We start from the raw sequence: 56,559 nt of genomic DNA, 5'->3' as shown, positions 1-56,559 counted from the left end.
TGTAGCTCACGGGCAACGGTCTCATGGCTTGAAGATCGCCCCACTTGGCTTACCCACCCGTTAATGTGACATCGCCCATCGTGATCGTATCGTTCTGACCGGTGTTGAACATCCCCGTCGCGCCGCTCTCTATCACGACAATTTGGGTCGTGTTATCGAAGAGCTGGCCGTTAGATAGCGTATAGGAATGCCCCGATGTGTTTTCAGCAATGAATCTGTCGGCCGACGGCGCAAATACCGGAACTTCCTCCATATCGGCTCTCGCAAAGTCGGAGTGCACATAGGTCAAATTATAGGTCGGCGCAGGCGTCGACAGAGCTGACATCTCGCGTGGAGCGGCGCGGGCTCGGTTGATCAGATGCGATCATTCGATTGATTTGCGCTACAGCCCACTTGGCGGCGGCTTGTCATCAAACGGAGATATTTATCGCATGTAAATGCGTCGATCTAGCCGGAAGGCGGCGCGGGAGTGGCCGAATTACGCCTCGCCGCCGTCGCAAAAAGTCGTATTGGGTCGACAGAAAGCTCGCTCGCTAGTGGGCTTCGGGATTACGGCGTTGGTGGATGTCTTGCTCTTTCGTCGCGTTGGACTGGGGTAGCTGGCATGTCGGATCAGGGTTCGCCGACTCCCGAGCGCGGGCAGGGGTCGGCTTGGCTCGCGGTCGCCCAGCCACTCGAGGTGAGATGGCTGGTCGGCGTGACGTTGATGGTGCCGGCGCTTCTCGCCGTGGGCGTCTACTTGTTACGCCAGACGCGGTCGTCGACCTACTCGAGGACGCAGGATTCGGTAATCGACGTCCGCTTGCTTCCGCCGCGCGAGCACGTCGACCGCCTGCAGGAGTCGGCGCCGCCGAGGAACGGGACGGCGTCCGCTATGCTCTCCGAGCGGTCCGTCGAGCAATCCGAGCTGACTGTTGTCGCCCCAGACACGAGGCCGACGCAACGGGAACGGACCGTCGATAAGACGTCTGTCGCAGAGGTTCCCGCTGCGTCCTCGACCCGAATGCTCGCTTCGGACAATCGAGCGGCGATCGCCTTCCAAAAGGCGCTGCTGGCCCATATCGCCCGGTTTCGGCGGTATCCGGAACAGGCTCGACGGGAAGGGCAGCAGGGAACGGTGCAAGTGCTCTTCGCCATGCGGCGGGATGGTGCAGTCACCGATGTGCAAATTCGGACCAGTTCCGGCCAGAGCGCACTCGATGCGGAGGCCGCCGAAACGATCCGGCGGGCGCAGCCGCTGCCGAGAATCCCACGCGAACTGCCCGACCGGCTGACGATTCTCGCGCCGATCGCTTTTGATATGCTCTGACACTCGGACCATTCGTCGCGGGAATGGCGAGCGCAGATCGGAATGCGACACGGCGGCGTCGTTGGGGATCGTAGGAGTTGAGAGTCATGCGCATCAAATTGTCGGCCAAACGGGTTTCCGCGACTGCGCGTGGGGCTTCCATGGGCGAGGCCGATCGCGTCCGCGCCGCGAGGGTGTCGTTCCTGCCGTCGGTTTTCGTAATGGCGGGGGTCGTCGCTTTCGCCTATGCGGCGTTGGCCCAGGACGAAGGCGCTCGGCAGGAGCCGACCCGCTACTACGACATTCCCACGCAGTCGCTCGCGAGCGCGCTGGAGGCCTATGGCCAGGCGGCCGGCGTGCAAGTGCTCTTCGAGAGCCGCTCTGCGGCCGGACGCCGATCCGCGCCTCTGCATGGCAGCTTCACGGCGGACGCCGCGCTAGAGCGCCTTCTTGCGGGAACCGACGTCAGAGCTCGCTATGTCGGACCCAATGCGATCACGCTCCAGCCGCTTACGGCCCTCTCAGATTTGCCGCCTGTTCATCGTCTCGCGTCTGCTGATATGTCTCTAGATCCGCTGCAAGTTCAGGCGTCGAGGGATGGTGATCAAGAACAGGCGCTCTTGCGAGATTATAGTGACACCGTCCGCACCGACATCGAGAGGGCCCTACGTAGAAATGCGCGGACGCGCTCGGGAAACTATCGTATCGGTGTCAAGCTCTGGGTGGACGATGCGCGCAGGGTCGAACGCGCTCAACTGTTCCGGTCGACCGGCGACAGCGAGCGGGACGCTGCGGTGAGCGCCTCTCTGCAAGGGCTTCTCATCAGCCGGGATCCGCCGACGCATTTGCCGCTGCCCGTTCGCGTCCTGGTCGTCGTCAAATCGCTCAAATAGACGCAGCTGTTCGTCATAACCGTCGTGATCGCGTCGCCGCAGCGGCGGAACCGAGTCCGCATAAAGGATATTCGACGACGCCTCGAGCGAGGCCGTCATAAATTCGTCGTTCAACACCGTTAGTGACTGCACGCTCTCGAGGTCTCGAGGGCCGGCGTCGTTGGGGCCCGAGTTCCGTGATACAGACCAATCGTGCGCGTTTGTGCAGTCAGCTCGTCGAAAGCTACGACGAATTGCTGAGACGACTCACGAGGCGGTTGGGCTCGTCGGATTTTGCATACGAAACGCTTCACGAGACATTCATTCGATTGGACCGGGTGGGCGAGGCGACGGACGTTCGAAGCCCGATGGATTATATTTTCCGCACGGCCGTCAATATCGCCAAGGATCACAAGAAAGCCGGGCGCAATCGCGTGAGCGCCGCTGCGGTGGACGCGGTTCTGGACATTTGCGACGAAGCGCCGGGACCAGCCCAGATCGCCGAAGCGCGCTCCGAGATCGAAGCTTTCACGCGCGCGATGGCCGAGCTGTCGCCGCGCCGCCGCGAGGTGCTGAGGAAAATCGCCGTCGAGGGTCGGACGGCGCAAGAGGTCGCGCTCAGTCTGGATGTCACCACGCGAACCGTCGAGGCTGATCTCAGATATGCTTTGACGCATTGCGCGGATCGCTTGAGTCGCAAACGCGTGCTTCGGCTGGGGGGGCCACGGCCGAAGTCATGACGACGCGGCTGCGCCGTGGCGACGCGCCCCGAGAGAAGGGCGCGTTGCGCGCCGTCCAAAAAGCTCTCCAGCAAAATCGTCTCGCTTTTCTCTGTCGCGTTTCGGGATAGGCGCGCGCCAGTCGTCTTATGTTCAGAAGGGCTGGACTCTTTCGTGAGCGTCGGTGCAGATCCTCGACGACGAGAGCGGACGTCGTCTCGTTCGCGACGGCTTCGGTCGAGTCGACGACCCGATCGGACGGTTCCGCGGAGGACCCGAAAAATGCGATGCGAGAAGATTGCTCCAAACCCAAAGAATCGCATAAAGCTACGCGATGCTCTCGCCTTCTGAGGGAGGATTCTGGCGTGGCCGGCGCCGACGACGAGCCTCGAACCGTGATTGAGCCGGCCGATACGTGCCAGCCTCGGCCCCTGCTGGACGAAGCCCTAGGCTGGATTGCGCGACTGAAAGCCGGCGAGCCCTCTGCCGCGGATCTCGAAGAACTGCAGCATTGGCGTGCGCAGAGCGGTCTTCACGAAGAAGCGTTTCGGGACGCCGTTCGCGTCTGGCGTCTCGTCGGCGTAGCCGGCCGGGAGCTGGCCGCCGAAGCGAGCGAGAAGACTGCCTCGCCGCCGCAAATAGTGTCGCCGCGCCGGGCGCTGTCGCGTCGCGCGTTTGTCGGGGGCGCGATCGCCGCCTCGGTCGCCGGGGTCGCGCTCCTGCACCCGCCGTTCGATCTGTGGCCATCGCTCAAAGAACTTTCCGCCGACTACCGCACAGGCAAAGGCGAGCGGCGAGTGGTGGCCCTCGCTCCGGACGTTTCCCTGGAGATGAACACCCAGACTAGCATCGCCGTGAAACCGACAGAGGCGGCGTTACAGATCGAGCTGATTTCTGGGCAGACCGCGGTCTCCGTCGACCTGCCGCAGTCGCGGCGGCTCGTCGTCCTCGCAGCCGGCAGCAAGATCACGGCGAACCAAGCGCGTTTCGACGCGCGCTGCATCGATGGCGTCGTCTCGGTGAGCTGCCTCGAAGGCTCGGTGAGCGTCGAGCAGGGCGAGTTCGCGTTGCGCGTCGGCAAGGACGAGCAGGTGTCTTACGGCGCCGACGGTGTCATGCGATCCTCGCGCGTCGATCCGCGTCGAGTGACCGCCTGGCAGGATGGATTGCTGCTCTTTCACGACACGCCGCTCGCCGAGGTCATAGAAGAGGTCAATCGCTACCGTCCGGGCAAGATCATCATCGGCAACGCCGATTTGAGCCGACGCGTCGTCGACGGCGTTTTTCGCGTCGATCGGCTCGAGATTCTCGTGGAGCAGGTTCAGCGTTTGTTCGGTGCCCGCGCGCTGACGCTTCCTGGTGGAGTCATCCTTCTCGGCTGACCGGCGGCCGCCGCGCCGCGCCGCGCAAACAGTCCTCTCGAAACTCACGCGGATACGATCTCGCGAGATCTGGGCTCCGTATTTTTTCGTAATTTGATTTTCGGGTCCGAGCGAGCCGCATCGTCTTTCGAATTAGGGGGCGCGTTTGATCGCCGCTCCGGGTGGCGAACAAACGCCGGGAGCGCACCTCCTGCGTTGGTGAGGAACCGAATGGTCTTGTCCAGTAGTGCGCCGACCGGCCGCTTATATATGCGGTGTCGAAGCTATGTCAGTCGTGACCTTGTCGCGGTGCTAGTGATGTGCGGTGGCCTGTCGGCGTCGACCGCGGCTTGGTGCATGGGAAAAGCGCAGAGCGCTGTGGCCGGAGCCGCCGCCGAGGCGACGGCCCCGGGAAAGGCGGCCGCGGAGACAACAGCGCCCAAGCCGCCTGCCTCCGCGAAGGCGACGTCGGAGAGTCCCGCGTCGTCGCCGCGTTTCGATATAGATGATTTCGTCGTCGACGGAGCCGATCGACTGACGCAGCTCGAAGTCGAAGAAGCGATCTATCCGTTCGTCGGCCCGGGGCGTACCGCCGCCGACGTCGAAAAAGCGCGCGCGGCGCTCGAAAAAGCCTATCACGACAAAGGCTTTCAGACGGTCGCCGTATCCGTTCCGCAACAAAATGCGCAAGGCGGCGTCATTGTCCTCAAGGTCGCCGAGCTCAAAATCGGCCGCTTGCGCGTGAAGAGCGCGCGCTTCTTCGATGTCGACCAGATCAAGGCCAAGGCGACCTCACTGAAGGAAGGAACCGTGCCGAATTTCGGCGAGGTGACGAAAGACATCGTCGCGCTCAACCAATGGCCCGATCGGCGCGTGACACCCGCGTTACGCGCCGGCGTCGCGCCAGGCACGGTCGATGTCGATCTCGAGGTCGAAGACAAATTTCCGCTCCATGCGAACATGGAGTTCAACAATCGTCGCTCACCCAACACGACGCCCCAGCGCATCATTGGAACGGTGCGCTACGACAATCTTTGGCAGCTCGGTCATTCGCTGAGCTTCACCTATCAGGCGGCGCCGCAGAAGCGCTCCGACGCCGAGGTCTTCTCCGCCTCCTATCTCGCGCGTGTGCCGGACGTCGATTGGCTGGCGGTGCTCGCGTACGGACTCACATCGACGAGCGATGTCGCCACCGTCGGCGGTGTGAATGTCGTCGGACCCGGCCAGACCATCGGATTGCGCGCGGTATTGTCGCTGCCGGCGATCGAGAATCTGTATCATTCCGTCTCGGTGGGGCTCGACTATAAACATTACGGAGAGGTCGTAAGGGTCGGAACCGAAACCTCGTCCTCGTCGCCGATCACCTACTATCCTTTGGTCGCGGCTTACAACGCCACCTATCAGACCGAAAGTTTCACCACGCAGCTCAATGCGTCATTCACTCTGAACATGCGGCCGGCGGGCAGCAACGAGACAGCGTTCGACAACAAACGCGCCTATGCGTCGGGAAACTTCACGCATTTCAACCTAGACGTTTCTCATCTGCAGGAGCTGCCGGCCGGCTTCCAGGGCTATGGCCGGATCGTCGGCCAGATCGCCGACGGTCCATTGGCGTCGAGCGAGCAGATCAGCGTCGGTGGTCTCGACACCGTAAGGGGCTATCTCGAATCCGAGGTCCTCGGCGACACTGGCGCCGTCGGCACAGTGGAGCTGCGCAGCCCCAACGTCGGTGAAATTCTGCAGGATGCGGTAAAGCGCGAAGCCGGCGCTGATCGCCTGCCGGTGAGCCTGTTCAACGAGTGGCGGCTGTTCGGTTTCGTCGACAGGGGGGTCGTCGAAGTCATTCATCCGCTGGCCGAGCAGCAGGCGCATTTCAATTTGTGGAGCTACGGTTTCGGAGCGCGCATCAAGCTGCTCGACCATGTGAGCGGCATGTTCGTCTATTCGATGCCGATGATCAGCCAACTGTATACGCAGGCGAAGGAGCCGCGCCTGAACTTCCGTGTCTGGGGTGAATTCTGATGACGACGATGACATTCGACATGCACATTTGGTCGGAGCTGAGAGGCCGTCAATTGGCGCACGAGTTCGCACGCCGCCGCTTCCGCATCGCCTCGATGCTCTTCTGCGTCGCTACGATGATGACATTGTGGCCGTCCTCGGCATTCGCCTGGTGGAACGACGAGTGGCAGCTGCGCAAGAAAATCACCATCGACGCCAGCGCCTCTGGAGCCAATATCACGGATCCTATCGGCGCGACGCCGGTGCTGGTGCGACTGCACATAGGCAATTTCCGCTTTTCCGCGGCCAAAGAGGATGGTGGCGATCTGCGCTTCGTAGCCGGCGATGACAAGACGCCGCTCAAGCATCACATCGAGAAATTCGATCCGCTTCTAGGGGAGGCGTTGATATGGGTGGTCGCGCCGAATGTGCAGCCCGGCGCCAAGACGGACATATGGTTGTACTATGGCGACAAAAAAGCCGTCTCGACCGCTGATCCCAAAGGAACCTATGATGCGGACGCCGCGCTCGTCTATCATTTCGCGGAACGCGGAACGCCAGCGCTCGACTCGTCGGTGTGGGGAAACAATGCGTCGAGCGTCGGTCAGCCGGCCGATGGCGCGATCATTGGCGGCGGCTTGCGGCTCGACGGCCATACGCCTCTTATTATTCCCGCGTCTCCGTCCTTGGCGCTCGCCGCTGGCGACGCTTTCACCTTTTCGGCTTGGGTCAAGCCGGCGACGCTCGCGTCCGATGCGACGCTCTACAGCCGCCGCGACGGCGCCAACGCATTGACGATCGGCCTCGACAATGGCGCGCCTTATGCCGAGCTGACGACAGCGGGCACTGCCACGCGCAGCGCCGTGGGCGCGCCGTGGGCTGCGAATGCCTGGCGACATCTCGCCGTCGTCGCCGGCGCGGGACGCCTCGCGCTCTACGTCGACGGCCGTGTCTATGCGACGCTCGACGCCAGCGTTCCAGAACTTCGCGCGAGCGCCGCGATCGGCGGAGAAGCGGGCGCTCCTGGATTCGTCGGCGATATCGACGAATTGCAGATCGCCAAGAGCGCGCGTCCGGCTGGTTTCATCAAATTCGCTGCGATCGGACAGGGGCCGGATCCATCCAAGCTCATCTCCTTAAGCGTCGACGAAGAGACCGCGAGCTGGCTGTCCGGCTATATGGTGATCATCTTGAAATCGGTGACGCTCGATGGATGGATCGTCATCGGCTTATTGATGATCATGGCGGCGATCAGCTGGCTCGTCATGATCGACCGCGCGACCTATTTGAATAGGCAAGCGAAGGCCAATGCGCAATTCATGAAGAGCTTTCGCGAGCTCGCGACCGATTTGACCGCGCTGGATCACAGTGACGAAGACGATGTGGCGACATTGGGCGGCCGCATCAGCGCGCGCGACGCCGACAGCATGCGGTCATCCTCGCTCTACCGAATCTATCACATCGGCGCTTCGGAGATTCGTCATCGCTTCATCGCCTCCGGAGTGCGCAGAGGAGCGATTTCTGGACCGTCGATCGCGGCGATCCGGGCGGCGCTCGACAGTGGGGTCGTCAAGGAGACGCAACAGCTCAATCGGTTGATGGTCGTGCTGACCATAGCGATCTCGGGCGGGCCGTTCCTCGGGCTGCTCGGCACAGTCGTCGGCGTCATGATTACCTTCGCGGCGATCGCGGCGAGCGGAGATGTGAATGTCAATGCGATCGCGCCTGGTATCGCCGCCGCGCTGGTGGCGACCGTCGCCGGCCTCGGCGTCGCCATCCCTGCGCTGTTCGGATACAATTATCTCATCTCCCGCATCAAAGATCTGACGAGCGACATTCACGTCTTCGTCGACGAATTCGTGACGCGTATGGCCGAGTCCTATTCCGCAGATCGGCTCGAGGTCGTCGAGCGGCGAATTGCGGGGGAGTGATGCCGATGAAGATACAAGACGACGCCAAGCCCTATGATGATATCAACATTACGCCGATGCTCGATCTCGCCTATGTTCTACTGGTGATCTTCATCATCATGACGACAGCGACGGTGCAAGGGCAAAAGGTCAATCTGCCGAAGGCCTCCGCAGCTCCGAGCCTCGCCACGCAAACGACAAAAGCGATCACCATCGCCAATGACGGCAAGATTTTCCTCGACACGATTCCCGTCACCCTGTCGGAGCTGGAGCTGCGGCTCATACAGCAGAAGGCGCTCACGCCGGAATTTCCGATCGTGCTGCGCGGCGACGCGCAGGCGCAATATCAAAGCGTGATGGATGTTCTCGATCTCTTGTCGCGTATCGGCCTCACGCAAGTAGGGCTCGCCACCAAGCCGCTGGTGAAGTGAGCGACCGCGCGCGACATTCGGAGAAGGCGCCATGAATTCGTCGACTGGACATAGTTATCGTCGGCCGGAGCGTGAAGCTTTCCAGCATCGTAATGACGCGTCTGTGAGAGGCTGGCTGCGCCGCCATCGGGCGACGATCGCGATCGGCGGCGCGGCTCTGTCGATCATCGTTATCGTCGTCCTCTCCGGGCATGACGATCTTCCGCCGCCTCGCCGAATTCACGAGCTTTCGATCGTCAATATTCTTCAGCCCCCCCCTCCGCCTCCACCCCCTCCGCCGCCCGATCAGAAGATGATCGAGCAGACGAAGGTCGACCAACCGGAGTTCCAAGAGCCGAAACCGGTCGACGAGCCACAGAAAGCGCCGGTCAAGGATGCGAAGAACGATCAGCCTCCTGGACCACTTTCGCTCGACGCCAAAGCGCAGGGACCCGGCGATTTGTTCAATCTCGGCGGCACGCCGGGTGGGAATCCTTATGGCGGTTCCAGCGGCGGAAGCGGGTGGGGTTGGTATGCGTCAATGGTGCAATCGCAACTCCGTTCCGCTCTCGAAGCGCACAAACGGACGCGCAAAGCGACGATGCGCGGCAATATCCGCCTTTGGGCGGATCAGTCCGGTCGCGTGACCAGAGTGCAGCTCAACGGAACGACCGGCGACGCCGAGCTCGACGCGGTTCTCCGCAATGAGGTGTTCGGTAATCTCACTCTGCGCGAGCCGCCGCCCAAAGGCATGCCAATGCCGATGATTATTCGGATCACCGAGCAGCGTCCGAGTTGATCGGCGCAGACGGTTTCAATCAAAGCCACGCATCGGGGCTGAAGAGTGCTGGGGAGTTTCATGTTCGAGAGAAAGTCGGGAGCGCGTCGCAGTTCGCTGGTCTTCGTCGCGTCTCTTTGCGCATGCGCCGGTTCGGCTCCGGCTGTCGCGCAGGATGCGGCGGACGAGGGAAAGACCGCGGAGCCGAAGCCAGCCAGAGTGTCGCGAGCCAAGCCGCTATCGCCCAATGCGACGATCAATCTGGTCAATCTTCTCGTCAAGCAGGGTGTGCTGACGGAGGAACAAGCGAAGTCGCTCGTCGAGCAGGCGGCCAATGAAGCCTATGTGCAGCGCCAAGCGACGAAGGACGCCACTGTGAAAGCGGGTGATGCGGCTAAAGTCGCGGCCGCCGCAGCGACGGCGGCGTCGCCGCCGGGCGTCAAACATGTGACCTATGTGCCAGAGGTGGTGAAGCGGCAATTACGCGAGGACATCAAGAAAGAGGTCATGGCGCAGGCCGAGAGGGAGAATTGGGCCTCGCCCGGCAAATATCCCGAATGGGCGTCGCGCATCCGGTTCTACGGCGACATGCGCTTGCGATATCGCGGCATCTACTATCCGAGCGGAAACGATCAATACGACGCCGTCAATTTCAACGCGATCAACACCGGCTCGCCCTATGATGTGAGCAAGACCAATCCCTATTACTATCCGACCTACGACGTCACACAGAATCGCGATCAATTCCGCTTTCGTGGCCGTCTCGGAATGGTCGCCGATCTTCACGATGGCTTTTCGGCCGGCTTGCGCTTTGCGGGAGGCGAGAATAATTCGCCCGTGTCGCAGAACCAGACCTTCGGCGCGAACGGCGGCAATTTCTCGAAATACTCCTTATGGATCGATCGCGCTTTCTTCAAATATCAGCCGCTCGAGGAATTTTCTCTCACCGCGGGACGAATGGATAATCCATTTTGGTCGCCGACTGATCTCGTCTGGTATCGAGACATCGGATTCGACGGATTCGCGGCGCAGGGCAAATACGAGATAGTAGAAGGAATTACCTCTTTTGTCGCCGGCGGGGCCTTTCCCGTTTTCAACACGGATTTGAACGCGGGAATCAACTTGCCGGCCTATAACGGCGGCCCGCCGATGAAGCTGCCAAGCCACGATAAATGGCTCTTCGCGGGGCAGCTGGGCGTCTCCGCGAAGCTCAATGATGATTATGCTTTCAAGATCGCCGCCGCCTATTATGATTTCAGCAAGGTGCAGGGGGAATTGTCGAGCCCTTGCCGCGTCTATAGCGCATCGGACGGGTGTGATACGGATCTGAGCCGGCCGTCTTTCGCGCAACGCGGCAACACCTACATGCCGCTGCGCTCGATCATCAGCGACACTTCGAACAGTGGCGGGACGACCAATCAATATCAATATTTCGGGCTCGCCCAGCAGTTTCGGCCGTTCGTGGCCTCTGGCGAGATCGACTTCGGACATTTCGATCCGGTTCATGTCGTTCTGAATGGCGAGTATCTGGTGAACACGGCTTTCGACGGAAAGATCAGGCCGGATATTCTCGCGAACAATCTGATCGGGGCATTCCAGATAAACGCCAATGAGTGGTACCCCGGCAATTACGTTGGCGGGAAATACGGCTATCTCGCGAGCGCAACTGTCGGACATAGGGAAATTCGTCGTCTCTGGGATTGGAGTGTCTTTGCCGGCTACAAATATCTCGGGTCGGATGCGATGGTGGACGCGTTCGTCGACGCCGACTTCGGACTCGGCGGCACGAATCTGAAGGGCTATTTCGTCGGCGGAAATCTCGGAGTCGGCAAGAATGTGTGGCTGTCGCTGCGCTGGATGAGTGCGAATAGCATCTCTGGCGTCCCTTACGCCGTCGACGTTCTGCATGTCGATCTCAACGGGAAGTTCTGATGATGCGAGTTCCGACGTTTTTTGTCGCCGTGTCGCTCGCGGCGTCGATGATCACGGGCGCACGGGCGGATTCGGAAGCGGACCGGCTTCGCGAGGCTCTGCGCGGCGCGATCTCGCAACAGCGCACGCTGGAAGATCAGCGCGCCGCGCTGCAGGCCAAGCTCGCCGAAGCGGAGAGCGAACGCGCGCGACTCAAGGACCAAGTCGGCGCGGCCAAGGCGGAAGTCAAGCAAGTCGCGAAGCAGAATCGCGAAGCCATAGAGGAGTTCAATCGACGCATCGCAGAGCGAGACGAGACCTTGGAGAAGTGGAAGGCGGCCTATGAGGAGGCCGCCGATGTTGCGCGAGCCAAAGACGCAGAGCGCGCCAAATTCGAAGCGCAGGCCGCAGCATACAAGGCGAACGTCAAGAGCTGTAACGCCAAGAATGTGGAGCTGGCGAAGATCGGCCGCGAATTGCTGGAGCGCTATGAGTCGACGAATTTCGTGGATCTCGCTGCGGCGAGCGAGCCGCTCACGGGCGTTCGGCGGGTCGAAATCCAAAATCTTCTGCAGGATTACAACGACAAGATCCTCGATCACAAGGTGAAGCCATGAGTCATGTGTTGTTCCGCGTTACGAGCCTTCTACGGGTGGCGTGCGCCGTCGGCCTCGCGGCGACGATCGGCTCGCCCGTGGGCGCGCTGGCGGAGGCTCCCACGGGCGGCGCTTTCGCTCCCAAGCTCAGACCTGCGCCGCAGGTGGCGAGCAAGCCGAAAGCGTCTCTGGAGGCCGCGAACGTCGATGGCAGATCGCATGAAGAGGTCGTCGCGCATGTCGGCGACAGCGACATCACCTCTGCGCAATTGCGCACCTATGTCGCGACGCTCGGCGCGCGCGAGCAGGCGGCGATCGCCAAAGAGCCGGCGCTGCTCAATCAGATGGTGCGTCTCATGCTCAATGAGCGCGTCGTGCTGCAGGAGGCGCTCGGGAAGAAGTGGGACCAACAGCCGCATGTCGCGGCCCAGCTCGAGCAAGTGCGGGAGCGTGCGCTCGTCGAGCTTTATCTGCAGTCGGTCTCGATACCTCCGGCGAATTACCCGAACGAGGAGGAGCTGCAGAAGACCTATGACGCCAATCGCAGCCTGTTCGTCGTTCCGCGGCAGTTTCAGCTTGGCCATATTTTCGTCTCGGCGCCGAAGGACGCCGACCGCGCGACCGAGGATAAGGCGAAGAAGACGCTCGAGGAGATCGAGCGCAAGTTGAAAGCGGCGGGGGCCGATTTCGTGGCGGTGGCGCGCGCCGGAAATGACGCCAGCGATGGGGGTGATCTCGGCTGGTTGTCGGAAGGTCAGATTCGACCGGAGATCCGCACGCGCGTGATGGGCCTCGTCAAAGGGGCGGTTTCGGAGGCGATCCGCTTGGACGATGGTTGGCACATTGTCAAGCTGATCGACACGAAGGCGTCCTACACGCGCTCGCTCGCCGAAGCGCACGAGCAGCTCGCGCAACAAATGCGGACTGAGCGGGCGAACGCGCTGCGCCGCGCCTATGTCGCCGAGCTGCTGAAGAAGCGTCCGGCTGTCGTCAATGAGATCGCCTTGTCGAATCTGCTCGACAGCGTTCGCAAGTAACTGAAAGGTCGTTCATGTCCGAAAGCCTCGTCACATCCTTGACGCTCGACGATCTGCGAGATCTTCTCCAGCAGGCGGGCTACCGCGTAGAAACCGTGACCGATCCGGTCGCGAATGTCGCTTATCTGCGCTCGGCGACCAGCGGTCTCGCCTTCGATATTCGACCGGGCAATCGCTTGGTCGGCGATGAGAGCGTGCGTTTCGCCGATATGGCGTTCGTGTCCATTCTTCAAGTGAATGGCGAATTGCCGCGAGACCTCGTCAACGACTGGAACGTCGCGCGGCGGTTTTCGCGTCTCCAGTTGAGCGGGCCGTTCCTCGCGCTCTGCATGGATATTTCCATGGTCGGCGGCGTGACGAAAAGCCATTTGCGGGCCCATATCGAAATCTGGGACCAGCTCGCGCAGGAGCTCATCGTCTATTTGCGTGACCGGTTGCGCGGACCGCAGGCGAATGGGGCCGATCGCGGCGTGGAGACGGACGCGGCGGCTCCGGCGAGCGACGATCCGGCGACAGGATTCGGCACGCCCACGTCACATTGACATTCTCTCGCAAGACACGTGGCATCGACATGACAGATCGCGCTTACGCTCCGATATCCCGAGGACATCGCTGCGGCTCGGCCGCCGGCCGAGAGTCGAAAGCATCGGCGCTAGGGCTCGTAAGGCCGCCGGCTCGGTCCTCGCGGCGCGTTCTGCTGTCGGGAGCGAGCGCGATCGCTTTGTCGCTCATCGTCCTGCAGGGGCTCGACGGCGCGGCGGCGCGGCCGCTCGGGCGCGCCTCGGGAGTGACGGCGGCGCCGACCGTCGCGGTCGACGCCGCGACGACAGAGGCGCAGCAGGCGGCGACGATCGCCAAGCAGAGCCAGGGAACGCTGCTGCGCGCGACGCAGGCGATCCAGGCCATGCAGGCCGCGCAGGCGGCCGCACGCGCCGCGGCGGCCGGGACGACGAGCTCTTCCATCGCCGACGGGCTCTCCGCCGGCGGCAATGGCAAGCTGCCGGGCCTCGTCGTCGATCCGCGCGTCGGAACGATTTCCGGGCTCTGGATCAACGCCGATCTTCCGACGCAATCGGAGAGCGACGGCAAGACGACCGTCACCATCAAGCAGACGGCCGCGCGGGCGGTGATGACCTGGGCCTATTACAATGTCTCGCCCAACACGACGGTCGTCTACGACCAGCAGGGCAATGCGAGCTGGGTGGCGCTCAACCGCATCGACGCGACGGGAACGCCCAGCCGGATCCTCGGCCAGATCAAGGCCGATGGAACAGTGCTCATCATCAATCCGAACGGCATTATTTTCGGCGCCGGCGCGCAGATCAACGTCCATTCGCTGATCGCCTCCTCGCTCGACATAGACGGAACGCCTGCGTCGAGCGTCTTCAACGGGACGGCCGCCTACAACAAGATGACGCTGCATGTCGACGGTCTCGGCGATATCGCCGCCTATGCGCCGCCGAACGAGGTCGCGGCGAACAATAATTTCGTCGTCAGCGATGCGGGGCAGGGGCTGTTCACGATCGCGCCGCCCAGCGGGGCGACAACCGGCAATTCGGCCGGCTTCGCCATGGGAACGATCGACGGCCACCTCCCCGGGGCGACGGGAAGCGGCGCGATCGTCGTTCAGAAGGGCGCGTCGATCGAGACATCGGTCATCAATTCGACCGGCGACGGCGGCTATGTCGCGCTGCTCGGCTCCAATGTGACGAATTCCGGCTCGATCACAACGAAGAACGGCCAGATCATCCTCGCCGCGCAGGGATCGGTGTCGCTCGCGGAGCCGCTGTCGTCGACCACCGGCGTGAACACGGCGATCGCCGTCTCCAAGCCGACTACCTCGGGCCAAACGATCGCCGTATCCTACTTGGGCGCGGCGACCAACGACGGTCTCTTGCTGGCGCCGAGCGGAAATGTGTCGATCACCGGCGGCACGATCGACCAGCTCGGCGTGCTGGAGGCGACAACCAGCGTGACGCGTCCCGGCTCGATCAATCTCGCGGCCGGCGGCGGCGTCGTCTTCGGGCCGGACAGCGTCACCGCCATTCTACCCGACGAGACGAGCGGCGCGGTTCCGGCGGGCACAGCGACGGCCGGTTATTTCACCAGCAGCCTGCAGCCGAATATCTTGATCACTGGCGCCAACGTCGACTTCCAGCCCGGCTCGCTGCTGCGGGCGCCGAGCGCCGCGGTGAATCTGAATGGATCCGACGTGCTGCTCGAGAGCGGCGCGACGATCGACGTCTCGGGTCTCGCCGATGTTCGGGTCCCGATCTCGAATTTCCTCGTGACCCTCATCGTCACGCCCAATGAGATCGCCGATTCGCCGCTCGCCGCCGCGCTCGTCGGCAAGACGGTCACGATCGACACGCGGCTCTCGGGCACGCGCGCCGATGGCGTCGCCTGGATCGGCTCGCCGATCGTGGAGGCCTCCGGCTACGCCAAGCTGATCCCGAAATCGATCGACGAAGTGTTGACTGTCGGCGGCGCGGTCAATGTCTCGGGCGCGAATTTCATCCAGCAGCCCGGCTCGATCGTCAATCTCTCAGGCGGCTATGTGACTTATACGGGCGCGGCGGTGAGCACGACGCGCCTCGTCGGCGCGGACGGGCGCCTCTACGACATCGGTAGCGCCGATCCGACGATCCGCTATGTGGGCGTCGCGGCGGGGAACGGCTTCACGGTCGATCATTCGCGCTGGGGCGTGACCGAGACCTATGTCAATCCGCTGCTGAGCAGGGCCGCTTACGAGCCGAGCTACATCGCCGGGGCGAGCGCCGGATCATTGTCGATCGCGGCGGTGCCGATCCTCGCCGGGACGATCCTCGGCGAGACAGTGGCGGGGCTGAGGCAGCGCGCCAATGGGCAGGGCGGCGGGACGGCGGTCCAGACCTCGCTCGCGCAATTGCCGGCCGGCGCCTCGCTGACGATCACCTCGGCGAACGCCTTGGTGTCGAGCTATCTGCTCGAATCGAGCGCGGACGCCGGCGAGGATCCTTACGGCCTCTCCTCCTACAGCTACGGCTCGAGCTGGCGCGCGCCCTCGGTCCTGCCCATTCTGACCGATCGGCTGACCGAGACAGGCTTCGCCTCGATCACGATCCAGGGCTCCGGGACCAATCAAGCGACCGTGAACATGGCCACGGGCGCGGTTCTGCAGGTGGCGCCGGGCGGCTCGGCCACGCTCGCCAATGTCGAGTCGATCGACGGCTCGATCATCGCGCCCGCCGGCAAGATCACGCTGACCGGCCATGTCTACATCACCGATCCTCCGAGCTCGATCCCGCCGGATCTGGTGATCGGATCGCATGCGCTTCTCGACGTTCACGGGCTCTGGATCAACGACGCTGGGGCCGTCGGCGAGCAATTGCAGGGCTCCGCTTTCGTCAATGGTGGCTCGATCAGCATCACCACCTCGGCCGCGGTCGTTCACCGAAGCATCCTTGACAGAGACAATGTCGACGCGACGCAGAGCATCATTCTCTCGCCGGGCAGCGTCATCGACGTGTCGAGCGGCGGCTATGTCGGTTCCAATGGCAAATTGAAGCTCGGTTCCGACGGCCTGCCGGTCGGCAAGGGCGGGAGCCTTTCGCTGATCGCCTACTCGGGAGTCTTCACCAGCGTCACGAACGACGCTGATTCTTACAATGAGCACCCGACCAATGGCAATCTGCCAGATACGGCGACGGTGGTTCTCGGCGGGACGATCTATTCCAACGGCTTCGACACGGGTGGAACCTTCACCCTGCAGGCGCCGACGATCACCATCGACGGGCAGGCGAGCGCGATCACATCCTATACGTCCGGCGCACGGTCCGGAGAGATCGTCCTGCCAGCGAGCTTCTTCACCGACAATGGCTTTTCGAATTATTCGCTGACCAGCGTCTATGGCAGCTCGACAGTGACCGCCGGCACGACCGTGCTGCTGCGACAGGCGAATTATCTCGCGTCGAGCGAAGCGCTCTTGTCGCTGCCGACCGGCGCGTCGCTGCGCAATGTCGCGACGGTCGGCCTTGCGCCCGACGGCTTGCGCAATCCGGTGAGCTTCGCGCTGCAGGAAAATGGCTATGTCTACGGCGGAACGGGGCCGAGCACGACGGCCGGCACGCTGCTCGACACGGGCGCGCGCATCATCGCGGAAGCCAATGCGTCCCAGCAGGCGACGGTGACGCTGACGGCCGCCGGACCAGTCACCGTGCTTGGCGACATCATTGCGCCCGGCGGCGATATCGTCCTGGCCAACACGGGCCTCGGCGTGAGCGGCTCCAACGGGGCCAAGCTGACGGTGGCGCCAAAGCAGCTCACGATCGGCGCCGATGCGGTGCTGGATGTGAGCGGCGTCTTCGTTGCCGACCCGATGCAGACCGCCTATCGGACCGGCAGCGCGCTCGACGCCGGAACCATCACGCTCTACGGCGGTTCGGTCACTGCGCAGAAAGGCTCGCGCTTCCTGCTCGACGGGACGTCGGCGGAGGTCGAGATTCCCTCCGGCGCGGGACTGCTCGGGCCGAGCGTCGTCACGCAGAAGATTTGGAGCGACGGCGGCGTCCTGCAGATCGGCACGACGGCATCCGCCGTCAATTTCGCCGGCTCGGTCAGCGCGCATGGCGGCGCGGAACTGGCGAATGGCGGCCTGTTCCGGATCGGAATTCCGGCGGCAAATGTGCCGAGCATCCTCTCCGGTCGCGTGAATACGAGCGCGGGCTATGCGGGCCCTCCCGGCACGATCTACGTCGAGCCGGCGGGAGCCGTCGGCGCCGCATTGGCGTCGAATACGCCCTTCCAGGCAGGCGCTTTCGTCGGCGTCGACACGCTGACGGGCAGCGGCTTCGATTCGGTCGAGCTCAACGGCGCGGTCGCCTTCGTCGGATCGCAGTCGATCAATCTGCGCGGATCGCTCATCCTCGGCGGCGATCTCTATTCGCTGCCCGCCGCCGGCGCCGCCGCCGACACGGCCCGGACCGTGGATTTGACCGCCGGCTATATCTGGCTCAAACCGGTCGGCAACACCTCCGCCGCGACATCCGGCGCCGGCGCGCTGACCGTTTCGGCGCAATGGATCGACATCGGCCATCCGACGTTTGGCGAAACCGGCCAAAATGTCAATTTCCTGAACTTCGGCTCGGTCACGCTCGCCAGCGCCGATGCGATCCGGCTGATGGGGTCTAACAGCTCTCTGTCGAGCAACAGCTTCGTCGGCTCGCTCGGCGCCGGCGGTGATCTGACGCTGAAGGCGGCGGAAATCTATCCGACGAGCGGAACCACCTTCACGTTGACGGCCGGCGGCGCGATCACGATCGAGCAGACCGGCGTCGCCAGCCAGCCGCTCTCGGCCGGCGGGGCGATCATCGTCGACGCCAAGACTATCGTGCAGAACGGCACGCTCTGGGCGCCTTTCGGCCAGATCACGCTCGGCAATACGACGACGACGCAGAGCGTCACGCTCGGCGCCGACAGCCTCACCTCCGTCTCCGGCGCCGGAATGCTCGTCCCTTACGGCTATACGGTCGATGGCGAGGTCTGGTACGTCGGCAACACGAACTACTCCGTCCAGGCCGACGGCGCCGGTATCTACCAAGGCTCCAGCCTGACCTCCAGCCCGACCAAGGCGATCACGCTCAACGGCGCCGATGTCGCCACAACGGCCGGAGCCAGGCTCGATCTCTCGGGCGGCGGCGACATCTACGCCAGCGAATTCGTCGCCGGCACGGGCGGCAGCCGCAATGTGCTCGCCGGCTCCAACGTTTACGCTCTCGTTCCGACCTCCTCGGCCAAGGTCGCCGCCTATGATCCGACCTTCGCCACGACCAATTCCACGCTCGGGTCCGCCGCCTTCGCTTCCAGCCTGTTGAACGCGACGGCCGGATCGGCGATCTATATTTCCGGCGGCAATGGCATAGCCGCGGGCTATTACACGCTGATGCCCGGCATGTATGCGACCTTGCCCGGGGCCTATCGCGTCACCGTCGCCTCCGCATCGGTGAAGAGCGCGGCGACGCAGAGCTATGCGTCGATGGACGGATCGCTCTATGTGACCGGCAATTTCGCCAATGTCGTCAGCGGCACACGCTCCTCGCAGACCGTGCTGTTCCAATTGCAGTCGCAATCGACATGGTCGCAATATTCGCAGATCGACGTCACATCGGGCGCGCGCTTCATCCGCAATCTCGCGCTCGCCGCCGGCACGGCGATTCCCGCCTCGCCGGTCGACGGCGGCGCCCTGACCTTCGCCGCCCGCAATTCACTCTCGCTCGATCCGGGCAGCTCCTTCGGTTTTGCGGCGGGGATGAGCCCGCTCGCGCCGGATATCGTCGGCGTCGGCGGCCAATTGGCGATCAGCGCCGCCAAAATCCTGGTCCTCGGCGACAAGGACTCGGCGGTTCCGGGGGGCCTGTCCGGCTATCTTAAGCTCTACGCCGACCAGCTCGACAATGTCGGCGCGACCACTCTGCTGATCGGCGGCGTGGCGGCGGTCGATTCCTCGGGCAATCTCGCGGTGACGGGCGTCGCGACCGACATCGAGGTCGCCAACGACGCCGAGCATTGGCTGAGCGCTCCGCAGCTTCTCGTCGTGACCAAGGCGGGCGGCGGCGGCATTCGCGTCGACGACGGCGCCGCGATCTCCGCCGCCGGAGCGGCGCCGAGCGGCGGCGACCGGGCGATCACCATCGCCGGCGACGGCGCGCTGCTGCGCGTCTCGACCGGCTCTCTGGTTTCCGTCACGCGCAGCAATGCGACGGCGCAGAACGGTTCGATCCTGATCGGAACGGCGCCAGGAACGTCGACGCTCGTCGACGCCGCCGCCGCCAAGGGCGTGACGATCGACGGCGGCGCCGCGCTCACCATCGATTCGAGCGGCGTCAATCGCATCGGCGCCGCCACGCTCACCGCCAAAGCCTTCGATCTCGCCGCCAAGGCGATCGATTTCGGCGGCGCCAGCGCCTCCGGCGGCCTCACTCTGACCGATGCGAACATCGCCAATTTCGCCGGCGCCGATCTTCTTCGCCTGCGCAGCGCCTCGGCTTTCGATTTCCACGATGTCGGCGGCCTCTCCATCGGCGACGCCGCCCATCCGATCGGGCAGATCGTCTTCGACGGCGGCGGCTTCTACAGCGAGGGCGGCGAGACCAGCGTCTACGCCTCCAATATCACGCTGACGAACACGCAAAGCGCCTCGACGAAGGCCAACGGCCTTTCGGGAAGCAATGGAAAGCTGACATTCGTCGCGGGCCAGACGATCACGCAGAGCGCCGGAACGATGACGGCGAACGGCTTCGGCACGATCACGCTGCAGGCCGGCAAATCGATCCGTTTCGTCGGCTCGGGCGCGCTGACGGCGGGCAATGGCGCGGGCGCCGCCGATGTCGTGCTGTCTTCGCCCAATGTCGTCGCCGCCTCCGGCTCCACGCAGGCGCTGACGACGAGCGGCGCGCTGGTCATTCGCTCGACGGGCGCGGCGGCCCCCGTCGACGCGACCGAGATCGGCGGCTCCTTGTCGCTGACGGCCGCGAGCATCCTCGACTCGGGCACGATCACGGCGCAGGCGGGAAGCCTGTCGCTGACCGCCACGAAGGGCGACGTGACGCTCGCTGACGGCGCCCTGGTGAACGCCGCCGGCACGCGCGTCGTGCTCGACAACAGCACGGAATATGCGCCGGGCGGCGCGGTGAAGCTCGTCTCGCAGGCCGGAAATGTGACGATCGCGAGCGGCGCGAAGGTCGATGTCTCGGCCGCCAAGAACCCCGACGGGTCGCTGGGCCCCGGCTATGCGGGCGCGGTCTCCATCACGACCGCCGATACCGGAACGACGACGCTGCAGGGGACGCTCGACGGCTCCGCCAATTACAAGGATGCCGGCGGAAGCTTCCTGTTGAGCACGGGGAAGCTCGTCGGCGATCTGCCATGGGGCGGCTTCACGAGCCGCTTCGTCGTATCCCTCTATCAGCCGAGCGACATTGTCGTGCCGACGGGCGTGACGCTGAATTCGCTCGAAGTGCAGCTCGTCGCCAATCAGGGCAGCGTCATCGTCAATGGAACGATCGACGCGAGCGGGCCGGCGAGCGGCGGCATTACCCTCTATGGCGCGGGAACGAATACGACCGCCGCGGCAGATCCCGGCGCCACGGGCGTTCTCATTCGATCCGGCGCGACGCTCGACACGCATTATGTCGCGGCGTCGGCGGATGATCCGGGCTACGCCAATGGGGAGAGCGCGCTGAATCAGCGCGGCGGAACGATCACGCTCGGCACGACGGGCGCGACCGACGGAACGGTGAACGCGACCTATGGGTATCAGAATGTGTCCGGCTCGGGAGCGATCGTCGTGGAGAGCGGCGCGGTCCTCGATGTGAGAGGCGGCCCGGGCGGCGAAGGGGTGGACAATACCGGCGGCGCGGTCGTGGTGCGCGCGCCGATCCTGACGAACGACAATGTCAATGTGAGCTTCAAGGGCACGCTCGTCACCAATGCCGACGCCAGCGGGAACGCCAGCGGCCAGGGCGTCGTGCTCGACGCTTTCGCCGTGTGGAGCACGACCGATTCCTGCACGCTGATTTCCGGAGGCTGCGGCGCGATCACGAGCGCCGCGCAATATAATGCGCTGACGGCGGCGCAGCAGGCGCAGATGCAGCGGCATTTCGACGGGATCATCGACCCGGCCGGCTTCTTCAACGGATCGGGCGCGCAGATCATCTCGGCGATATCGGGCCTCTATCCGAACTCGACCTATGCGGCGCCGGCCAGCGGCGCCTATCTGCCGCATGTCGGCTTCTACCAGAACACGCTGCTGAATTTCGTCCAGAATCCGTTCAGCGGCAATGCGGCGGCGGTGGCGGCCGATTTCGCGGGAGCCAAATTGCAGATCGGCGACAAGCCGGCGGCCGCTCTGCCCGCGAGCTCGCTGCATCTGCGGCCGGAGATCGATCTCGTCAATCCGTCGGCCGGCGTCAATGGCGGCAATGTGACCGTCGCCTCCAATTGGAACCTCGGAGCCGGCGTCTATAATACGGCGACGAGCGCCTTCAATCTCTTCTACCGGACGACCAATGGCGGCGAGCCGGGCGTGCTGACGCTTCGCGCCGCCAACAATGTCCTGGTGAATGCGACGATCAGCGACGGCTTCTACGAGACGAGCGACCCCTTCTTCGCGGTCGCCGTCGCGGCCGATCTGACAGGCCGGAATCCCTCCCTCGCGCAGGCGACGAGCAGTTACGCTTCGCTGAACATTTACGGCACATCGGCCTATATGCCCGGGATGACGTCGATCGCCGCGCCGCCCACCTCTTTCCCGTCCTCCTATAATCAGCTCGAAAAAAACACTTGGTACGCGCTCTATTATTATGATTATTCGGCTTCGCTGAGCAGAATCGACACTATCGGCCGCGGCGCGAGCTCGCTCTATATCACGACCAACGCCTCGGGCTCCGGCGCATTCGACAATGATCCCACGCATTATTCGTCCTATGCCGCCTATGTGGCGGCCTATAACGCCAATTATGTGGGCTCGCATTATGTCGTGGGCGTCGCCGGCGTCCCGGACGAAGCGACGCAGACTTTCACGACGCCAGCGAGCTCGGTGAACGGCGTCACGCAAAATCTGACCAATTTCGACAATAATCCGTCGCATTATCAGGGCTATGCCGCCTATGCCAGCGCCTATCAGGCCTATGCGGCGAAGATGGGCGGCTATATCACGAGCTATTACACCAAATACAGTCAGGCGCCGGCCAATAGCGGCGTCGATCCGAGATCCTATCCTTCGACCATTCTCGCGCCCATCCCGCCGGTCTATGGCGGCGTCTATGCCGGCGGGGCGACCGAAACCGCCGCGCAATTTTCGACCGACTATCGGACCTATTATGCCGGAACCGGAACGAGCGCCGCCTATAATAATTGGTATAATTACTACGCTGGCATAGTAACCCCAACCAAGGTCGAGCCGGGCGGCGTCAACGGCAACGCCACGAACACGGTCGGCAAGACGGCGCTGTGGCTCGGAGTGATGCCTTATCTTCCGACCGTGGCGGAAACGCCCGCGATCGTCCTCGCGGGGAGCGCTGCGGCCGGGCCCGGCAACGCCATCGCCAATAATCCCGCCAACAATGTCACGACCAATGACCTCGGCGCGGCGGTCACGATCGCGAATTACAACACCACTTCCGTGGCGACGCTGATGCCCGCGCGCTTCGGGGCCAGCTCGTCCTATGATTTCGTCGCCGGGGCCTATTTCGGCGCGGGCGGCGCCTCCTCGGTCGATCCCAATGCGGTCGTCGCGCGGAGCGGCGCCGTCGATCCCAAGGCGCCGACGGCCAGCATAGTGATCGACGGGCACACGGCCTATTTGGACCCGATCTCCCCGGCGAACTTTGTCATCATTCCGACCATGGTGCGCACCGGCACGGGCTCGATCACGCTCTCGGCGGCGGGCAATGTGCAATTCACGGACACGCTCGTTCAAGGCGCCGTCTACACGGCCGGGGCCGCCGCGACGACGCCCGCCGATTACACCGCGCCGATCCTCTCCAGCAGCTATAACGCAAATCCGAACGGGCTGATCTCGACGCCGGCCTGGGGAACGGGCGGAGGGTCGATCATCGTCTCCGCCGGAGGCTCGATCATCGGCGTCGCCGTCACGCCGGTCAAGGAATTGTGGTCCGACTGGTTCTTTCACCTCGGCAAGTCGGACGGCGACGGCACGCCTTTCTCCGGCTGCTCTGTCGCCGGCTCCGCCGCCTGCCAGACCTCGGCCTGGGTCAATTATGCGAGCTTCTTCCAGAATTTCGGCGCGCTCGGCGGCGGCAATATCACGCTGCGGGCGGGCGGAGACATCACCGATGTCGCCGCCTCCATTCCGGAGACGATCATCGTCGCCGGCGGCTTCACCGCCGCCGATCCGCCACACGCGATTTATTACGGCGGCGGCAATCTGCTCGTGCAGGCGGGCGGCGATCTCAATTCCAGCGCCTTTCTGGTCGGGCGCGGCTCCGGCCGCATCGAGGTCGGCGGCTCAGTGAAGCAGACCGTCGACAATCCGATCACCAGCGCGCAGGATGCTGCCCCCTATCCGCTGCTGCTGGCGGTCGAGGAGGGCTATGTCTCCGTCGCCGCCAGGGGCGATCTCACGCTCGGGACGCTGCTCGATCCGGCGACGGAGGCACTAAAAAGCGACTACTTTGCGTTCCTGATGATCTCAACCATCGGCCTCAACTCCAGTATTAACTTCTATCCGGGAACAACCACCACTAGCAGCGATGCTTGGAACAGTGCCTTCACCAGTTATGGCGCGCAGGCGGGCCTCTCGCTCTCGACCCTCGCCGGCAATGTGAATGCGATGACGCTGGCGATCGATAACACCTCGACCTCGCCTCCCGCCGGAACTATCAATTCGTCCACCTTGCTGCCGCCGCGCCTCGACATTGCCGCGCTGCAGGGCGCCATCAGCGTCGACAGCACTGGCGTGCGCACGATCCTCGCCTATCCGACCGACAGCAATGGGCACGACACGGCGGGCCTGTCGCTCGCGGCGGCGGGCTCGATCAAAATCGCCAACAGCCTCACTGTGGGCGCTCCGACGGTGACGGTCATTGGCAGGGACCAGAATGCATTCCGCGGCATTCCAGGAGTGTATATCAATCCGCTCGGCTACTCCTTCTACACGCTCGCGCCGTCGGAGCTGACGAACAGCGAGCCGGTGCAGATCAGCGCGGGCCTGAATCTCGACGGGGCCCTCACCGTCGAACGGCCGGCGCAAATCCTCGTCGGCCGCGACATAGGCGGCATCGCCGGGTTCACATTCACCGGCCTCAATTTCACCGATGCGGATGTGACCAGCGTCGTCGCCGGGCGCGATATCACGGGCACATATTCTCTCTATGGCCCCGGCGCGCTCCTCATCGAGGCCGGCCGCAATATTCGCAAGCCGCTGGGCGGCGGCGGCTTCAACACCTTCGGCGTCGTCACCTATGGCAATGGCTCCGGCGACGGAACCGCGACGCTGAAAAGCTATCTGCCGGCGAAAGGCGCGGATATCAACCTGCTCTATGGAATCGCCAATGGCGTCGATTACGCCGCGGCGATTTCGCATTATATCGATCCTGCCGCGGCCGGGACGACCGGCATAGATTTCCTCTCCTTCATCGCGGTCAGCCTCGGCCAGTCGCGCGATCAGGCCTGGACGACGTTCCAGACGCTCGACGCGACGCATCAGCGTCTCCTCGTCGACAAGGCCTTTCTGCAATTCCTCACGCAGGTCGCGACGGATTATCGCAATTCCTCGAGCTCCTATTATCTGAAATATGCGCGCGCCTATGAGGCGATCGGGACGCTGTTCCCGAAGAGCCTCGGCTATGCGAATGACGGCAGCGGCGGCTCAGATCGTTCGGCGATCGGACAACTCGTCATGCCCTTCTCGCTCGTCGAGACGCAAATGGGCGGCGACATCAATATTATCGGGCCCAATGGCGGCATTCGCGTCGGCTCGGCCGGACGCGACACGCTACAGCCGAATCAGGAAGGCATATTGACGCTGCGCGGCGGCGCGATCCGCATCTACACGGATCAGTCGGTGCAGATCAATCAGAGCCGGATCATGACGCAGCAGGGCGGCAATGTGGAGCTGTTCAGCGGCAATGGCGACATAAACGCCGGCTCCGGGCCAAAGACCTATGTCTCCAATCCGGTGCTGAGCGAAGTGTGCCTCTATTCGACCGGCTATTGCTCGGTCAATCCGCAGGGCCTCGTGACGGGCGCGGGCATTGGCGCGATCGTCACCCTGCCGACGCAGGATCCGAGCCTTTCCAACGCTTTCCTCTCGGCGCCGCACGGCACGGTTGATCTGGGCGCGGCCGGCGTGCGGGCCGCCGGCAATCTCACCATCGTCGCGCAGCGCGTCACCAACGCCTATAATGCTCAGGTCGGCGGAGCCGCTTCGGGCCTGACGACAGTGACGACCGGGCCGAATGTCGGCGCGCTGACCTCGGCCTCCAGCCAGGCGGGCGCGGCCGCCAAGGCGGTGGACACGCCGCAAGCCGGCGCCGGAGGCTCCGACGCGCCCTCGATCATCACCGTCGAAGTGTTGGGATATGGGGGCCCCGATCGCGCGCCGGAGAGCGAATAGCGCGGGCTCACGATATCTCGAAGCGAGATCGTCACAGATATTGCCGTGCAGTCAGGCGGAAATCGATGGGTCGCATTGTGACAGAACTCCCGATATCTAGACCAAAGCCGCTGATCGTGATCGGGGCCGGCGGTCATGCGAAAGTGGTCATCGAAGCGATCCGGGCGCAGGGACTTTTCGAGCCTGTCGGCTGCACCGATCCCAATGTCGGCGGCGCCGAGGTGCTCGGCGTCAAAATCATCGGCGGCGATGATCAGTTGGACGTGATGCGCGCCGAGGGCGTGCGCCATATTTTTGTCGCTCTGGGCGAAGGCCGCCTCAGAATGAGGATCGGCGCGGCTCTCCTGCAAAAGGGTTTCGTTCTGCCGAGCGTCATACATCCCGCGGCGACGATATCGCCGTCCGCCCGGATCGGGAGAGGCGTCGTCGTCATGGCTGGAGCCGTTATCAACGCGGAAGCCAGCATAGGAGACTTCGCTATCGTCAATACTCTGGCGTCGATCGATCATGATTGCGTGCTCGGCGCGGGCGTGCATGTGGCGCCGAGGACGGCCCTCGCGGGGGGGGTCGAATTGGGCGAGGGCGTCTTTCTCGGCGTCGGCGCCGTCGTCAAGCCGAACATCAAAATCGGAGATCATGCGGTGGTCGGCGCCGGCGGCGTCGTCGTGAGAGATCTGCCGCCGGGGATCGAGGCCATCGGCGTGCCGGCAAAGCCGCGAAGCAACAAGCTGTCGAGTGAAAGGTGAGTCCGCATGTCCTATTTCACCAAACGAATTCCGATCGCCAGCCCTGTGCTGGACGGAAACGAGATGCAGTACGTGCGGGAGTGCCTAGAATCGACTTGGATTTCCTCGCATGGAAAGTTCATCGATGCGTTCGAACGTCGGTTTGCGGAGCTTTGCGGCGTCGGGCACGCGGTCGCTTGCAACAACGGAACCTCCGCCTTGCATCTGGCGCTCGTTGCGCTGGGCGTCAGCGCAGGTGACGAAATTATCGTCCCTGATTTGACTTATGTCGCCACGGCCAACTGCGTCCGGTACTGCAACGCCGATCCTGTTTTCGTCGACTGCGAGCCTCGCACCTTCAACATCGACCCCGCGGCGATCGAGGCCAAAATCACCTCTAGGACCAAGGGAATCGTCGTCGTTCATCTGTTTGGTCAGCCATGCGACATGGATGAAATTCAAAAGATCGCCGATGCGCACGGCCTCTTTGTCGTGGAGGATGCGGCGGAAGCCCATGGCGCGAAGTACAAGGGGCGGCCAGTCGGAAGCTTAGGCAAGTGCGCAACCTTCAGCTTTTTTGGAAATAAGATCATCACGACCGGCGAGGGTGGAGCGGTCGTGACGGACGACGATGAATTGGCGAGCAGACTTCGTCTGCTGAGGGGGCAAGGCATGGATCCGGCGCGGCGATATTGGTTTCCCGTGATCGGCTATAATTATCGCATGACCAACATTGCCGCCGCTATCGGCTTGGCGCAGTTGGAGCGCGTCGATCGGGCGCTCGCATTCAGAAGGCGACTTTCTGCATGGTACGACGAAGCGCTCGCAGATGTCGGCGTGATCCGTCCCTATGTCGAACCTTGGGCGGAACACTCGTTTTGGATGTACACGATCAAGATAGCGCCGGATGCGGCGCTCTCTCGTGACCAAGTGCTGGCGGCGCTCGATGCTCACGGAATAGAGACGCGACCGGTATTTTACCCCATGCATGCCCTTCCGCCATACCGGCAAGTCGGACATGATCTACGAAACTCGACCGATTGCGCGGAATCGGGCCTGAGCCTTCCCACTCATGAGAGGTTGACCCGAGCAGATATCGCTCGCATTTGCGATATCTTGTGTCGTGCATTGACGCCGGACCGCAAATTATTGCGTGCACGGCCATGATTGCGGGAATTGGAAACGTATTCGGAAAGCAGGAAAGCGCGGGAAAGTGACACAGCAGATGCCGCGATGCCGTTACATTGCTATTCGTCAATGCTCCTCGCGTTCGAGCCTCGCCGAAAGGGCCGTTTGAAAATGCATGTAAATCGAACAGTCTATGTGGATGCTCGCTGTCTGCAGCAGACCGATTATAGAAATCGAGGAATCGGCCGACACTTTCGGAGCTTGTTGAAGGCGATGCCCGCGGATTTGCGCAACGCGACAAAATTGGTCGCGCTCGTCGATCCGGCCGAGCCTATATTGTCGCTGTCGGACGTCGCGATCTTCGATGAATTGACGGACCGGTTCGTTCCCGTCGACAACGCCATTTTATTCAACGGCGCACCGCTGAATAATGGCGAGAGATGGAGAGCCACGCCGGGATCGGACGTGATACGCGTCGGCATCGTCCATGATTTCATCGCCCACGATTTCCCGGGTCTCATCCGTTCGGACTCGCTCGCTCGCTCATTGCTGCGAAACACGCTCGAGCTGCGTTCGTACGATCTTCTCCTTCCGAATTCGCAAACCTCCGAAAATCGACAGAAGGCTCTCGTTTCCGCCTCGATCGCATCGATCGTGACGGGCATCATCGTCAAAGACGAATTTTTTGCATCGGAGAGGCGTGAGGTTTCGCAATACGAATTCCCTGAGCGCTTCTTTCTTGTGGCGGCCGGCGACAATCCGCGCAAAAACGTGGAAACGGCGATCAAGGCGTTCGGGCGAGGCGCGTCGACTTTCGACGGTGTGCATCTGATCATCGTAGGGGGCTATGATTGGGCGGCGCAGGCGCGTGTGCGCTCCTCGGTTGGTCCGACAGAGGCTGTGGACTGGTCCCGGGTGCATTTCCTTCCGCATGTCAGCGACGACACCCTGGCCGAAGGGTATCGTCGCGCGGTCGCGACTATCGTCCCCTCGTTCATCGAAGGTTTTTCTATGCCGATCGTCGAAGCGATGGCGTCCGGCGGAATTGCGATCGCTTCCTCCTGTGAGGCTCACCGAGAACTCGTCGAATTTCCTCTATTCGACCCGAAATCCGCGGACGAACTCGTCGAGCTCATGACGTCGAGCTTGAGTGATTCCGCTTGGCGCGCAAAAGCCACAGCGCTTCAGATAGGCGCGGCAGACCGGTTCCGGTCGGAGACGATCGGAGATCGCGTCTGGCCGCAGATATTGTCTTTCCGTCGCAGAGGTCCTTCCTCGACCGACGTCGGCCCCCGCACGGAGGTCTCCGCTCGACGACGTGGGGACCGCCCAAATATTCTTTTCGTGACGCCGTATCCGCCGGAGGCCACGGGCGTCGGACAGCTTCATGCCGCAGGTATGCCGGCGTTCTTGGAGCGGGCGGACGTCACCGTCGCCACGCTGAAGGCTCCCCGGCGAGCCATGGGCGTGACGCATCCGAGAGTCATCCGTCCCGACGACATTATCTTCTCGGATTACGATCGTATCTTCTATGTGATCGGAAACTCGTTGTACCATACGTTTGTCCACGACATGCTTCTCGAGCGCGGGGGCGAGGCCATTCTGCACGATTCTCGGCTGTTCGAATATTACTTGAATGTGCGTGGAATCGAGCGGACCGCCAAGATGGCCGAAGCGGCGTTGGGTCGACAAGTCGGCCAGGAAGAGGTGAGCACATGGGTGAACGATCGCCGAAAGTTGCCGACGCCGATGTTGGACGAGGTCGTCGAAGCGAGCAGTCGCCTATTCGTATTTACGCCGGCGCAGCAGCAGGCCTTGCGGCAGTTTTACGGCAAGGAGGCTATTCTCCAGCCTATTCCCCTGCACGTCAGCTTCGCGGAATCTCTTTTCGCGTCCCGTCGCATGGCCGCGGCGAGGGACAATGTCGGATTCAATTCTAACGTGCTCGATATCTGCTCGTTCGGTTTGGTGGACGCGAGCAAGGGATGTTACGAAACTCTGCTGCTTTTGGATCAGCTTCGCGCTTATGGTTGCAGGGCGAAGCTGCATTTCGTGGGCGCGTGTGATCCGAATCTGGAAGCGCGGATGAAGGAGTTGTTCATCGGCCCGCTGGGGCTGATGGATTCAGTGTCCTTTCATGGAGCTGTAAAGCAGGACGTCTATACCGATTTTCTTCTGGCGGCCGACTTGGGAATTCAGCTTCGCCGCGCAGGATTCGGTCAACCGTCGGGCGCGCTCACGGAATGCATCGCCGCGGGTGTCTGGACGATCGCCAATGACGCGCTCGTCGACGCTCATCAGGCGCCACATTACGTCAGAAGCGTCTCGGATCGCCTGAGCCCGCTATCGATCGCGCTCACGATCCTCGAGCTCATGGACAAGGTGGACATCTCGATCCGGGACCATGAGGCTCGCGTGAAGGCCCAGGAGGGCCGCACTTGGCGCGACTATGTCGCCGCCGTTTTGGACGTCTAGACTGGATAGGAAAAAGATCGTGGACGCTCGGATCACCAACTATCTTCTCGAAGGCGCCGTGCTCTTCGACCTGACCGGCTTTTTCGTGGACCCGATGCGAACCGGCGTCCAGCGAACGGTCTACGAATTGCTCCGAAATTGGCCTGACCAGGGATTGACCCCGGTGATCTTCCATCCGGACGGCAGAGTCCGTGTCCTTCCTCATTACACCCTCGAAGAGATGGCGCTGTTTTTCGACAATCCGTCTGCGCAGGCCACACGAGCGGTGGAGAAAGACGGACGGGCGCATGTCAGCGCGGAGGCGGTGGAGCGCCTCGAGCGTTATGTCGCCACGCAAGGCGTGCTGTTGCCCATGAGGGACGCGTTGGAGGCCTGTCGAGCCGTGCTGGTCGCGGAGATTTTTTTCGATCATCGCGTCCCGATTTTTGTCGATTTCATCGAAAGCAATCAGTCGAAGTTCTTCCTTCTCGGCTACGATCTCCTTCCATTCCTGCGCCCCGAGTATTTTCCGGCCCTCGACTGGGCCGACGCTGGCGCATTGCTCAGCTATCTCCACATCATTCGGCGCGCCGAGAATATCGCCGGCATCTCCCATGAGACCGTGGCGGAACTGCGTCGCGCTCGCAGAAGGAAGCCTGACGACGACATTCGATTGTTTCCGCTCGGCGCGGATGCATTCGGCCGGCGGCAGTCGCGTCCGGCTCCCGCGGAGCCGACCTTCGTCATTCTCGGCAGCGTCGAACCGCGCAAGACCCCGGTCGAAACGCTGGTCGCGCTCGATCGTCTCGCATCGGAAGGCAAAGAGTTCAGGGTCCTGTTGATCGGGAGACGGAGGACGCTCGCGCCAGACCAGCAAGTGACGATGGAGCGCGTTCTGGATCGCGCGAGCTGGCTCGAGTGGCGCGAGGGGATGACCGACAGCGAGGTCCGGACTGCGATCGCCGATGCGACGGCCGGCATATGCCTGTCGGCTGTCGAGGGCTTCGGTCTCGCTCCGTTGGAATGCCTCAATATGGGAGTTCCCGTGATCGTTTCGGCGGACCTTCCCTCCTTGCGGTTCATTGGTCCGGAAGGGCAGATTCGTTTGGATTCGCGGAGCCCGGACGCGATCGGATCCGCAGTGGAGAGGCTCCTCGACCAAGCCGAGGCGGCACGCTTGCGGGATGGCGCGAGCCGATGCGCCTTGCCGATCTGGTCGACATGCGCGCGCGATATGGGCCGATGGATCGACGAGATCGCCGGCCCGACCCAAGAAGCGAGCGCCTTCTGGGCTCGCTTGAAGCGGCTGAAGTTTGCGTCCGAGGCTAAGAATGCGCCGATGGAATGGGCTTTCGCCATGCTGTTCGAGGCCGTGGTCGGACGGGAGCCGACACTGATCGATTACGATCGTATAAAGGGGATACTCGACGAACCGAATTGCGATCGCGCGACAATCGCATTGTCGATCGCCATCACGCTCGGCTCGGGGCTGCGCGCTCCATTTCCGATCATCGATGCGATCTTGCGTTCGGAAATGTCGGTGGACTTTCCCACGCTTCCCGATCGGGTCGCGCCTCCCGACGAACGCGTTCACGAATTGCTTATGTCGGTCTATTCCGCCCCCAGCGGGGACAAGTTCGCGCAGCGCCTATGTCTGGAGCTCTTCAATCGCCTTCCGGAGGAGGCGGACATGGCGCGCATCCTGCGCCCCGAGCTATCGAAGATAGAAGCGATTATGGCCGAGGTGTCGTCGGAGGCGTTCCAGTCGCTTCGCAATAAGCCTTGTGACCCGGATATTCTCTGGAGCTTCCTGCTCCAGGATATCGAGCGTGAGGATTATCTGGCGCCATTGTTCCCCATGGAGGGCAAGCAGTTGATAAGCGAAGGATACAGAAGAGTCTTGGGCAGAATTCCAGATGTCGTCGGGTTCAGAAATTGGTCCGCGGCTCTTTCGTCTCAGCGCGTCGGCGGCAAAGACATGATCCTCGAATTGTCGTCCTCCAGAGAGTATCTCGATAAAAATCCCGACATGAGACTGACTAGTCGTGCTTTGGCTCGCATCAAATTCGGGAATGGCGCCCTCTCTGATGCGCCCTTACTTGAGAAGGCTGCCGGCTCGGCGGTCTAGCCAGAGTATCGGTCGCGCAAGCTCGTCGTCGTCGCGCGCGTGACAATCGGCGATGAACCGAAATTGTCTTACGCGTAGCTGCTTCTCTACGGTGTGTCGGGTTCCGACGGTCGATGCGCTCGAGGGCTGCACCTGCCTTGATGATGAAAACGCCATTGGCATATTCAGAAATCGACGGCTTCAGGCGGCAACCGAGCGCGCCTTTCGGCGCGCCCGGCGTTTCGATCGAGATCGAAAGTTTCAGTGAGCGCCGGTTCCGGTCACACTCGTGCAGCCGTTGGTCGGGCTTGCGCCATAGGCGGCGATCGCGGTCGAGCTGGCCGAGTCGAGATAAATGCTATTGATCGCTCCGGTCCAGTTGTTTCCAGACGTCGACGGCAAGGGCCCGAAGCCGTTGACGACGATGACATCCTCGGCGTTGCCGGCCGGGGACGACAGCTTGTAATGCCACTTCAGATAGCTCACGACATCCGAGGCGCGGGTCGCGGCGGCGACGCTGTCGCGGCCGGCGCCATAGCAGCTATAGAAAAAGCCATAGGCCGTGCCGGTGAGCGGATAAGCGCCGTCGGCGGGCGCCAGCGGGAGCTTGGAGAGACCGGTGATGGCGACCGAAGTTCCGCTGCCCGGCAGATAGGTCGTGGCCGGCCAAGTCTGAGCATAGACGTTCCAGGCGTTGAAGTCCGCGGTGGTAGGCACGGTGAGAGCCGCCCAAGCCGCTTCGGCGGCCAGCGGCGACGGTGCGGCGAAGTCGGCCGGAACCGTCGTTCCTGTGGGCGTTTGGCCGGGGTGATAGACCCCCTTGAAGCGCAGATAGTCGTTCTGCACATTGGCCGCGTAAGGGCTCGTCGTGGCCGTGTTGTTGGGCGCGACGAAGTCGCCGCTCAGATAGCCGATATAGCCGTAATTCGTCGAGCTGTTGCCGATCGCCGCCGCGACAGCGTCGCTGCCGTTGGCGCCGACGGTGTTGAGGGTGCGGCCATAGGCCGTAACCTTGTTGATGAGCTGCGTGAAGCTGTTGTTGGGCAGGACGGTCGTCGAGAAGATCGACTGATAGCCGTAAGTGTTGCTCGGGTCGAGCAGCGGGCAGACGTTCTTCAGATAATTGGTGAAGATGAAGCTCGTGCCGCTGCCGTCCACACGATAGACGATGGTGATCGGCGTGCTGGCGCTGGCGTAGGCCGTGCCGCCGCCGGCGCCCGGCGTGCCGGCCGTGCTGCCGGCGCGCCAGGTGTTGGCGTCCGCGAAGCCTTCCGTGCCCGCCACGCCGGTGCTCGAGAGCGTCGGGATGGTGGCGGTGGAGTTCCAATCCGTCACGAGGCCGGAGAAGATCGCGCAAATCTGCGCGGTCGAGAGCTGGATGCGGCCGCCGTACGGAGCAGGACTGGCGGGGAGCTGCGACTTGATCGTCCAGGTGACGCCGCCGGCCACCGTCGCGCCCGTGCTCTGGGAGACCTCCGGCAGATCGACGGCGACTGCGACCGGCGCCTCGAACAGCGGCAGCTGGATCGGCTGACCATAGCTCGCCGTGGGATAGCTCGTGGAGCCAGTGGCTAACGTCGTGGGGTTGATCTGGTCCCAGTTGTAGAGGGTCGTGGTGTAGATGGCGGTGTAGGTGCCTGGGGTGCTCACGAAGTTCGCGGGTAGCGGCGAGTCGCTCGCGCCGAAGTCGATGCGCGGATAGGGATAGGTCGAGAAGCCGAGGCTCGGGAAGAGATAAGCCGGAGGGGTAGCCGGATCCAAACCGGCGCCGAGGAAGCCCTGCGCCGGATCGTTGGAGATGAAGATGCGCTGGCCCGAGCCGCTGCCGATGGCGGCGTAGAGCAGCAGGACACTCGAGGAGTTGTAGACGTAGAAATTGGAGCTGAGGTTGCGCTCGGCCAGCGAGGCGAGCGTGCTGCCGCCGCCGAAGATGCCATCGGTGGCCTGGGCCGGCTGAGCGCCGATCAGTGCGATGGTCGAAAGAGCGAGAGCGGAGCTCCCGTTACGCAGAGCTTTGCTGAAAGAAAGAGCAGACATGTGCTTCTCCTAATGGATCATTGCGTAGGGCCGCGCGAAAGGGTCGGCCTCCTCGACGGAGGCCGCCCGATCCTGTCCAAAAATGACGTTCTTGTTACAGTTGTCCGACTGGATGATGAATATAGCCGTTGCAGATACTTGGTGCGTTCGACTTCTATTCTCGTCCTTTGTCGCTATCTCGCCGCCTTACACCCTATAGACGGCCGAAATCGATCGATCGCGAAGAAAATAATTCGCGGATTTTTTCCAAAAAACATGTCACGGTTTGCGCGCCGCCTCTTTATGTTCCGCCGATCATGCGCCCCCTCGGATATCGGTAGGCCGTGAAAGGGCCGCATCTCCAGGCTTTTTCAGCCGATGGCGCGGGAGCGCGCATGCGTGATATGAGCAGAGGGCGAAGCGCGCGCCGGCTGATCGGGCGGTCGCCGCAGGCGCGAGAACGGGCCTGCGGCGCAGAAGCGTCGCCTGAAGCAAAGGGCGGATAGGGTCCTCTCGGAGGATGAGGCGCGAAAAAGCCGGACGCCCTTTCGGCGCGCCCGGCGTTTCGATCGAGATCGAAAGTTTCAGTGAGCGCCGGTTCCGGTCACACTCGTGCAGCCGTTGGTCGGGCTTGCGCCATAGGCGGCGATCGCGGTCGAGCTGGCCGAGTCGAGATAAATGCTATTGATCGCTCCGGTCCAGTTGTTTCCAGACGTCGACGGCAAGGGCCCGAAGCCGTTGACGACGATGACATCCTCGGCGTTGCCGGCCGGGGACGACAGCTTGTAATGCCACTTCAGATAGCTCACGACATCCGAGGCGCGGGTCGCGGCGGCGACGCTGTCGCGGCCGGCGCCATAGCAGCTATAGAAAAAGCCATAGGCCGTGCCGGTGAGCGGATAAGCGCCGTCGGCGGGCGCCAGCGGGAGCTTGGAGAGACCGGTGATGGCGACCGAAGTTCCGCTGCCCGGCAGATAGGTCGTGGCCGGCCAAGTCTGAGCATAGACGTTCCAGGCGTTGAAGTCCGCGGTGGTAGGCACGGTGAGAGCCGCCCAAGCCGCTTCGGCGGCCAGCGGCGACGGTGCGGCGAAGTCGGCCGGAACCGTCGTTCCTGTGGGCGTTTGGCCGGGGTGATAGACCCCCTTGAAGCGCAGATAGTCGTTCTGCACATTGGCCGCGTAAGGGCTCGTCGTGGCCGTGTTGTTGGGCGCGACGAAGTCGCCGCTCAGATAGCCGATATAGCCGTAATTCGTCGAGCTGTTGCCGATCGCCGCCGCGACAGCGTCGCTGCCGTTGGCGCCGACGGTGTTGAGGGTGCGGCCATAGGCCGTAACCTTGTTGATGAGCTGCGTGAAGCTGTTGTTGGGCAGGACGGTCGTCGAGAAGATCGACTGATAGCCGTAAGTGTTGCTCGGGTCGAGCAGCGGGCAGACGTTCTTCAGATAATTGGTGAAGATGAAGCTCGTGCCGCTGCCGTCCACACGATAGACGATGGTGATCGGCGTGCTGGCGCTGGCGTAGGCCGTGCCGCCGCCGGCGCCCGGCGTGCCGGCCGTGCTGCCGGCGCGCCAGGTGTTGGCGTCCGCGAAGCCTTCCGTGCCCGCCACGCCGGTGCTCGAGAGCGTCGGGATGGTGGCGGTGGAGTTCCAATCCGTCACGAGGCCGGAGAAGATCGCGCAAATCTGCGCGGTCGAGAGCTGGATGCGGCCGCCGTACGGAGCAGGACTGGCGGGGAGCTGCGACTTGATCGTCCAGGTGACGCCGCCGGCCACCGTCGCGCCCGTGCTCTGGGAGACCTCCGGCAGATCGACGGCGACTGCGACCGGCGCCTCGAACAGCGGCAGCTGGATCGGCTGACCATAGCTCGCCGTGGGATAGCTCGTGGAGCCAGTGGCCAACGTCGTGTGGTTGATCTGGTCCCAGTTGTAGAGGGTCGTGGTGTAGATGGCGGTGTAGGTGCCTGGGGTGCTCACGAAGTTCGCGGGTAGCGGCGAGTCGCTCGCGCCGAAGTCGATGCGCGGATAGGGATAGGTCGAGAAGCCGAGGCTCGGGAAGAGATAAGCCGGAGGGGTAGCCGGATCCAAACCGGCGCCGAGGAAGCCCTGCGCCGGATCGTTGGAGATGAAGATGCGCTGGCCCGAGCCGCTGCCGATGGCGGCGTAGAGCAGCAGGACACTCGAGGAGTTGTAGACGTAGAAATTGGAGCTGAGGTTGCGCTCGGCCAGCGAGGCGAGCGTGCTGCCGCCGCCGAAGATGCCATCGGTGGCCTGGGCCGGCTGAGCGCCGATCAGTGCGATGGTCGAAAGAGCGAGAGCGGAGCTCCCGTCGCGCAGAGCTTTTTTGAACGAAAGAGCAGACATTTTCTTCCCCTGTTGGATCGTCGCGTAAAGGCCGCGCGATGTCGGCCTCCTCTAGGGGGCGCCCGACTCCGGTTCGAAAATGACATTCTCGTTGCAATCGTCTGACGAGATGACGAATAGAGTCGGGCTATCTTGCTCCCGCTCCGCGCCACTCGTCGTCATCACGCCGCCTTATAACTATAGACAGTGAAAACCCGTCGATCGCGAAGAAAATATTTTGCGAATTTTGTCAGAAAAAGGAGTCGCGGCGCGCGCGCGGCCTCTCTATATTTCGCCGATCATTCGATCGATTGCTCTATGAGGTCTGCGAAATGGCCGAAACTCCAGGCTTTTTTCAGCCGCTGGCCCACGCGCGCGCGCGGGCGCAGCTCGCGGATTTTCGTCCCGTCGCGCCTGCCGCCGTCGCCGGACCTGTCCCGTCGACGCCGCCCGCGCAGCTCGCGCGCGCGCAAAAGCAGTATGCGCGCGGGGTCGAGCATGCGCGCGCCGATCGCTGGCGCGAGGCTTTGCGCTTTTTCGAGGAGGCCGCGCGCTGCGCGCCCGATCAGCCGAACTATCACTATGTGCATGGCGTCGCTCTGTGCCGTCATGATCGCTTCGACGAGGCGATCGGGGCCTTTCGGCTCGAATTGGAGGTGACGCCGGAACACGCGCCCTCCTTGACCGAGATCGGCACCTGCTTCGCGCGGACGGGGCGTCCCGGGCTGGGCGTTTCCTTTCTGCAGAGGGGGCTCGCGCGCATGCCCAATCTGCCGCTGGCGCAATTCAGCCTCGGCCTCGCGCTGCTGACGGAGCGTCGCGCCAAGGAGTCGATCGGCGCGTTCGACAAGGCGTTGACGCTCGACGGCGCCTATGCGGACGCCTATCGCATGCGCGGCCTCGCCCTCACCATGGAGGGCGAACATGACAAGGCCGTCGACGATCTGCAAGCGGCCGCCGCGCTGGACAGCAAGAACCATCGCGCGCTGCTCGATCTCGGCATGAGCCTCGGCGCGAATGCGCGAGAGCAGCAGGCTGCCCGCCTGTTCGAGATGGCGGCGAAAGTGGCGCCGGATATCGCGCTGCCGCAATATGTCTACGGCAATTTCCTCATCAATCACCGTTTCTTCGAGGCCGGTCTCCGATATGTCGATCGCGCCATCGAGCTCGATCCTCTGCAAGCCGAGCCCTATGTCGGCCGCGGCTTCGGCCTGCTCGGACAGGGGCGCATCGACGAGGCGGTCGCCGCCTATCGGCGGGCCGGCGAGCTCAAGCCGGAGAGCGCTCAAATCGCCGGCACGCTGCTATTCGCCCTGCAGCATTATCCGGGCGTCACCAAGCAGGACCTGCTCGATGCGCATAAGAGATGGGCGGCGCTCTACCGCCCGACGGCGCCGCGCGACAAGCTCGGCTTTTCCAATGATCCCGATCCGACGCGCAAGCCCCGTCTCGGCCTCGTCTCCGCCGACATGCACCGCCATGCGGCGGCCTTCCTGACGCTGCGCGCCTTCGAGCAGCTCGCGGCCCTCGGCTATGAGATTTTCTGCTACAAGACCGACAGGAAACGCGAGGACGACGATTTCAGCGAGCGCTTCAAGGCCGCCGGAAAATTCTGGCGCGACGTCTCCGATCTCGACGATGCGGCACTTGCCGCGCTGGTCGAGGAGCACAAAATCGACATTCTCTTCGATCTCGCAGGACACACGGCCGGCAATCGCCTCTCCGTCTTCGCGCTGCGTGCCGCGCCGATTCAATTGAGCTGGGCCGGCTATGTCGGCACCATCGGTCTCGACACCTATGACGGCGTCATCGCCGACCCGGTCGAGATTCCGCCGCAGGACGACGAATTCTACGCCGAGCCGGTGATCCGCCTGCCCGACTGCTACGTCTGCTATCATCCGCCGGCCCATGCGCCGGATGTGGCGCCGCTTCCGGCGCTCGAAAAGAGCTCGATCACTTTCGGTTGCTTCAATCGTCCGGCGAAGATCAATTCGGAGGTCGGCCGCGCCTGGGCGCGCATCATCGAGCAGCTTCCCGGCGCGCGCATCCTCATGGTCTATGGCGGTCTGAACGAGAGCGCCACGCAGAAGGCGCTCTACGATGTCCTCGAGAAGGGCGGCCTGTCGCGCGAGCATGTCGAGCTCGTCGGCGGCGCCGACCAGTCCATATTGCTCGACGCCTACGCAAACAGGGTCGACTTGGCGCTCGATCCCTTTCCCTATTCCGGCGGCGTCACGACGCTCGAAGCCATGTGGATGGGCGTTCCGACGGTCACTTTCGTCGGCGACACATTCGCCGGCCGGCATTCGGCGACGCATCTTTCGGCTGCGGGCCTCGCGGAATTCTGCACATATTCGATCGACGATTATGTGGCGCTCGCCGTCGATTGGGCGAAACGGCCTCAGGATCTCGCGGCCTTGCGCGCCGGCCTGCGCGACAAGGTCGCGGCCTCGCCGTTGAACGATCAGCTCCGCTTCGGACAGAATCTCTCGAACGAATTGTCTCGTCTCTGGACGCAATGGTGCGATCAGCGCCGCGCGCACGACGCCGCCGGCGCGGGAGCGGCCGCATGAGCGTGGTCGTGGCGAATCCGCTTTTTCGATGCAATCGAATTGTATTCGGGTGAACGATATGACGCAGCAGAACATTCCCGGCGCGCGGCATCCAGACTATATCCGCGCCATTCTCGATCGCGCCGTCAATATGATCGCGGAGGGCAGGCTGGAGAGCGCCGAGGTGCTTCTCGCGACATTGGGCGAAGAGCCGAGCACCCGCGAGGTGACGGCCCATCTGCGCGGCGTGATCGCGGCCAGACTCATGGAGAAGTCGGCGGCGCAGCTCTTCTTCAAAGCGGCTCTCGAGGCCAATCCGCGCAATGCGGAGGCGCATGCGCAGCTCGGCATGCTGTTGCTCGACGATCGGCCGGTCGCTGCGGCCGCGGCTTTCGCGGCGGCGCTCGCGCTCGAGGCGCGCAATCCCGATTGGCATGTCGCGCTCGCCTCGGCCTTCCACCGTTTGGGCTTCGTCGATCGCGCGAAGGAGAATCTCGCCGACGCGTTGGCGCTCTCGCCCGATCATGCGGAGGCTTCGACCCGCGCCGCGGCCATCGAGGCGGAGACAGGAGAGAGGCGCGAGATTGAAGATCTGTCGTCCGAGGACGAGGCGATCCTCTGCGACGCGCTCTTCGCAGAGGGAACGCGGCGCCAGAGCGATGGCGATCTCGCGCGCGCCGCAGCAATTTTCGAGCGTGTCCTGAAGCGCGCGCCGACGCATGCCTTCGCTCTCTGCAATCTCGGCGCGCTCCACCGTGTTTCGGGCGATCTGCGCCGATCCGAGGAGCTGCTCGAGCAGGCGATCACGGCAGATCCGAATCTCGTCCCCGCGCGTCTCGCGCTCGCCGAGACCTACGTCGCCGCTGGCCGGGAGCAGGAGGCGCGCGCGCAATTCGAGACCGCGATCGCGTTGGAGCCGCAGAACGCCTCCGCGCGCGCCGCCTATGCGATGGCCCTGCAAAGAACGGGCGCAGCGAAAGAATCGATCCCGCATTTTCACCACGCCATTCTCCTCGATCAGAATCGATCGGCCGAATTCTATGCGGCGCTCGGCGCGGCGCTCGAAGCCATGGGAATGCGCGATCGTGCGAAAATCGCTCTACGACACGCTGCCGCCTTGGCGCAGGCGTCATAGGTTGGCGCTCGGCGTCGGCAGACGCGCGACGACTCGGGCAGCGCCAAATTGAGAAAGCGGAATGGGCCGGCGTCCTCGCAGGCGCATGTCCGCTCGAGGCCGCTCTTGTCCTCGAGATCGCGCATCTGCTCGAAAATCGGACGAAGGCCGTGCAAAAGACGCGCGCGGGTTTTCTCTCTCATCTATGCGAGAACCGGGAGCGGCGCGAGAACGATCGACCGACGAGCGAAACGCCGCCGCTCGGCTCGCGCTCATGTGTCTTTGGGGCGGGTGTCTTGGAGACATGTGTCTTGGGGGCAAGAATCGCTGTCTTCAGGGCGAAAGTCGCTCGTGTTCGAAGCGTCCCCGTCGTCGGGGCCTCTCGCCTCTTCTGCGTTCCCATTTACGTCACCGGAAAAACCGGGGGAAATCCGGCTTCGTCGCGCCGGCATGCGTATGCCGATGTCGCGATCGAGCTGCTTCGCGCAATGGATCAGCGCCAGCTTCAATTCCGCTTGAATCGTGCGCTTCGTCACACCGAAGCGCTTTGCGAGAGCGGAGGAAGGGACTTCGTCGATGGAGACAGCGAGCAATATGTCGCGTCGCCGCTGCGGCATTTCCATCATGCTGCGTTTCAGCGCCTCGATTTCGGAACGCGCCTCGACGATGCGCTCCGGATCCGGCGCGTCGTCGACAATATCCAGGAATAATTCGGTTTCTGGCGCGCCGCCGAGCAATTCGCCTCTCCGCCGATCCGAGGCGAGCCGCGTGGCGATACGGAGAATATAGGCTTTCGGACGCTTGATCGGGCCGATCTCGACGGTCGAATGCAGCCGCAAGAACGTGTCCTGCAGCGCGTCCGCGGCCATATCCGTGGAGCCTAGTCGACGCGATAGGCGCCGCTTGAGATCTTCATATCCCGTGAGCAGCAAATTGATCAAAGTCGCGCGGCTGGTTTCGATCGTCATCGAACACGCTCCGCTTCCATCGTGGCTGCAAGCCTCGACGTCTCGAATATGCGCATGCGGATAGGTCGAGCGGATGACCCGGCAATGACAGGCGCGCGATTTTTGCCGATTTGATGGAGTTTCGTTCGCGAGAATGTGGCCACCATCGATCCGACGGTGACGCGTCCGGCTCGGGGGGCGCCTCGGTCGGACGGAAGGCGGCGTTCATTTTCGGACGCGGCGCATGAGCGACGGCTCGGAGGCGGGCGTGACGGCCGCCACGCTGCGCATCGACTCGAGCCGTGAGCGGAATTCCTCCGAGACGCCTTGCGCGTCGAAGCCGTTGCGAATGATCTGAGGCTTGACGAAAACGATGATTTCCTGCCGGCTCTTGGATTTGTCGGTGTTGCCGAACAGATCGCCGAGATAGGTGATGCGGCGGAGAATCGGGAGGCCGTCCAATGTGCTGTTATCCTGCTCGCTGATCATGCCTCCGAGCATCACCGTCTGGCCGCTCGTCACCGAAATGGTCGAATGCACGCGCCGTTGAGAGATGGTCGGCGTCAGGCTCGCGCTCGTCGCATTGGAAATCTCTTGTTCGACTTCGAGCTGAATCGTCCCATTGCCGTGGACATGTGGCCAGACTTTCAAGATCACGCCGGTGTCGCGCATCTGATAGGAATTGACGACGGTGTTGGCGTTCGTGAGGATATTCGCCGTGCCGGTCGAAATCGGGATTTCCTGGCCCACCTGGAGAAGCGCTGGTTGATTGTCCGCGACGACGAGCGAAGGCGCCGACAGAACCTTGACGCTGGTGAGCGTCGAAAGCGCATTCAAAATGAGGTGAGGTCGAGTCTCCGGACCGAGCACCAGATTGAAGCCGGGAAGGACTCGCTGGAGGACGAGGTTCGACACTGCGCTCGCGGTGGAGGAGCTGGACGTCGTGTCGGACGACGACGAGTTCGACGTCGATGTCGAGGTGGCGGACGCATTGGCTTGCGATGCATTGGCTCTGGTGGCGTTGCCGAGATAATATTGTACGCCATATTGCAGCTGGTCCGTCAGCGAGACTTCGGCGACCGTCGCCTCAATGGCCACCTGCATTTGTGGCCTGTCGAGTTCGCGCAGCGAGCGTTCGATGACACGATAGTCGTCCTGGTTGGAGTAGACGATAATCGAATTATTGCTGCTGTCGGCCGTGATGCGCACATTTTGAAAGACGCCGCGGGGCAGGCTGCCGGGCGAGGAAGCGTCGCTTTTGGTCTCCGCGTCAGCCTCCTTCTTCTCGTTAAAATTCTCGAAGGAGGCGGCGATCTGGCCGCCGCCCTGGCCGGCGCCTGCGCCGGTGGCTTGGCGCGCGTTGGAGCTGTTGGAGTTGTTGCTGTTGCCGAAAGCGCTGCCGGAGGACACGGAGTCGAGCTTGGATTGAGCCGCGCTCGCGCCTGGCGCGATCTGGCTGGTCGCGGAATCGCTCGTCGTCGACCCGGCGCCCTTGCCAACGAAAATCTCGTTGAGAATTTTGGCGATTTTGGTGGCGTTGCCATTTTCGAGACGATAGATGCGCACTGTCGTGCCCGTCATGTCCGAACGATCGAGGCGCCGCACCCATAGCGTCACGCGCTCCAGCATTCGCGGACTCTGCGTCATCGCCATAACGGCGTTCATGCGCGAGATGGGCTGGAATTTCACCACGCCGGCGCCTTGCGCGCCTTCCCCCGTCTCGAAAATCTGCTCGAGCTCGCGGACGAGCGTCGCCGGCGACGTCGATTTCAGAGGATAGACGCCGACGGATTGGTTGCGCATCCACTCGACGTCGAGGCCGGCGATCATATTCAGCACAACCTGCCGCTCGTTCGTCGGGCCTTGCACCAGAATGAAATTGCGGGCCGCATCGGCGCGGATCATGTTGGGGCGGCTCACGAAATTTTCGGCCGCCTTTACCACCGCGGCTGCGGACGTATAGCGCAGCGGGACGATGGCGACGCCAAATCCCGGCTGATCCACGCCGAATGTGACCGGGCCCGAGCCATTGGCGTCGTTGATCGGTAGGATGCGGATGACGTCATGGTCGCGCACGAGCGCCGCATTGGACATTCGCAGAGCGCTCTCCAATGCCGGCAGAACGTCCTTGCGCGCGATCGGGGCCGTCGCGAACAGCGTTATCGGCGTCGTGATGCGCGCATCGACGACGAAATTCAGTCCCAAGGCGTCGCCGAGCAGAGCCTTTGCGACAGTCTGGACATCGGCCTGATCGAAGTTGATCTCGACGCCGTCGCCGCGTTCGGTCGCGCCGGAGGCCGGCGAAGCGAATGCCGTCGGCTCGGAGGCCTTGGGCGTTCCCTGTCGAGCTGGAAAGAGCATCGGTGGATTTTGTGATTGTCGGCGACTGTGATCGGCGAGAAGCGGAAAGCGCGCGGTCAAATCGGCGAGTCGGACGGAGTCGACGCTGTCGCCCGGGCCGACGCCGGCCAATTGTTCGGACGATGAGCAAGATTGCAGCAGGCCCTGCGACATCATCAGAGCCGCTGCGACCAGCCAGCGCCGGGCTGCGGAAGAGAATGAACCGGCGCGCCGGCGCTTGGTACGACAAAACACAACGCGACTCCGATCGATAAATTCGACGACCAATAAACTTGCGCTTTCGCTGACGTCGCAGTGGCATCGCATGCTTGTGTGACAGAGGGGCAACGAAACCGTGGCCGGAGTCTGGCGTCTGATCGCGCGGCCGTCATTACGACGTCAAAACTGGCGGCTCTACTCGAGAGGATTGCTCGATGCCCTTACTTCGGCGGTCTTTCATGTCTCAAATTGCATTTTTCGAGCATCTTTCCCGAAAGGGCGTCGTGCGCGAGGCCGAGGCGCTCGAAAGCGCGCGTGGTCGCGACATGACCGGCGAGATCGACTGGACGAGCCTCACCCGTTTGACGCCCTCCGATTTCGCTGACGAGCTCGCGGAGTTCTACGCCTGCGCGCGTATCAAGCGCGGCGAGCTCGCGGCCGACGACTTTGCGGGCGGGCGCCTCTCGCACCGCTTCTTGAGGGAAGGTCGTCTCTTTCCCTTCGCGGACGATGATGATGGTCTGATGCTGGCCATCGCTGCGCCGGTGGATATGGAGACGCTGCTCGCCATCGAGACCGCGTTGGAGAGCAAGGCGAAGATCGCCGTGGCGACCGCCGACGAGATCGACGCGGCTCTCGCCGCGGCCTGCAGCCGAGAGCAGGCGGCGCCCGCGACGGAGACCGCCGAGGCGGGCGCTGGCTCGGACGATCTCGACGATCTGCGCGATCTCGCGCGCGGCGCGCCCGTCGTGCGCGCTCTCGACGATCTGCTGCGACTCGCTGTAGAGCAGCGCGCGACGGATTTGCATATCGAGCCCTTCGCCGGAACATTGCAGGCGCGATTGCGCATCGACGGCCTCTTGAAAGCGACGCAGGCGCCGCCGATGAGCATGGCCAAGGGGCTGCTCTCTCGCCTCAAGATCATGGCGGGGCTCAACATCACGGAGCGGCGCCTGCCGCAAGACGGGCGGGCGCGCATCGTCGTCGCCGGCGCCGAGATCGATCTGCGCGTCGCGACGATGCCGACCCTCTACGGAGAGGGCGCGGTCATCCGTCTGCTACGCAAGGGCTCGGGCGTCGTCGCGCTCGATCAGATCGGCTTGTCGCAGCGCGACGGCGATATATTGAAGCGAAATCTCCAGGCGCCATTCGGCATGATCATCGTGACCGGGCCGACCGGCTCCGGCAAGACGACGACGCTCGCCGCCTCGCTCGCCGAGATCAACGAGCCGACGCGGAAAATTCTGACGATCGAGGATCCGGTCGAATATCAGGTTCCCGGCGTCAATCAGACGCAGGTCCACCCCGGTATCGGGTTGACCTTCGCGATGGCGCTGCGCGCCTTTCTGCGCCAGGACCCGGACGTTATCATGGTCGGCGAGATGCGCGACGCCGAGACGGCGCATATCGGCGTCCACGCCGCGCTCACCGGCCATCTCGTGCTCACGACGCTGCATACCAATACGGCGGCGGGCGCGATCACCCGTCTCATCGACATGGGCGTCGAGAGCTTTCTGCTCGCCTCGAGCGTTCGTGCGATCATCGGCCAGCGCCTCGTGCGGATCCTCTGTCCAGATTGCAAGCAGCCGCATCTCTTGACGGCGCAGGATATTGCGGAGGACGCGCGCTATGCTTCGCTCGGCTTCGTGGAAGGCGAGACGCTGTACCGTCCTAAAGGTTGCGAATGGTGCAATTACACCGGCTTCCGCGGCCGTCGCGGCGTGTTCGAGGTCATCGAGGCCTCCCCCACGCTACGCGCGGCGATCGGACCCAAGACCGATGCGAGCGAGCTCGAGACCGTCGCGCGCGGCGAAGGCATGACGTCCATGGCGCAAGATGGCGTCGCCAAATGCCGCGCCGGTCTCACCACCATCGACGAAGTCTTCCGCGTCACCATGAGCATGTGAGCCTATGCCGCAGTTTCGCTATCGCGCAGTGACGTCGGCCGGAGAGGTGGTCTCGGGCGAAGTCGAGGCCCCGACTCGCGAGGAAGTGCTTCGTCGCATCGAATATCTCGGCCATATGCCCATAGAGGCGGAGCTCGCGGCCAAAGGGCGGCTCACTTCGCTTTCGGGGGGCGTCCAGCCGCCGCCGCCGCGCGACGTCACGATCTTCCTTCGGCAATTGGCGCTGCTGATCGGCTCTCGCCTGACTTTGGAAGCGGGGCTGCAAACGCTGGCGGAGGATGCGAGCAAGCCGATGATGCGTTTCGCCGAGGCGCTTCGCGCGACGATTTCCGCGGGCGATAGTTTCGCCGAGGCGCTCGAGCGTCATCCGGCGATCATCGAGCCGGCTTATGTCGCCATGGTGCGGGCGGGTGAGGCGTCGGGCCGGCTGGAGCCCGTGCTGCGCGCCATCGTCGAGGATCGCGCCCGCAAGGAGCTGCTCGGCGAACGGATCAATTCCGCCATTCGCTATCCTTTGTTTCTCATCGGCTCGGCTATTCTCATCCTGTTTTTTTTCCTGGTGTATGTCGTGCCGCAATTCGAGCCTGTCTTCAAAGACATCGGCGATCGTCTCAACGGCGGCGCCGCCTTTGTGCTGGCGGCTTCGGCGTGGCTGCACGCCAATCTCTATTCATTCCTCGCCGGCTGCGCGGCCTCGGCCTTTCTTGTCTGGCTGATCTTCAGCCGAAAAGAAGCGCGCGTCCGGTCGATCGCGGTGCTTGCGAGAGCGCCGGGCGTCGCCGGGCCGATGCGAGACGCACGCACGACGCGCCTCGTCAGCGCTCTCGGTCTTCTCGTCGGCAATGGCGTCCCGCTGCCGACCGCGTTGAAAATCCTGCGCGATATCGTCGCGGATCCGGGGGCCATCGCCGCGATCGACAAAGTGCTCGCGCAGGTGCGCAGTGGTCGGCGCTTCGCGGAGGCGCTCGCCGAGACGGACTTGCTGCCTTCGCTCGCCGTCCGAATGTTGCGCGTCGGCGAGGAGACGGGCGATCTCGCCTCGATCGCCGCGCATGCGGCGCAGTTCTACGAGCACAGGCTGAACCTCGGCCTCGACCGTCTCATGGGAGCGATCGGGCCGATCGCCATTATTTTCGTCAGCGTCATCGTCGGCGCGCTCGTCGTTTCCATCATGAGCGCGCTTCTCAGCATAACGGAGCTCGCCCTATGAAGAGAATGTGTCCTCCTGAGCGCGCGGAACGCCTGCTTCGCGCTGCAAGCCCCGGCTATACTCTCGTCGAGATGCTCGTCGTGCTGACGATCATCAGCCTCATTCTCGGGCTCGTGGGTCCGCGCGTGCTGAATTATCTCGGCGAGTCGCGGGTCAAGACAGCAAAGCTTCAGATCGAGAGCTTCGCCTCCGCGCTCGATCTCTTCTATATCGACGCCGGCCGCTATCCTTCGGCTTCCGAAGGGCTCGCCGCTCTCGTCCAGCGTCCGAGCGACGTCGACGTGTGGAGCGGGCCTTATGTGAAAGGCGGGCGCGTTCCCAATGATCCCTGGGGCAAACCCTATCAATATCGTTTCCCAGTCGACCACATTCCGCCTTACGAAATCATGTCCCTCGGCTCTGACGGCCAGGAGGGCGGCGTGGGAACCGCGGCCGATATTTCGAACATTGAACATCCCAATGTCGCCAATGCGGACCGTTGAGCGGCGGGCCGGTTTCACGCTGATCGAGATGATGGCGGTCATGATGATCATCGCCCTGATTTCGGCTCTCGCCGTGACGCTGGCGCCGGGGTCTGGCCGGGCGCGGCTGAAGGCGCTGGCGATCGACGTGGCGGCGCTGCTGAGGCGCGAGCGGCTCGGCGCGATGATGAGCGGCAAGCCCCGTCATGTGGCGCTGGACGGCGAGAAGCGCGCGTTGCTGGGCGAGAGCGGCGGCTCGGTGCGCGTTCCCGCCGATGTCGCAGTGGCGCTGCTCGGCGTCGACGGCGGCGCGGGCTCGTTGCGGCCGGTGGTTCGCTTCGAGCCGGATGGCGCGTCGACCGGTGCGGCGCTCGCCTTCGAGCGGGAAAGCGTGCGCTATGAGGTGCGCATCGATTGGTTCACCGGAGGCGTGTCGATCCATGCGCCGTGACGCGAAGCGCCCGCGCGCGGGCTTCACGCTCATCGAGGCGCTGGTCGCACTCGCTGTGCTCGTCGCCTTCGCCGGCGCGCTCGGCCCGCATCTTTTTCAAGGGCGACGCATTCTGGCGAGCGGCAAGGGGCGGGTGAATGCGGCGCTCCTCTTGCGCTCGCTCATCGAGGCGCCTTTCGACCGCGAGGGCGGCGCAAAAACGCAGGAGGGTGAGACGGGTGGCTTTCATTGGCGGATCGCCGCAAAGCCGATCTTTCTCGACACGCCCGTCTTCGACGATCCGCCTCCTGGAATGGACGAGAAAGCGAAGGAAAAGGAGGAGGGTGACGCGCCACAATGGGCGGCCTATCGGGTCGAGGCGCGCGTCTCCTGGGGCGAGGGCCAGTCGATCGCCGCCGAGACGATCCGTCTCGCGAAAGAGCGCTAGGAGCGCATGATGGCCAGAAGCCGCTCACTTGGCGAAAGAGGGCGTCGCGCCGGCTTCACCCTCGTGGAGACGTTGGCCGCGCTCGCCGTCGCCGCCGCCATCATCTTCGGAGCGGCGGCGCTCGTCCATCATGTGGCGCTCTATTTCGATCGTGGGGCGCTCGGCGTGAATGAGGCGGAACGTTTCGCGCTGGCGATGGATCGTCTGTCGCGCGATTTCGGCGCCGCGCGCTTCGTCTCAGGGAGCAGTGAAAAGCCGAAGGGTAAGGAAAAAAGGGCGGCGCCGGTCGCTTTCGAGGGCGGGCCGGGGCGCATTGTCTTCGTCACCGGGAGCGCCGTCGGCGCCCGCGCGGCGCCGGAGGAAGCGCTGACTCTCGAGGTCGAGCCGCTGCGCGACGGCGTGACGCGACTGGTGCGCCGGCGCTCTGTCTGGCTCGGGCCGCGCGCCGGCCTTCGCGCCGAGGCGGCGGGAGACGCAGTGGCGCTACTCGAAGGCCGATACGACATTTCATTCGACTTCGCGCGCATGGATGCGGGCGGCGCGCTCGCCTGGACCGACAGATGGAAGGATGAGATCGAATTGCCGCGCGCCGTGCGCTTGCGTCTCACCGACCCGGCGACCGGCGCCGATCTCGCCCCCGGCGCGCAATTCATTTTATGGGCCGACGCGCCCGCGGCCTGCACGCGCGAGGGGGGCGACTGCCTGCCAGGCAAAACCGCTGCGCCGAGCGAGAACAAAGCTTCAGAACGGCCGAAGGAACCGACATGAGAAGCGGCTCCCGCCTCGATCCGCGCCGTGGCGTGGTGCTCGTCGCCGTGCTGTGGACGATCGCGCTGCTTTCGACCCTCGCCATGGCGGCGGGGGCGGGGTTGCGCGGTTTCGCCGGCGTTCTCGCCGTCGATAGAGATCGCGTGCAGGCGGAGGCGCTGTTCACCGCGGGGCTGGAAGCCGGGGCGGATATTCTCGCCAAATATCATGGGCGGCCGCTGAGGCCGGTGGAGACGCGCATTTCCCTTTCGACGGGCGCCGCGCGCGTGCGGCTCGGCGACGAGCTCGGCAGGATCGACATCAACAAGGCTCCGGTGGAGGTTTTCGCGTCGCTCTTCGCCGAGGTCGGCGCGCCCAACGCCAATGAGGTCGCTCGCGCCATCGTGCTGTGGCGCGACGGTCAGGTGAAGACGGCGGCTCAGAAAGAGACCGCCGAACCGCCGCCACAGCAAGGCGAAAACCCCAGCGCGGCGAAGTCGCAGCCGGACGAGAAGCCGCCGGAAAAGGGGGATTTGGAGCAGGTCTTCACCAATGTCGATCAATTGGCCCAGGTTCCCGCCGTGACCTCGGCCTATGTGGGCCTCGTCGCTCCCTATGTGACCGTCTTCGGCGCCGAGACGGTGAACGTCGCGACGGCGCCGCCGCAGATCCTGCGCGCCTTGCCCGAGATGACCGAGGCCAAAGTCGAGCAGCTGCTCGAAGCGCGGAGCGCCGCTCCGATCGAGCCGGCGCGGATAGAGCAAATTCTCGGGTCGGCCGCCCGCTACGCCAAGCTCGCGACCCATTCGGTGGCGCGGCTGCGGATCACGGTCGCCCTCGCGGATGGATATGCGGCGGCGGCGGAAGCGGTCATTGTCATATTGCCGAAGGATCGACAGCCTTATCGTGTGCTCTTCTTCGAGCAGAAGCCGACGCCGATCGACGCTGGCGAACGCCGATTTTTCGAGTGAAATTCATGTTCGGCGCAGATTTCCTCATTCATTGGATCGACGTGCTGGCGCAGCTCGCCGAACGTCTGCACGAGATTTGGCGCGGTCGCGGGGCCCTTCTCGTTTCCCGAGAGACCGGCGGCTTTCGCCTTCGCTCCGGCGCGGATCCCGACGCGCCGGTGTTCGTGCCCGCAGAGGCGGGGGTCTTTCCCGAGGAGATCCGACGCCGTGCGCGCAGAGAGATCGTGCTGCTCGAATGGCCGCAGGAGCGCATCGTGACGCGCCGCATCACGCTGCCGGAAAAGGCGCGGGAGTTCATGAGCGGCGTCGTCGACAATCGGCTCGATCGCCTGTCGCCCTGGCCGGTCGCGGAGATCGTCTATGGGCTCGCCGCCGCGCCCAGCGCGCAGACGGGCAGCCTCGACGTGCGCGTCTCTATCGTCTCGCGCAACGAGGTCGACGCGGCCTGCGCGGAGCTCGCCGCTCGCGGCCTCACGGTCGACAGGGTCGTCACGACGCAGGGTGGCGAGGCTTCCGTGGTCCTGTGGTCCCGCAATATGCGGCAGGCGGCGCAGGGAAGGGGGCGTCTGCGCCTCGCCATAGGCGGCGGCGTCGCCGCCTATGTGGCGATCTGCGCCATCGTCGGCCTCTGGGCTGCGATCTCCGCGGCCTCGCTGCAAGACGAGAATGAAGCGCTGACGGCGCGCGCGCGCACGATGCAAAAGCAGGCGCGCGCCGGCGAGGACCCGCGGATCATAGCGGCGCTCCCACCGCAGCAGCGCGCCTGGGCGCGAAAGGAAACATCGATCTCCGTCGTTCACCTCCTCGAATCCCTGTCGCGCGGCCTGCCGGACGGCGCCTATCTGACCGAGCTCCGGTTCGAGGCCGACAAGCTGCGGCTCATCGGCCTCGCAGAGGACGCGCCTGCGCTGATCGCCGCATGCGAAGCCTCCGGGCCGCTGTCGCAAGTGCGCTTCTTTGCGCCGACCACGCGCGGCCCCGACGGCAGGCTCTTCACTTTCAGCATAGAGGCGCGTGTCGCGGCGCGCCTCACTCCGGCGGGAGGATGATGCGATGCGGCTCGATCGTCGGATAAATCGCGAAGAAGGCGCTGCGCTCGGCGCGCTGGCGGGGCTCGTCCTCGTCTGCGGGGGGGCGGCGCTGTTCGCGCTCGGTGGGCGTGGCGGCGCGGCCGAGGAGAACGCCCAGCGTCGCGACGCGCTGGCGCGGCTCGAAGCGGCGCAAAAGCGCGCCGGCGGCCCGGGAGACCGGGCCGTCGCGCCCGAGGCGGCGTTTCTCGCGGCGCCGACCGCGGCGCTCGCCGGCGCGCAATTGCAGGCCTATGTCACGCGCCTCGTCGCGGCCCAGCACGCCGCTCTGACCTCGTCCAACGCCCCGCCGCCGATGGGCAAGGAGGCGGCCGACGCCGTCCAATTGCAGGCGACCTTCGACATGGAGCTCTCGGCGCTGCAGGCGCTGCTCTATGAGCTGGAGGCGGGGACGCCTTATGTCTTCGTCGAGGCGTTCTCGCTCCAGCCGCTGGACGGGGCGCGACGCGGCGGCTCGCAGCCGCTTCTGCGCGTCGCCTTGAACCTTCGCGCCCATTGGCGCCGGACGGCGTCATGAGACGCTCGCCGCTCGTCGCTCTCGCCCTTCTCGCCGCCTCGCATGTCCCCGCGCAGGAGACGCCGGCCCGCGTCGAAGCCAATCCGCTGGCGCGCCAGCCGCTCGAGCGCTTCGCTGCGACACGCGACCGCCCATTGTTCTCGCCGAGCCGACGGCCGCCGCCGACCCCGACGGCGCATCGCGAGGCCGAGCCGCCGCCGCCCCCGCCCGAGCCGCCCGCCGTCGTGCTGCTCGGCGTGCTGACCGATGCGCGAGGAACGCGCGCTTTCATACGGGCCAATCCGATGGACAAGGTTCGCGCCGCTCGCGTCGGTGACGATATAAATGGTTGGAAAATAACGCGGATAGAGCCGACGCGGATCATTTTTGGGCGGGATCAGCGCAGCAAGACATTCGCCATGTTCGAAACGAGGCGCGTCACGACGACGACCGCGCGCAAGAATGCGCAGCGCTAAATTTTCGAAAGAATTTTTATGGTGACGCTTCGGGTTTGGCTCTCGCGCATCGTCTCGTGAATAGATCGCGCCCGCTTGCGGGCCTATTCACGAGCCGACGAGAGTCGCAATGTCGCAACACAGACGATCGCCGCTCTATAGATTGACGGAATCTCTCGCGAGACGGCTCGGACTCGGAATCCTCGCTACGAGCGCTTTGCTCCACGGAGCCGCGCCGGCGCAGAGCGCCGCCTATCACTCGGCGGACGGCGCTCCCGCCGCATGGCGGGACTACGCATTGCTCGTCGGGCGTCGGGTTCAGGACTGGCTCGGCCAGGACAGCGAGCAGACCCGCCGGCTGCGAATGTCCCTGGAAGCGCGCTCGCAGCCGAACGCCTCGCCGTCGACCATAGTGGCGCGTCTCTGGATTTTGCCGAATGGGACGGTCGAGCGCGTCGATTTGGAGGGATTCGATCCGGCGGATGCGGAGGCGTTGCGCGCGCTTTTGACACGACAGGAGGTGGGCGCGCCGCCGCCGGCCGACATGTCGCAGCCGCTGCATTTGAAGCTATCGCTGCAGGCGAAGAATTGACCGGCGGGACGCATAGTCGGGGCGCGGCCGAGGCGCGCGCGGCTCGCCTGCTCGCCGCGGCGATGCTGGGCGCGCTCGCGATCGCCTCGCCGCTCGCCGCCGAAGAGACGAGCGGCCGAAGCTCGGCGAAGGCGCCAGAAGCGGCGGCGGCGCGGCCGGGCTCGCCGGCCGTCTATCGCGCGCTAGCCGAAAGCGAGGCGCGCCGCGCCGGAATGCCGGGCGAGATCGCCGACGCTGTCATGGCCGTCGAGAGCGGCTATGATCCCAACGCCCTTGGCTCAGTCGGCGAGATCGGCCTCATGCAAGTGCTGCCGTCGACGGCGCGAGCGCTGGGATTCGAAGGTCGGATGGAGGGGCTCGCGGTTCCCGAGACCAATATTCGCTATGGCGTGAGATATCTCGCGGGCGCGTGGCGGCTCGCCGGCGGCGATCTCTGCACGGCGGTCATGAAATATCGCGCAGGCCATGGAGAGACGCGCTTTTCGCATCGCTCCGTCGATTATTGCCTCGCGGTGCGCGCCAAGCTCATGGCACGCGGCTATTCAGTCGCCGGCATCGTGCCGATCGCCACCTTCGGCGACGCTGCGCCGTCTCGCCATCGCTCGTCGCTTGTCGTCGAATGTCGTCGAAACTGTCTCGCGGCGTCCCGCCGCGCGGAGCCCGATTTCGACGCGATCAACACGCGCCTCGATCATATCGCCATTCAAGCGAACGCAAATGCCGTGCGGTTGCGATGAGGCCTCTCGTCGGCGGCCGTGGCGGCATATTAATCGTTCGAAGGGACGAAGCATGAGGAGTCTCGGTCTCGCCATTCTGATGATGCCGCTCGTCGCGCCATGTCATGCGAACGACGTCGCGACGCCGAACGGAGAAATCATCATCGGCGGCGCAGCGTCGCCGATGGCTGAGGCTCGAACCTGCGTCGACGTTCAAATCGGCGGCGACCTGGCTTTCGGCTGCCTCAATCGACGGCTGAGACGCGACGTCGAGCGCGTGCGCCCGATCATCGAGGCTCCTCCCGTTGACGCTCGATCGTCCGACCTGAAGACCGGCGTTGTCAATCTGCCGGCCATACGCCAGCAATATGGGCGTAACTTTGGAATTTCGGCCGTCCCTTATCGCGAGCCGACGGCCAACGCCGGATCGCCGATCTTGCGACGGTGAAGTCGTCGCGCTTGCATGGATGCGGGACACGATCCAGGCGCTTAGGTCAATCTGAAGAGTAGAGCCGGTCATGCTAGAAAATTTCACGTAATTTCAGAGGATTGAAGATGACGACAACAAAATGCGCCGTCTTGCGAACCCACCTGCGTCCGGCCGCGAGCTCGCAAGCTTCTTGCCGTTGGTCAGCATAATCATCACCAATTACAATTATGGCCGCTTCCTGCGCGAAGCGTTGGATTCGGTATTCGCCCAGACCTATCCGCACATCGAATGCATCATCGTCGACGACGCCTCGACCGACGATAGCGATATCGTCCTGGAGAGCATTCGTCACCATGAACCGCATGTTCGTATCATATCGCACAAGGATAATGCAGGCCAGACCACCGCGTTCAGAACAGGCCTCGTGGCGAGTTCCGGCGAATATGTCGTCTTTCTGGACACCGACGATATGCTCCTTCCAACCTTCGTCGAGACACATGTTTTCATTCATCTCTCGCTACGTGTCGCGGTTGGTTTCACCTCGTCGGATATGTTCCAGTCGGTCAATGGTCGCATCGTCAGATCGTCCTGGACCACCCTCAGCGATTACGTCGCGTCAGGGCGCGGACTACGCAAAGAACGCCTGCGTCGCATCGATGTCGCCGCGGGCGACCTCTGGCCATTCGAGCACGCGCCACTCGACGATGTCGAATCTCGCGTGCGCTTCGTGGACCCGTTCAGTTCGGAGGACTGGGTCTATGCGCCGAGGTCGGGGAACTGTTTCAGGCGAGACGCCCTGAGACTGTTTTTCGGCCATGGTCCTCTCATGGATCTTCGATTTCACGGGGATACATATTTGAACAAAGGCGTGCGGCTTCTGAACGGCGCTGCGCTCATCGATGCGCCCCTCGCCATTTATCGAATTCACGGCGGAAACGGATTCGCGAGTCACGCGGAACTCTGGGGAGTTCATAGCGCGGCGCCCTTCAAGGCTTTCAGGGCCGAGTATTTCGCCTGGCGCGCGGTCGTGGATCGGCTGATCGACCATGCCGACGAGCTCGCGGAGCGCCTCGCCGCGGGTCGCTATGTCGGCGCGCTCGTTTGCTTGCAAAAATCCTATGTGGACCATCCAGATTTTCAGCAGTTCGAGAGCCTCGCGCGTTATATCGAAAAGCGACTAGAGACGCGGGCGGATTCAATTCGCGCTTGCCTCGGCTCCGAAGCGTTCGACCATTTGTCGACGAGCGTGAAGCATAGGCGCAAGCGGCGAGTCCAGGCGAAAAGACGGGCGCCGAGACCCTGGATACTACCTTTCGCCGAATTTTTCCTGACGGCGGGTCGCTCGATGAGCCTTACGGCGATGACGAAGATCGGCGATCAGCTGTGGCATTTCTGATATCCGATCCCACATCGTCGGCTGCTTTCGTCGATATCCGGTAAACTTCTGTCGGTCAGTCAGTGGTCGCGATGAAGAGCCGACGTCCGCCTATCGAAAGGGATTATGCGGACTCGCGACGAAAGCTGCGCGAAGTCGAGCGAAGCGGCGAACGAGGCTGATGCGAAGGCTCGTGATCCGGTGTCGTTCCTCGAACGACGCCGGATCGTCTTATGCGCGAAGCGCCGGGATCAATCATCATACACAGCGGAATAGGAAACACGCCGCATTCCGGCTGGCGTCGGGTCGCCGCTATGTGCGACGCGCGGGCGCCAGATTGTCTCAGTCGTAATCGTAAATTTCGGCGAGGTATTTCGCGATCTCCTCATCGTCGAAAACGAGATTCGTATCGCGCTTCGTCTTCACCCCATCGTTCGACCAATTATGGCCGCCGAACATGACGCGCTTGCCGTCGACGATGATCGTCTTGTTGTGGCAGGCGAGCTGAAAGGGAAACGCCTCCTTGGGAAAGCCGAGCGCGATCAGAATATCGAGGCTCACCTGCTTGATGAGATCGCGGCAGATGATCCACACGTCGAGGCCAGCGTCGATCCTGCTCTTCAAAGCCCCGACCAGCAGCTTGAACTCGGCGAAATCCTCGTTCGCTCCGCGAAAATTGATATATTGATTTTGGAATCTGACGCTCTCGCGCACCGAGTGGATCAGTTCGAGCGCATGTTCGGCGTAATTGTCGGGCGTTGGTCGCGGCTGCGCCGAGACCTCCCGGTCGAGGCGCAAAGCCTCGAAATAGCGCGGCGGCCGTGCGAAGGCGGGCGGCGCCTCGGGCACAGAATGGAGCACGAGCTCGAAGTCGCGCCCCGCCGGCGCCAAAGCGCACGGCGTCGAAAATATGCGGTGCGGTGATTTGATACATGGTGACGGTGAGACGGCGATGTCACATAAACTCGATACAGGCGCGTTGACGCCACGCAGGCTGATTTCAAGCGGCCGTCGTCACGGACTTCCACTCTGCCGCCGCCTTGAGGCGATGCAGACGGATGGCAATGGCGGAACGCCGGGAAGGTCTGGATGGAACGAAGAGATTGCGGACTGCCGAGAAGAGGTCGACGAAATGTTGCAGCCCTCCCCGCGATCGAAACCCCTGCATCACTCGCTCGCGCTTTCGTAATGGGACATGGGAGTTTTCTGCGCGATTGTTCAAACCCTTGTGCGATCGATGCTCGACGCGCGGCATGATCTTCCGGCGCGCCACGGCATAGGAACCAAGCTTGTCG

40 protein-coding genes and 1 pseudogene are annotated in these 56,559 nt (G+C 63.5%); 33 read left to right on the top strand and 8 right to left on the bottom strand.

Translation table 11 applies throughout. The features are described 5' to 3' along the window. Positions 1-49: 49 nt before the first annotated feature. Entirely contained in the window at positions 50-253 is a 204-nt protein-coding gene (locus tag ACT53T_RS00215; protein ID WP_476159381.1) for a hypothetical protein, read from the bottom strand. A 453-nt stretch (positions 254-706) separates the two neighbouring features. On the opposite strand from ACT53T_RS00215, the gene ACT53T_RS00210 reads away from it, so the two are divergent. From ACT53T_RS00210 to ACT53T_RS00130, 17 genes are all read left to right on the top strand, one after another. Next, positions 707-1,309, top strand: a complete 603-nt coding sequence (locus ACT53T_RS00210) for an energy transducer TonB (protein WP_476159386.1) — start codon at positions 707-709, stop codon at positions 1,307-1,309. A 140-nt stretch (positions 1,310-1,449) separates the two neighbouring features. After that, positions 1,450-2,181, top strand: coding sequence for an STN domain-containing protein (locus ACT53T_RS00205; protein WP_476159379.1), 732 nt, complete (start codon positions 1,450-1,452; stop codon positions 2,179-2,181). Positions 2,182-2,303: 122 nt separating this feature from the next. Continuing rightward, the gene (locus tag ACT53T_RS00200) at positions 2,304-2,900 is read left to right on the top strand and encodes an RNA polymerase sigma factor (RefSeq protein WP_476159378.1); all 597 of its coding nucleotides are present in this window, start codon (positions 2,304-2,306) and stop codon (positions 2,898-2,900) included. Positions 2,901-3,244: 344 nt separating this feature from the next. Beyond that, entirely contained in the window at positions 3,245-4,261 is a 1,017-nt protein-coding gene (locus tag ACT53T_RS00195) for a FecR family protein (protein ID WP_476159377.1), read from the top strand. Between the two features lie 336 nt (positions 4,262-4,597). Beyond that, on the top strand, positions 4,598-6,262 hold the full coding sequence (locus ACT53T_RS00190) for a ShlB/FhaC/HecB family hemolysin secretion/activation protein (protein WP_476159375.1): 1,665 nt from the start codon (positions 4,598-4,600) through the stop codon (positions 6,260-6,262). A 95-nt stretch (positions 6,263-6,357) separates the two neighbouring features. Next, entirely contained in the window at positions 6,358-8,172 is a 1,815-nt protein-coding gene (locus tag ACT53T_RS00185) for a DUF2341 domain-containing protein (protein ID WP_476159385.1), read from the top strand. 5 nt (positions 8,173-8,177) lie between these two features. Further along, positions 8,178-8,582, top strand: coding sequence for an ExbD/TolR family protein (locus tag ACT53T_RS00180; protein ID WP_476159374.1), 405 nt, complete (start codon positions 8,178-8,180; stop codon positions 8,580-8,582). Between the two features lie 292 nt (positions 8,583-8,874). Continuing rightward, on the top strand, positions 8,875-9,360 hold the full coding sequence (locus tag ACT53T_RS00175) for an energy transducer TonB (RefSeq protein WP_476159372.1): 486 nt from the start codon (positions 8,875-8,877) through the stop codon (positions 9,358-9,360). Between the two features lie 60 nt (positions 9,361-9,420). Then, the gene (locus ACT53T_RS00170; protein ID WP_476159370.1) at positions 9,421-11,271 is read left to right on the top strand and encodes a putative porin; all 1,851 of its coding nucleotides are present in this window, start codon (positions 9,421-9,423) and stop codon (positions 11,269-11,271) included. 2 nt (positions 11,272-11,273) lie between these two features. Then, on the top strand, positions 11,274-11,867 hold the full coding sequence (locus tag ACT53T_RS00165; RefSeq protein WP_476159384.1) for a hypothetical protein: 594 nt from the start codon (positions 11,274-11,276) through the stop codon (positions 11,865-11,867). Further along, entirely contained in the window at positions 11,864-12,883 is a 1,020-nt protein-coding gene (locus ACT53T_RS00160) for a peptidylprolyl isomerase (RefSeq protein WP_476159369.1), read from the top strand. The genes ACT53T_RS00165 and ACT53T_RS00160 overlap by 4 nt, the downstream gene beginning before the upstream one ends. 14 nt (positions 12,884-12,897) lie before the next feature. Next, positions 12,898-13,425: a YbjN domain-containing protein gene (locus ACT53T_RS00155; protein ID WP_476159367.1), complete on the top strand. Its 528-nt coding sequence runs from the start codon at positions 12,898-12,900 to the stop codon at positions 13,423-13,425. A 179-nt stretch (positions 13,426-13,604) separates the two neighbouring features. Continuing rightward, on the top strand, positions 13,605-25,997 hold the full coding sequence (locus tag ACT53T_RS00150; protein ID WP_476159365.1) for a filamentous haemagglutinin family protein: 12,393 nt from the start codon (positions 13,605-13,607) through the stop codon (positions 25,995-25,997). A gap of 65 nt (positions 25,998-26,062) precedes the next feature. Then, positions 26,063-26,743, top strand: coding sequence for an acetyltransferase (locus tag ACT53T_RS00145; RefSeq protein WP_476159364.1), 681 nt, complete (start codon positions 26,063-26,065; stop codon positions 26,741-26,743). 6 nt (positions 26,744-26,749) lie between these two features. After that, positions 26,750-27,889 (top strand): DegT/DnrJ/EryC1/StrS family aminotransferase, encoded by a 1,140-nt coding sequence (locus tag ACT53T_RS00140; RefSeq protein ID WP_476159363.1) that lies wholly within the window; start codon positions 26,750-26,752, stop codon positions 27,887-27,889. 234 nt (positions 27,890-28,123) lie between these two features. After that, positions 28,124-30,325 carry a glycosyltransferase gene (locus ACT53T_RS00135; protein ID WP_476159383.1) on the top strand — a complete coding sequence of 734 codons (2,202 nt, stop codon included), beginning with the start codon at positions 28,124-28,126 and terminating at the stop codon, positions 30,323-30,325. Next, positions 30,300-32,432: a glycosyltransferase gene (locus ACT53T_RS00130; protein ID WP_476159361.1), complete on the top strand. Its 2,133-nt coding sequence runs from the start codon at positions 30,300-30,302 to the stop codon at positions 32,430-32,432. The genes ACT53T_RS00135 and ACT53T_RS00130 overlap by 26 nt, the downstream gene beginning before the upstream one ends. A gap of 240 nt (positions 32,433-32,672) precedes the next feature. Here the strand turns inward: ACT53T_RS00130 and ACT53T_RS00125 are convergent, their stop codons facing one another. Both ACT53T_RS00125 and ACT53T_RS00120 read right to left on the bottom strand, forming a co-directional pair. Beyond that, positions 32,673-34,448 (bottom strand): substrate-binding domain-containing protein, encoded by a 1,776-nt coding sequence (locus tag ACT53T_RS00125; RefSeq protein WP_476159359.1) that lies wholly within the window; start codon positions 34,446-34,448, stop codon positions 32,673-32,675. Positions 34,449-35,011: 563 nt separating this feature from the next. After that, on the bottom strand, positions 35,012-36,787 hold the full coding sequence (locus ACT53T_RS00120; RefSeq protein ID WP_476159358.1) for a substrate-binding domain-containing protein: 1,776 nt from the start codon (positions 36,785-36,787) through the stop codon (positions 35,012-35,014). A gap of 311 nt (positions 36,788-37,098) precedes the next feature. On the opposite strand from ACT53T_RS00120, the gene ACT53T_RS00115 reads away from it, so the two are divergent. Together ACT53T_RS00115 and ACT53T_RS00110 are read left to right on the top strand one after the other, a co-directional pair. Next, a complete protein-coding gene (locus tag ACT53T_RS00115; RefSeq protein WP_476159357.1) occupies positions 37,099-39,339 on the top strand; it encodes a tetratricopeptide repeat protein in 2,241 nt (746 codons plus the stop codon). A 58-nt stretch (positions 39,340-39,397) separates the two neighbouring features. After that, positions 39,398-40,453, top strand: coding sequence for a tetratricopeptide repeat protein (locus ACT53T_RS00110; protein ID WP_476159382.1), 1,056 nt, complete (start codon positions 39,398-39,400; stop codon positions 40,451-40,453). A 251-nt stretch (positions 40,454-40,704) separates the two neighbouring features. Here ACT53T_RS00110 and ACT53T_RS00105 read toward each other — a convergent pair whose 3' ends face one another. Together ACT53T_RS00105 and gspD are read right to left on the bottom strand one after the other, a co-directional pair. Next, positions 40,705-41,400, bottom strand: a complete 696-nt coding sequence (locus ACT53T_RS00105; RefSeq protein ID WP_476159356.1) for an RNA polymerase sigma factor — start codon at positions 41,398-41,400, stop codon at positions 40,705-40,707. A gap of 204 nt (positions 41,401-41,604) precedes the next feature. After that, a complete protein-coding gene (gene gspD, locus ACT53T_RS00100) occupies positions 41,605-43,740 on the bottom strand; it encodes a type II secretion system secretin GspD (RefSeq protein WP_476159354.1) in 2,136 nt (711 codons plus the stop codon). A gap of 437 nt (positions 43,741-44,177) precedes the next feature. Here gspD and ACT53T_RS00095 point away from each other — a divergent pair, with 437 nt between their 5' ends. The 14 genes and pseudogenes from ACT53T_RS00095 to ACT53T_RS00030 all read left to right on the top strand — a co-directional run. Further along, a complete protein-coding gene (locus tag ACT53T_RS00095; RefSeq protein ID WP_476159353.1) occupies positions 44,178-45,845 on the top strand; it encodes a GspE/PulE family protein in 1,668 nt (555 codons plus the stop codon). Positions 45,846-45,849: 4 nt separating this feature from the next. Then, positions 45,850-47,055 (top strand): type II secretion system F family protein, encoded by a 1,206-nt coding sequence (locus tag ACT53T_RS00090; RefSeq protein WP_476159351.1) that lies wholly within the window; start codon positions 45,850-45,852, stop codon positions 47,053-47,055. Further along, positions 47,052-47,537, top strand: a complete 486-nt coding sequence (gspG, locus tag ACT53T_RS00085) for a type II secretion system major pseudopilin GspG (protein WP_400768645.1) — start codon at positions 47,052-47,054, stop codon at positions 47,535-47,537. Before ACT53T_RS00090 ends, gspG begins: the two co-directional genes overlap by 4 nt. Further along, positions 47,515-47,967 (top strand): prepilin-type N-terminal cleavage/methylation domain-containing protein, encoded by a 453-nt coding sequence (locus tag ACT53T_RS00080; protein WP_476159350.1) that lies wholly within the window; start codon positions 47,515-47,517, stop codon positions 47,965-47,967. The genes gspG and ACT53T_RS00080 overlap by 23 nt, the downstream gene beginning before the upstream one ends. Then, positions 47,957-48,394, top strand: coding sequence for a prepilin-type N-terminal cleavage/methylation domain-containing protein (locus ACT53T_RS00075; RefSeq protein ID WP_476159349.1), 438 nt, complete (start codon positions 47,957-47,959; stop codon positions 48,392-48,394). The genes ACT53T_RS00080 and ACT53T_RS00075 overlap by 11 nt, the downstream gene beginning before the upstream one ends. 6 nt (positions 48,395-48,400) lie before the next feature. After that, a complete protein-coding gene (locus tag ACT53T_RS00070; protein ID WP_476159347.1) occupies positions 48,401-49,162 on the top strand; it encodes a prepilin-type N-terminal cleavage/methylation domain-containing protein in 762 nt (253 codons plus the stop codon). Then, entirely contained in the window at positions 49,159-50,112 is a 954-nt protein-coding gene (locus tag ACT53T_RS00065) for a type II secretion system minor pseudopilin (protein ID WP_476159345.1), read from the top strand. The genes ACT53T_RS00070 and ACT53T_RS00065 overlap by 4 nt, the downstream gene beginning before the upstream one ends. A 5-nt stretch (positions 50,113-50,117) precedes the next feature. Continuing rightward, positions 50,118-51,161 carry a PilN domain-containing protein gene (locus tag ACT53T_RS00060; RefSeq protein ID WP_476159343.1) on the top strand — a complete coding sequence of 348 codons (1,044 nt, stop codon included), beginning with the start codon at positions 50,118-50,120 and terminating at the stop codon, positions 51,159-51,161. Between the two features lie 4 nt (positions 51,162-51,165). Beyond that, positions 51,166-51,717, top strand: coding sequence for a type II secretion system protein GspM (gene gspM, locus ACT53T_RS00055; protein WP_476159341.1), 552 nt, complete (start codon positions 51,166-51,168; stop codon positions 51,715-51,717). Next, entirely contained in the window at positions 51,714-52,172 is a 459-nt protein-coding gene (locus ACT53T_RS00050; RefSeq protein ID WP_476159339.1) for a hypothetical protein, read from the top strand. The genes gspM and ACT53T_RS00050 overlap by 4 nt, the downstream gene beginning before the upstream one ends. Positions 52,173-52,368: 196 nt before the next feature. After that, complete coding sequence (locus ACT53T_RS00045) at positions 52,369-52,743, top strand: hypothetical protein (RefSeq protein WP_476159338.1); 375 nt, start codon at positions 52,369-52,371, stop codon at positions 52,741-52,743. Further along, positions 52,740-53,480 (top strand): lytic transglycosylase domain-containing protein, encoded by a 741-nt coding sequence (locus ACT53T_RS00040; protein ID WP_476159336.1) that lies wholly within the window; start codon positions 52,740-52,742, stop codon positions 53,478-53,480. The genes ACT53T_RS00045 and ACT53T_RS00040 overlap by 4 nt, the downstream gene beginning before the upstream one ends. 52 nt (positions 53,481-53,532) lie before the next feature. Next, a complete protein-coding gene (locus tag ACT53T_RS00035) occupies positions 53,533-53,907 on the top strand; it encodes a hypothetical protein (RefSeq protein ID WP_476159335.1) in 375 nt (124 codons plus the stop codon). A 121-nt stretch (positions 53,908-54,028) separates the two neighbouring features. Beyond that, positions 54,029-54,424: pseudogene (locus ACT53T_RS00030) on the top strand (glycosyltransferase family 2 protein); the annotation flags it as partial. A 93-nt stretch (positions 54,425-54,517) separates the two neighbouring features. Here ACT53T_RS00030 and ACT53T_RS00025 read toward each other — a convergent pair. From ACT53T_RS00025 to ACT53T_RS00015, 3 genes are all read right to left on the bottom strand, one after another. Beyond that, positions 54,518-55,018, bottom strand: a complete 501-nt coding sequence (locus tag ACT53T_RS00025) for a hypothetical protein (protein WP_476159388.1) — start codon at positions 55,016-55,018, stop codon at positions 54,518-54,520. 588 nt (positions 55,019-55,606) lie between these two features. After that, entirely contained in the window at positions 55,607-56,125 is a 519-nt protein-coding gene (locus tag ACT53T_RS00020; RefSeq protein WP_476159333.1) for a phospholipase D-like domain-containing protein, read from the bottom strand. 139 nt (positions 56,126-56,264) lie between these two features. Next, positions 56,265-56,559, bottom strand: a 295-nt coding sequence (locus tag ACT53T_RS00015) for a DDE-type integrase/transposase/recombinase (RefSeq protein WP_476159331.1), incomplete at its 5' end; no start/stop codon positions are given.

This window comes from Methylosinus sp. DMC45 (genome assembly GCF_056313885.1).
Note: the sequence above shows the minus strand (reverse complement) of the source record. Positions and strands in the feature narration are given on the sequence as shown.

Coding starts and splice junctions, on each gene's coding strand:
- ACT53T_RS00025 (WP_476159388.1), bottom strand. CDS start 55,018: ATGGTCCACATAGGATTTTTGCAAGCAAACGAGCGCGCCGACATAGCG.
- ACT53T_RS00155 (WP_476159367.1), top strand. CDS start 12,898: ATGTCCGAAAGCCTCGTCACATCCTTGACGCTCGACGATCTGCGAGAT.
- ACT53T_RS00145 (WP_476159364.1), top strand. CDS start 26,063: ATGGGTCGCATTGTGACAGAACTCCCGATATCTAGACCAAAGCCGCTG.
- ACT53T_RS00175 (WP_476159372.1), top strand. CDS start 8,875: ATGATCGAGCAGACGAAGGTCGACCAACCGGAGTTCCAAGAGCCGAAA.
- ACT53T_RS00120 (WP_476159358.1), bottom strand. CDS start 36,787: ATGTCTGCTCTTTCGTTCAAAAAAGCTCTGCGCGACGGGAGCTCCGCT.
- gspG (WP_400768645.1), top strand. CDS start 47,052: ATGAAGAGAATGTGTCCTCCTGAGCGCGCGGAACGCCTGCTTCGCGCT.
- ACT53T_RS00205 (WP_476159379.1), top strand. CDS start 1,450: ATGGGCGAGGCCGATCGCGTCCGCGCCGCGAGGGTGTCGTTCCTGCCG.
- ACT53T_RS00060 (WP_476159343.1), top strand. CDS start 50,118: ATGTTCGGCGCAGATTTCCTCATTCATTGGATCGACGTGCTGGCGCAG.
- ACT53T_RS00125 (WP_476159359.1), bottom strand. CDS start 34,448: ATGTCTGCTCTTTCTTTCAGCAAAGCTCTGCGTAACGGGAGCTCCGCT.
- ACT53T_RS00065 (WP_476159345.1), top strand. CDS start 49,159: ATGAGAAGCGGCTCCCGCCTCGATCCGCGCCGTGGCGTGGTGCTCGTC.
- ACT53T_RS00215 (WP_476159381.1), bottom strand. CDS start 253: ATGGAGGAAGTTCCGGTATTTGCGCCGTCGGCCGACAGATTCATTGCT.
- ACT53T_RS00115 (WP_476159357.1), top strand. CDS start 37,099: ATGGCCGAAACTCCAGGCTTTTTTCAGCCGCTGGCCCACGCGCGCGCG.
- ACT53T_RS00190 (WP_476159375.1), top strand. CDS start 4,598: ATGGGAAAAGCGCAGAGCGCTGTGGCCGGAGCCGCCGCCGAGGCGACG.
- gspD (WP_476159354.1), bottom strand. CDS start 43,740: ATGCTCTTTCCAGCTCGACAGGGAACGCCCAAGGCCTCCGAGCCGACG.
- ACT53T_RS00095 (WP_476159353.1), top strand. CDS start 44,178: ATGTCTCAAATTGCATTTTTCGAGCATCTTTCCCGAAAGGGCGTCGTG.
- ACT53T_RS00090 (WP_476159351.1), top strand. CDS start 45,850: ATGCCGCAGTTTCGCTATCGCGCAGTGACGTCGGCCGGAGAGGTGGTC.
- ACT53T_RS00165 (WP_476159384.1), top strand. CDS start 11,274: ATGCGAGTTCCGACGTTTTTTGTCGCCGTGTCGCTCGCGGCGTCGATG.
- ACT53T_RS00110 (WP_476159382.1), top strand. CDS start 39,398: ATGACGCAGCAGAACATTCCCGGCGCGCGGCATCCAGACTATATCCGC.
- ACT53T_RS00130 (WP_476159361.1), top strand. CDS start 30,300: ATGTCGCCGCCGTTTTGGACGTCTAGACTGGATAGGAAAAAGATCGTG.
- ACT53T_RS00210 (WP_476159386.1), top strand. CDS start 707: ATGGTGCCGGCGCTTCTCGCCGTGGGCGTCTACTTGTTACGCCAGACG.
- ACT53T_RS00160 (WP_476159369.1), top strand. CDS start 11,864: ATGAGTCATGTGTTGTTCCGCGTTACGAGCCTTCTACGGGTGGCGTGC.
- ACT53T_RS00170 (WP_476159370.1), top strand. CDS start 9,421: ATGTTCGAGAGAAAGTCGGGAGCGCGTCGCAGTTCGCTGGTCTTCGTC.
- ACT53T_RS00080 (WP_476159350.1), top strand. CDS start 47,515: ATGTCGCCAATGCGGACCGTTGAGCGGCGGGCCGGTTTCACGCTGATC.
- ACT53T_RS00050 (WP_476159339.1), top strand. CDS start 51,714: ATGAGACGCTCGCCGCTCGTCGCTCTCGCCCTTCTCGCCGCCTCGCAT.
- ACT53T_RS00075 (WP_476159349.1), top strand. CDS start 47,957: ATGCGCCGTGACGCGAAGCGCCCGCGCGCGGGCTTCACGCTCATCGAG.
- ACT53T_RS00180 (WP_476159374.1), top strand. CDS start 8,178: ATGAAGATACAAGACGACGCCAAGCCCTATGATGATATCAACATTACG.
- ACT53T_RS00140 (WP_476159363.1), top strand. CDS start 26,750: ATGTCCTATTTCACCAAACGAATTCCGATCGCCAGCCCTGTGCTGGAC.
- ACT53T_RS00070 (WP_476159347.1), top strand. CDS start 48,401: ATGATGGCCAGAAGCCGCTCACTTGGCGAAAGAGGGCGTCGCGCCGGC.
- ACT53T_RS00035 (WP_476159335.1), top strand. CDS start 53,533: ATGAGGAGTCTCGGTCTCGCCATTCTGATGATGCCGCTCGTCGCGCCA.
- gspM (WP_476159341.1), top strand. CDS start 51,166: ATGCGGCTCGATCGTCGGATAAATCGCGAAGAAGGCGCTGCGCTCGGC.
- ACT53T_RS00185 (WP_476159385.1), top strand. CDS start 6,358: ATGCTCTTCTGCGTCGCTACGATGATGACATTGTGGCCGTCCTCGGCA.
- ACT53T_RS00135 (WP_476159383.1), top strand. CDS start 28,124: ATGCCCGCGGATTTGCGCAACGCGACAAAATTGGTCGCGCTCGTCGAT.
- ACT53T_RS00105 (WP_476159356.1), bottom strand. CDS start 41,400: ATGACGATCGAAACCAGCCGCGCGACTTTGATCAATTTGCTGCTCACG.